Below are 57671 nucleotides of genomic sequence, written 5' to 3'. Positions count from 1 at the left end.
CTACGGCCAGCTGGCGCTGGAGGAAACCGGCCAGTTGATCACGATTCCGCTGCCAGGCTTGCCGATCAGCGCCGCCGAGATCGCGCCGATCGCCGCCAATCCCAACTTCCAGCGCGCGCTCAAGTTCTTCGGCATGCGCTTGCGCTTCGAGGGCACGCGCGAATGGAACTGGGGCCTGCGCGGCCTGAACGAGCGCGAACACCTGGCCGCCGCCGAATTCGCGCGCCAGAACGATATCCTCGACCGCATGGTCAACACCTCGGACCGCACCCGCATCCAGGTCGACTACACGCAGCGCTTCCCGTCGCCGCACCTCGACGTCATGCACCCGGCCACGCAAACGCTGGGCCTCGACAAGGCCTGGGTGTATGGCTTGATGCGGCAGGAATCGCGCTTCATCCTCGGCGCGCAATCGCACGCGGGGGCGTCCGGCTTGATGCAGGTGATGCCGTCGACCGCGCGCTGGGTGGCCAAGAAAATGGGCGTGTCCGACTTCGCGCAGGAGATGCTGACCGACGTGCGTACCAATATCATGTTGGGCACCAATTACCTGAACATGGTGCTCGGGAACATGGACGGCTCGCAGGTGCTGGCCACGGCCGCCTACAACGCGGGCCCGGGGCGCTCGCGCAGGTGGCGCGCGACGCTGACCAAGCCGATCGACGGCGCCATCTTCATCGAGTCCATTCCGTTCGTCGAGACGCGCACCTACGTCAAGAACGTGATGTCGAACGCCACCTATTACGCGGCCCTGTTCGAGGGCCGTCCGCAATCGCTGAAGGCGCGCATCGGCACCGTCGCGCCGCGCTCCTACACCAGCGAGGAAGAACAGCAAACGAGCTACGGCTCGCGCTGACCACACTATCACCACGGACGCATGATGCAGACCACCAAACTTGATCCCAGCCTGTCGCAAACCCTGGCCACCGCGCGCGAGCCGGGGCTGACGCTCATCATCGGCAACAAGAACTATTCGTCGTGGTCGATGCGGCCCTGGGTGGCGATGACCGCGTTCGGCATCCCGTTCCAGGAGGTGCGCGTGCTGCTCGACCAGGCCGACACCGCCAACCGCATCTGCGGCTATTCGGCCAGCGGCCGAGTGCCGGTGCTGCTGGCCGGCGAGATGACGATCTGGGACAGCCTGGCCATCTGCGAGTATCTGGCCGAACAGTTCCAGGAGCTGCATCTGTGGCCGCAGGACGTGGCCGCGCGCGCGATGGCGCGTTCGATCTGCGCCGAGATGCACGCCGGCTTTGCCGACCTGCGCAAGTCGATGTCGATGAATATCCGCGCCAGCTTCCCCGGCAAGGGCCGCACCAACGGCTCGCAGGCCGACATCGGCCGCATCAGCGAGATCTGGGAGGAGTGCCTGTCGCGCTTCGGCCACCACCAGTTCCTGTTCGGCGACTTCTCGATCGCCGACGCCTACTACGCGCCGGTGGTGATGCGCTTCCGCACCTACGGCGTGTCGCTGGCGCCGGCGCTGGACGCCTACTGCCAGCGCGTGCTGGCGCATCCGGCCGTGGCGCGCTGGGTGGCCGAGGCGCTGGCGGAAACTGAAACGGCGCCCAAGCACGACGCTGAAATGCCGGACTGACGATGATGCGGATTTATGTAGTCGGCGGCGCCGTGCGCGACGAGCTGCTTGGCCTGCCGGTCAAGGACCACGACCACGTGGTGGTCGGCGCCACGCCGGACGACATGCTGGCGCAGGGCTTCCGCCCGGTCGGCAAGGACTTCCCCGTGTTCCTGCATCCGAAGACGCAGGAGGAATACGCGCTGGCCCGCACCGAGCGCAAGACCGCGCCCGGCTACAAGGGCTTCGTGTTCCATACCTCGCCCGACGTCACGCTGGAGGAGGATTTGATCCGGCGCGACCTGACCATCAACGCCATCGCGCGCGCCGACGACGGCACCCTGACCGATCCGTTCGGCGGCCGGCGCGATATCGAACAGCGCGTGTTCCGCCATGTCTCCGACGCCTTCGCCGAGGACCCGGTGCGCATCCTGCGCTTGGCCCGTTTCGCCGCCCGTTACAGCGACTTCCGCGTGGCGCCGGAAACCAACGCGCTGATGCGGCAAATGACGGAGCAGGGCGAGGTCGACGCGCTGGTGCCGGAGCGCGTGTGGCAGGAGCTGTCGCGCGGGCTGATGGAGGACCAGCCGTCGCGCATGTTCGACGTGCTGCGCGATTGCGGCGCGCTGGCGCGCATCCTGCCGGAGCTCGACGTGCTGTGGGGCGTGCCGCAGCCGGAGAAATGGCATCCCGAGATCGACACCGGTGTCCACGTGCTGCAGGTGATCGATTGCGCGGCGCGCGCCGGACTGGAACTGCCGGCGCGCTTCGCCTGCCTGATGCACGACCTGGGCAAGGGCGTGACGCCGTCGGCCACCTGGCCGGCGCACCACGGCCATGAGGAACTGGGCGTCAAGCTGGTCGAGCAGGTGTGCAAGCGCCTCAAGGTGCCCACCGATTGCCGCGACCTGGCGGTGATGACCGCGCGCGAACACGGCAACGTCGGCCGCGCGCTGCAACTGCGGCCCAACACCATCGTCAAGTTGCTTGAGCGCTGCGACGCCTTCCGCAAGCCGGCGCGCTTTTCGCAGATGCTGCTGGCCACCGAGTGCGATTCGCGCGGCCGCAGCGGGCCCTCTGCCAGCTATCGCGACGCGCCGTTCCCGCAACTGGCCCACCTGGAGGCGGCGATGGCGGCCGCGCGCGCCGTCAACGCCGGCGAGATCGCCCAGGCCAGCGCCGCCAACCCGCAGCGGATACCGGAGCTGGTGCGCCGCGCGCGGGTGGCCGCCGTCAAAACGGCGCTGAAGGTGGACGACGCCGACGGCGAAGACGAGGATGGGGACGGGCGCGCCATGCCGCCGCCCCCGGCCGCCCCGCAAGGCGGGTCCGCCTGAACCGGAGTACAATGAGGGCGATGGTGCGCTGCACCATGTCCTGTCCGCCACCATGAACTCCATCGATCTGTTCCAAAATCCGCTGCGCCGCTGGGGCAAGCACAAAGACGGCAAGCGCCGTCCGACGGTGCTCGTCAAGGAGCTGCAGGAGCGCGACCGGCGGCGCATGGTCAAGCACTTCCTCGAGCTCGAAAAGAGCGACCGGCTGCTGCGCTTCGGCACCATGCTGCCCGACGAGCAGGTCGAGAAATACGTCAACCAGATCGATTTTTCGCGCGACATGGTGTTCGGCGTGTACAACCGCTTGTTCAAGTTGGTGGCGGTCGGCCATCTGGCGTTCGCCCCGCGCGACGAATCCCGCGGCGCGGTCACCGACAAGGAGCGGGTGGCCGAATTCGGCGTCTCCGTCAGCAAGAGCGCGCGCGGCATGGGCGTCGGCTCCAAGCTGTTCGAGCGCGCCGCCATCCACTGCCGCAACAACGACGTCGACACCCTTTATATGCACTGCCTGTCGTCCAACAAGACGATGATGCACATCGCGAAAAAGGCCGGCATGGAGATCCATCGCGACTACGGCGAGGCGGACGCCTATCTCAAACTGCCGCCGGCCAATCCGGCCAGCGTGCTGCAGGAGGCGCTGGACGAGCAATTCGCCACGCTGGACTACACCCTCAAGGCCAACAAACGCTTCGCCACCAAATGGCTGGGCCGTTTGACCGGTCGAAAATAAATCGCAATTTCTCCCACTATAGTTAGAACCTTTACCGGCCGGCCTGGAATGAACGGTCGGACAAGATACGCAAACCGGTAACCAGGCTTCCCAAACGTGTCGCTGATTTCATCACTTCTGCCCGTGCCATGGGCGGCGGACGCCCTGTGCGGCGCGCAGTTGCGGGCGCCCGACCTTGGCGTTTGCCTGCGGCTGCTGGTGCTCTCGCCGCTGCTGGAGGAGTGCGTGATCCGCGCCGGCCTGCAGGAGTGGCTGATACGGCGCCCGTGGCGGGAGCGCAGGCACGCGTGGGCCTGGCCGGTGCTGGCGTCGACGGCCGCTTTCGGGCTGCTGCACCTGGGCTCCGGCTGGCAGGCCGCCGTCGCGGTGCTGGCGCCGGGACTGGCGCTGGCGCTGCTCTACCAGCGCACCGGCCGCTGGTGGTGGTGCGCGCTGGTGCACAGCGGCTTCAACGCCTTTGCGATCTCCGTCTGCGGGTTTTAGATCAACTTATAGATCAAGTTCGGATCAATTCGATCAACTTCAGGAGAGTGGCATGACAGGTTTAACGTGGGAATTCCGGCTGCGACAGGCGGCTGCAGCGGCGCTGCTATTCGGACTGGCTTCGCAGTCCGCGAGCGCGCAAGACGCATTGAACGGCAAGAGCCTGTACCAGAACGGCCCCGTTAGCGGCGGCGGCACCTGCGTCGCCTGTCACGGGCCCTCGCCGGCGGCCAACGTCAGCGGCATCCTGCGCGGCGCCAACCAGCCGTCCGTCATCGCCAACGCCATCGCCGGCAATCGCGGCGGCATGGGGCAATTCAGCGGTAAATTCAGCGCCGCCGAACTGGCGGACCTGGCGGCCTTCATCGGCAATCCCAATGTGACGGCGGCGCCGGCCGCCTCGCTGGCGCCGGCCAGCCTGGCCTTCAGCGGCACCAGCATCGGCCAGACCAGCGGCCCGCTGGGCACCACCTTGAGCAACACCGGCAACGCCGCGCTCAACATCGGTAACATCACGCTGGGCGGCGCGGCCGCCGGCGACTATGCCCTGGCCGGCGGCAGCTGCGCCAACGGCGCGGCCGTGGCGGCGGGCGCCAACTGCACCGTGCAGGTGAACTTCCGTCCGACGGCGGCCGGCGCGCGCGCGGCCACCCTGACCATCACCCACAACGCCACCGGCGGCAGCAGCACCGTGGCCCTGAGCGGCACCGGCAACGCCACGCCGCAGGCGACGATCGCGCTGTCGGCGCCGAGCGTCAACTTCGGCGCGCAGCTGACCGGCGCCGCGTCGGCCGCCTCGACGATCACCGTCAACAACACCGGCCAGGCCCCGCTGACGTTCACCTCGATCGCCGTCAGCGGCGCCAACGCCAACTTCTTCACGCTCGGCGGCAGCTGCGCGGCGGCCACGCCGGTGCCGGCCGGTGGCGCTTGCACGGTCACGGTACAGGCCACGCCGACCGCCGCCGGCGCCTTCGCCGCCAGCCTGACGCTGGCCTCCAACGCCGCCAACGGCGCCGCCACGGTCAGCCTGTCGGGCACCGCTTCGGCCGCCGCCCCGGCGCTGACCGCGACGCCGTCCGCGATCGCCTTCGGCCTGCGCTCGATCAGCTCCCCGGCCACGTCGCAGACGGTGGTGCTGGCCAATACCGGTAACGTCGCGGTGACCTTCACCCGCGTCGCCTTGACCGGTTCGGGCACCTTCACCATCGCCGGCAGCGACTGCGGCGCCACCCTGGCCGTCGGCGCCAGCTGCTCGGTGCCGGTGCGCTTCGCCCCGACCGCCGACGGCGCCGTGGCCTCGACCCTGGGCGTGACCTCGAACGCCGCCGCGCTGCAGGTGGCCATCACCGGCAGCGGCACCACGCAATCGGTCGGCATCCCGCTGTTGTCCGAGGCCGGCCCGATCGCCTTCGCCGACACGCAAGTGGGCGCCACCGCCGCCGAGCACACCACCACCTTGAGCAACAGCGGCAACGCCGCCGTGCGCATCTCGACCTTGACCCTGGGCGGCAACCAGCCGGGCGACTTCGTCACCGGCGGCACCTGCTTGGCCAACGGCACCGTCAGCGCCGGCGGCAGCTGCACCATCACCACCGCGTTCCGGCCGACGGCGGCCGGCGCCCGCGCCGCCAGCCTGCAACTGGCGACCGACGCCGGCGCCCAGTTCACGCTGGCGTTGAACGGCAACGGCGTGGGGGTCGCGGTCAGCGCCCCTTCGCTGGCGGTCAATCCGCAAAGCTTCGACTTCGGCGCCGTGACCATCGGCGCCACTGCGCCGACCCGCCGCTTCACCCTCACCAACAGCGGCTCGGCGCCGCTGACCCTGGCCAGCGCCGCCTTCAGCGGCCCGTTCGCCGCCGTCGCCGACAGCACCGGCTGCGCGGCCTTCCCGTTCACGCTGCAACCCGGCGCGAGCTGCGACCTGGTGGTCGGCTACACGCCGGTCAACGCCGGCGGCAACAACGGCAACGTCGCGATCCAGTCCAACGTGGCCGGCAGCGGCTGGACCATCGCCTTGAGCGGCCAGGCCAATGTGGCCCCATCCAACGCCAAGCCGCAGAACGCCGGCGGCGGCGGTTGCTCGGCTTCGCAGAGCGTCAACGATCCGATGCTGGCGCTGCTGGTCATGCTGTCGCTGGGCGTGATCGTGTGGCGCCGTCGTCGCGGCAGCGATGGCAATCAACACTAACACTGGAGCGACTATGAAAATCAAAGCTATATCGGTACTGCTGGCCGCCGCGCTGGGCGCGTCGTCCGCGTTCGCGCTGGAAAAGGGCGCGGCCGCGCCGCAGTTCGACCTGCAGGGCATGGACGGCGCGGTGCAACTGGCCAAGCTGACGGGCAAGGTGGTGTACGTGGACTTTTGGGCCTCGTGGTGCGGCCCGTGCCGCCAGTCCTTCCCGTGGATGAACGAGATGCAGGCCAAGTACGGTCCGCGCGGGCTGCAGATCGTCGGCGTCAACGTCGACGCCAAGAGCGAAGACGCCAAGGCCTTCCTGGCGGCGACGCCGGCCAAGTTCACCATCGCCTTCGATCCGAAAGGCGCCACGCCGCGCCAGTACGGCATCAAGGGCATGCCGAGCAGCGTGTTGATCGGGCCTGACGGCAAGGTGCTGCTGGAGCATTCGGGTTTCCGCGACGCCGACCGCGCCGAGCTGGAAGCGAAGATCCAATCCGCGCTGGGAGCCGTCAAATGAAGATCCTGATCGCATTGGCGCTGGCCGCCAGTCTGTCCGGCTGCGCCTCGTTCGGCAACGTGCAGCCGTGGGAAAAAGGCACGCTGGCCAAGCCTGAGATGACCTTCAACGACGGCGGTTTGTTCAGCCGCTACGACGACCATATCTACACCAGCCGCGAGTCCTCGTCGGGCGGCGCCGGTGTCGGCGGCGGCGGCTGCGGTTGCAACTGAGATGGAATCACCTATGACGAGTAAACAAACCACCATTTCCAACGACGGCCAGCCTTCACCGGCGCCCTCGTTGGCCTCCTCGATCCTGGCGGCGGCGCTGCTGCTGCCGGGCGTCCAGGCCCACGCCGAGGCGCCGCCGACCAATGGCGTGATCAGCATCGGCTATCTCGATTACCGCGACAGCCAGTCGGGCCTCGACCGCATCCGCGTGCACGCGCCGTCGGTGTCCGTCATGGCGCCGGTGGCCGGCGTCTGGAGCGTCAGCGCCTCGGCGGTGACGGACGACGTGTCGGGCGCCTCGCCGCGCTACCACACGGCCGTCTCCGGCGCCTCGCGCATGAGCGACGACCGCAAGGCCGGCGACGTCGCGCTCAAGCGCTATCTGGAGCGCGGCAGCGTGTCGGTCGGCGCCAGTTATTCGACCGAGCATGACTACGTGTCGCGCGCGCTGTCGCTGCAGGGCACTTTCGAGAGCGAAGACCGCAACACCACGTGGTCGGCCGGCTTCGGCCGTTCCAACGACGAGATCAATTCCACCGGCGGCGCCGTCGTCGGCGAGAAGAAGAACACCACCAACCTGCTGGTGGGCGTGACGCAGGTGCTGACCAAGGACGACGTGGTGCAACTGACGCTGGCGCACGACCACGGCAGGGGTTACTTCTCCGATCCGTACAAGGCCTTCGACAACCGTCCGCGCAGCCGCAACGAGACCACGCTGCTGGCGCGCTGGAACCACCACATCGACGCCACCGGTGGCGTCAGCCGCACCTCGTACCGCTACTACCGCGACAGCTACGGCGTGCGCGGGCACACGCTGGGCCAGGAATACGTGCAGCCGCTGTCGCAGGGCTGGACCGTGACGCCGGAAGTGCGCCTGTACACGCAAAGCGCGGCGGACTTCTATTTCGACCCGGTCTACGATCCGGTGCTGGGCGCGCCGTTCCCGCCGGGCTTCAATGGCGTCAATCCGGGCTACATGTCGGCCGACCAGCGCTTGTCGGGCTTCGGCGCGGTGACGCTGGCGCTCAAGGTCAGCAAGCAGATCGACAAGCTGTGGTCGGTCGACGTCAAGGTGTCGGCCTACCAGCAGCGCGGCAGCTGGCGCCTGTTCAACTCCGGCAGCCCGGGGCTCGACACCTTGCGCGCGCAGACCTTCCAGATCGGGATCAACCGGCAATGGTAGACGCGATCCACCGCACCGCGTTCGACGCGATGGCCAGCCGTTGCGAGATCCGGCTGGCCGCGCCCGACGCGCACACGGCCGACCTGCTGTCGCGGCAGGCCGTGGCGGAGGTGCGGAGGATCGAGGAGAAGTATTCGCGCTACCGGGCGGACAGCATCGTCTCGCGCCTGAACGCGGCGGCCGGCCGGGAGCCGGTCGCCTGCGACAAGGAGACCATGGCGTTGATGTCCTACGCCGCCGCGCTGTTCGGCGCCAGCGAGGGGCTGTTCGACATCACCTCCGGCGTGCTGCGCAAGGCCTGGGATTTCCGCCGGCCGCGCGTGCCCGGCCCGGAGGAGCTGGAACCGTTGCTGGCGCTGGTCGGCTGGCACCAGGTCGATTGCGGCACGGAGGAGGTCTTCCTGCGCCAGGCCGGCATGGAGATCGACTTCGGCGGCTTCGGCAAGGAGTACGCGGCCGACCGCGCGGCGGCCCTGCTGATCGAGGCCGGCGTGCGGCACGGGTATGTGAATCTGGGGGGCGACATGCGCTTCATCGGCCCCCGGCTCGACGGCCGTCCGTGGAGCATCGGCATTCAGGACCCGCGCGATCCCGACGCGGTAATGGCCAGCATCCCGATCAGCCAGGGCGCGCTGGCCACCAGCGGCGACTACGAGCGTTACTTTGAACTGGATGGGCAGCGCTATTGCCACATCCTCGATCCGCGCACCGGCATGCCGGTGCGGCATTGGCGCTCGGTGAGCGTGATGGCGCCGATGGCGATAGCGGCCGGCAGTTGTTCGACGATCGCCATGCTCAAGCAGCAGGGCGGAATCAATTTTCTGAACGCTTCTGACATGGGTTATTTGACCGTCGATGATCAGGGGCTGATGTTGTATAGGGATATCTCATGAAACGACAAAAATGGATGCTGCATCTGCAGATGCTGGCGACGATGATCGTCGCGTTGATCGCGCTGTTCTCCGGCGCCCAGGCGCGGGCCGGGGATTTCCTGGAGCCCGACCAGGCCTTCAAGCTGACCGCCGAGACGCTCGACGCCAAGACCGTGCGGCTGACGTGGGTCATCGCCAAGGACTACCACCTGTACCGCGACCGCTTGAGTTTTAACGCCGACGGCGCGCAAGCGGGCGAGCCGGTGCTGCCGAACGGCATCCGCAAGTTCGACACCAATTTCAACAAGGAGATGGAAACCTACCAGGACAAGCTGGTCATCGACCTGCCGGTGACGGCCGCCGCGCCTTACACGCTGCTGGTCGGCTACCAGGGCTGCGCGGACGCGGGCCTGTGCTACTCGCCCGCCTCGCAGAGCTACCGGGTCGACCCCCGCAAGCCCGGCAAGCTGACGCCGATCGACACGGCCGAGGTGGCGGCGGCCGATGCCGCCTCCGCGCCGGTTGCCGCCGCCGCCACGGCGCCGGCCGCCGCGCCGGAAGACGATAGCTCGCTGGCCCAGCGCACGCTGCAAAGCGGCAGCGCGTGGCGCATCGGCCTGGCCTTCCTGGTGTTCGGCCTGCTGCTGTCGTTCACGCCGTGCGTGCTGCCGATGGTGCCGATCCTGTCGTCGATCATCGTCGGCGAGGGCAATGTCTCGCGCGGCCGCGGCTTCATGCTGGCGCTGGCGTACAGCCTTGGCATGGCGCTGGTCTACACCTCGCTCGGCGTCGGCGCCGGCCTGGCCGGCGAAGGCCTGGCCGCCGCGCTGCAAAAGCCGTGGGTGCTGCTGACCTTTGGCGCCTTGTTGTTCACGCTGGCGCTGTCGATGTTCGACGTCTACCAGCTGCAGCTGCCAAGCGGCCTGCAAAGCCGCTTGAGCGAGAAGAGCGGCAGCATGGGCGGCGGCAAATTCGCCGGCGTGTTCGTCATGGGCGCCCTGTCGGCGCTGATCGTCGGCCCGTGCGTGGCCGGTCCGCTGGCCGGCGCGCTGCTCTACATCAGCCAGACGCGCAACGTCTGGACCGGCGGCTGGGCGCTGTTCTCGATGGCGGTCGGCATGAGCGTGCCGCTGCTGCTGACGGGCGTCTCGGCCGGCAGCCTGCTGCCGCGCGCCGGCGCCTGGATGAACGGCGTCAAAAAAGTCTTCGGCCTGCTGCTGATCGCGGTCGCCATCTGGATGGTCACGCCGGTGTTCTCGGTCACTGTGATGATGGTGCTGTGGGGCGTGTTCGCGCTGCTGTGCGCCATGTTCCTGCACGTGTTCGACGGCATTCCGAAGGGCGCGGGCCTGGGCGCCTACGTCGGCAAGACGCTGGGCGTGGCCTTCCTGCTCGGCGGCCTGTTCGAGCTGACCGGCGCCGCCAGCGCCGGGCGCGACGTGCTGCAGCCACTGGGCCACCTGAGCGTGGCCCGCGCCGAGGGCGCGCCGGCCGGTGGCGCCGCCGGCGCCGAGGCGCACTTCACGCGCATCAAGACGGTGGCCGAACTGGATCAGATCCTGGCCACCAGCACCAAGCCGGTGATGTTGGACTTCTACGCCGACTGGTGCGTGGCGTGCAAGGAGATGGAGCGCTTCACCTTCTCCAAGCCGGCGGTCGGCGGCAAGATGAAGGAGGTGACGTTATTGCAGGTGGACGTCACCGCCAACAACGCCGACGACAAGGCGCTGATGAAGCGCTTTGGCCTGTTCGGCCCACCGGGCATGATCTTTTTTAACGGCGGCAAGGAAATCCCGAACAGCCGTATCATCGGCTTCCTGGCGGCCGAGCCGTTCCTGCAGCATTTGAACCGCCATTTCACTTCTTGAAGTTGAAGTGATCCACACGGCACGTAAACCGTGCCGTGTATTTTGCTGGCGTGGAACTACAGACGCCAAGCGTGCCGCTTACGCCACAGGCCTGCCGGGGACGATACTCGACCTGTGGGCAGCAGGCAATCAACTTCCCTTCCAGAGCTATCGCATCGGAACGATTCCAAGTCGCCGACTCGGCGAGCGCCGCCTGAAAAAGTATTTTTTTTTAGTGCTATGAATCTAAAATTCCGATCGCGCGCAAATAGCGTAAAATCCGCTTTTTAATTCGAAACACCATGGCGTGGCGATTTAAGTAATCGCTGATAGCTCCAGCATGAAAAACGGCAGGACACCAAGCTTGGCGTTCCACCGCCGCGTCCCGCTACTCTGAAACCCTGACCATCCGTAGGCTCTGCCGATAAGCGCATGTTTTTGCGCATGCGCCTATAATCTAACGCGCGGATTTTGGTACCGCTCAGCTAACCTCCAAGTATAAAATGCTATGTCCACAACAAAAACGAATGCAGTAAACGCTTCTTCGAACATCTCGAATTGGACACCTCTCCAACGCGCTGGGATATTTGTGTTCCTCGCTACATTCGCTTTTGCAGTATTACTGGCACACTGGGGCATGACCGTAGAGGACTCGCTCGCGTATTTTAATACCGCGCGCTACCTCAGGGGCGAAGTGTCATTTGGCGAGTTGCGCGCTCCATTCCCATACCGCGTGCTTGTGCCTGCCCTTGCGGCATACTTGCCGGGGGACTTGCGCAACACTTTCGCCGGGATTAATTGGATATCCATAACAATCGCAGCCTCTGCGATAGCTCTCGTGGTCGATCGCGTCGGAGGAAGTCGCAAACAGGCTATTTTTGCCGCGCTATTGCTAATATTCTCTGTGCCGACGTTTTGGTATGGCTCCTATCTGCTGACAGACCCGGGATCGATTTGCGGTCGAGCGTTATTCGTATTGGGGGTAGTTAGCGGGCAGCCTTGGCTTGCATTAGGCGCCGGACTTGGTGCAACAGCTGTCAGAGAGGAAAATATTCTCCTTATATTCTGGTTACTGGCGTATCGCCGGGTTCCAATTTTTCCTGGACTCGCAGTATTGGTTGCTGCCGCAGGGTGGTTGCTCTTTGTCCGATGGCATTTATTTAGTGGTCTGCCTAGATATGTCTGGGTCCCTAGTCTATGGACCGTTTGGACGGCACTGCACGACGGTCGTTCTCTGCTGTCTATTGCCAGTGCTGCTGTCATAGTGATTCCGCTGGCGGCCCTTGGGATGCGAAATAGTCCTGGTGAGCTGGTTCCGCTTAAAAGCATGCTTGTTTTAATGTCACTGCCGCCGCTCTATGCCGCCCTGTCCGTCAGGATAGATGGACGAGCAATTTGGAGCTTGTACCCATTCCTGATTCCATTTGCTGTCTATGCGTTTGGCCCACGTGCGGACGCTAGACCTAAGCAATAGTTGCCACAGTTATGCTTACTTTTGCATTGCAATCATAGCTACCAGCCGAAATTTGGAGAGCGGACAGGCGGTCATGCCCTGATCGGTTTTGATATGCCCAAATTCTTATGTGTTGCTACAAAAATATATCCACATGTAGTTGCATGTGAACTCTTCCGAATAGAAAAATATGCAAGAAACGACGGTTAAAAATACCAGTGCCGTGAGCGGTACCATGTTGATGGTGCGCGCTATGCGTCCCCGGCAGTGGCTTAAAAATTTGTTGATATTCGTTCCGGTGCTCACTGCTCACTCAGGCGAACTAAGCTCGTGGCGGGCTTGCGCAATTGCCTTTGTCGCGTTTTGCCTTTGTGCGTCAAGTGCCTACCTTCTGAACGACGTCCTTGACATACGGCATGATCGGTTGCATCCCCGTAAAAGAATGCGGCCCATAGCAGCTGGTGCTATTTCCCGTCTCAGCGCGTTGTGCTGCAGTGCCCTGTTGGGTGTCGTGGGTGTGACGGTTGCGGCTTGGGGCGGCATTTCGTTGCTAAAAGTTGTTTGCTTTTACTTTGTCTTGACCGTCTTATATTCTATTTATTTAAAAAAAATATTATTAATCGATGTGGCTATGTTGGCTGGTCTATACACCATCCGGATAATAGGCGGGGCAGCTGCGACGGAGATTCAACTTTCTTTCTGGTTGCTGTCCTATTCGTTCTTCCTTTTTTTGTCGCTCGCTTTACTGAAGCGCCACAATGAGCTTGTACGACTTAAAGAAGAGAACTTGCTGACTGTACCGGGAAGGGGATACGTGCCCGCAGACAGTATGCCAGTTGCCATATTTGGCATAAGTTCGGGATGCATTTCTGCTTTGGTGCTGATGCTTTACTATAATTCTGGCGATGTGTCAAAGTTATATCCGTCGTCGCTGCCCTTATTTTTTGTGGTGCCGCTTTTTTTCATCTGGATCGCAAGACTATGGTTGTTATCTTTCCGTATGCAGATTGACGAAGATCCTCTGTTACACGTTAGTACGGACCTTGCCAGTATCACTATTATCTTGATATGCGTTGGGCTGGCGGGGTTGGCTACGCTATAGCCAATTGAGTCGTCATGCTGGACTTCTACGCCGACTGGTGCGTGGCGTGCAAGGAGATGGAGCGCTTCACCTTCTCCAAGCCGGCGGTCGGCGGCAAGATGAAGGAGGTGACGTTATTGCAGCACTTGAACAGCCATTTCGCGAGTTAGTCGAGTTTCTCGGTACCGACAAGCAGGCGGTCGAACGGTTCCTGCTTGTCGATTTCCTCTGCTTCTTGGGCTAAGGCGGCTGCTAGAGCCTGCATTGCGTCCTTGGCGGCCTGTTGTTGGTTCTTCGCGGCGATCTGCAACCAAAAATCATCGGGGTTCAGTGTCGCGCGTTCGGTGGTGGCCGTCGCAAATTCCCTAAGCACCCGGGCATGGTTCCTGAGAAATTCGATGCTCATATCGTTAACTCCACAAATCCCTTCGGTGCCTTTCCGTTTAAAAGTATAGCGTGTACGTGCAGGGACCGACGTTCTGTAGCCCTGTCATATGAAGCAAACAGGAAGGCCCGGTGCGCTGTTAAGTGCTACACCAGCGGCAGGGCGGTGGTGTCCTTGATGCGCTGCAAGGCGAAGCTCGATTTCACGTCCAGCACCGCCGGGTGGCGCAGCAAGGTCGCCATCATGAAGCGCGAGAAGTGGTCCATGTCCTCGACGTGCACGCGCAGCAGGTAATCCATCTCGCCCGTCATCGCGTAGCAGGCCACCACCTCCGGCCACTGCTCGACCGACACCGCGAAGTCGGCGCGCGGCGACGCCGGCGCGTTCTGCGCGCCCAGCGCGCGCGCGTTGCTGTGCGCGGCCGCGTCGCTGTGCTTCTCCAGCCGCACGTTCACATACGCCAGCAGCCCCAGGCCGATCTTGTCCGGGTCCAGCAGCGCCACGTACTGGCGGATCACCCCCGCTTCTTCCAGCCGCTTGATGCGGCGCAGGCACGGCGACGGCGACAGCGAAACCAGCTCGGCGACGTCCTGGTTCGACAGCCGGCCGTCGGCCTGCAAGATGGACAGAATCTTACGATCGGTTTTATCCAGCGCAATTTTGGTCATAAATCCCTCGATATTTCAGTGTTGAGGCAATATTATTGCGCAAAACGGCCGTGGACGCGAATGGTTTGCAATTTAATGCCCGGTGCACGGGACTATACTGGCGCTATTCTAACCAGGAGACACGCATGCAATTCCAGCCTTGGGACAACCCGATGGGGACCGACGGTTTCGAGTTCGTCGAATACGCCGCCCCCGATCCAAAAGCGCTCGGCGCGCTGTTCGAGCGCATGGGCTTCACCGCCATCGCCCGCCACCGTCATAAAGACGTGACCTTGTACCGCCAGGGCGGCATCAACTTCATCATCAACGCCGAGCAGGACTCGTTCGCGCAGCGCTTCGCGCGCCACCACGGCCCGTCGGTGTGCGCGATCGCCATCCGCGTGCAGGACGCGGCGGCCGCCTACAAGCGCGCGCTCGACCTGGGCGCCTGGGGCTTCGACAACAAGACCGGCCCGATGGAGCTCAACATCCCCGCCATCAAGGGCGTGGGCGACTCGCTGATCTACCTGGTCGACCGCTGGCGCGGGAAGAATGGCGGGGAGCAGGGCGCCATCGGCGACATCAGCATCTACGACGTCGACTTCGTCGCCATCCCGGGCGCGGAAGCCAACCCGGTCGGCAACGGCCTGACCTACATCGACCACCTGACCAACAACGTCCACCGCGGCCGCATGAAGGAATGGGCGGACTTCTACGAGAAGATGTTTAACTTCCGCGAGGTGCGCTACTTCGACATCGAGGGCAAGCTGACCGGCCTGAAGTCGAAAGCCATGACCTCCCCGTGCGGCAAGGTGCGCATCCCGATCAACGAGTCGTCGGACGACAAGTCGCAGATCGCCGAGTATCTCGACGAGTACCATGGCGAGGGCATCCAGCACATCGCGCTGGGCACCGACGACATCTACACGTCGATCGAGAAGATGAAGGCGACCGGCATCGCCTTCCAGGACACCATCGAGACGTACTATGAGCTGGTCAACCGCCGCCTGCCGGGCCACGGCGAGCGCCTGGAAGACCTGCGCCGCCTGCGCATCCTGATCGATGGCCACAGCAACGACAACGAGCGCGAACTGCTGCTGCAGATCTTCACGCAGAACGTGATCGGTCCGATCTTCTTCGAGATCATCCAGCGCAAGGGCGACGAGGGCTTCGGCGAAGGCAACTTCCGCGCGTTGTTCGAATCGATCGAACTGGATCAGATCAAGCGCGGCGTGCTGCAAGACCCAAGCAAAACGCCCGCATAAGGCATATAGTAGTAAAAAAGCCGCCGGTAGCACCGCATAGAACGGAGCACCGGCAAGCGCGCGGCAGGGCCTACCCGGCGCGGCCGCGTTCAGTATTTCAGAGAATATTGGAGACATCAATGAACGCACCTCACAAGGGTACGCTGCTGGACCCCGGCACCCGCTCGGACGACATTTCGCTGGACGACAAATGGACGCTGGAGCGCGGCCGCGCCTTCATGACCGGTACCCAGGCGCTGATCCGCCTGCCGATGATGCAGCGCGAACGCGACCTCAAGGCGGGCCTCAACACCGCCGGCTACATCACCGGTTACCGCGGCTCGCCGGTCACCAGCGTCGACATGACGGCGATGAAGGCCAAGAAGTACCTCGACGCCCACCACGTCAAGTTCCACCCCGGGATGAACGAGGACCTGGCCGCCACGGCGGTGTGGGGCACGCAGCAGACCAATCTTTTCAAGGACGCCAAATACGACGGCGTCTTCTCCATGTGGTACGGCAAAGGCCCCGGCGTCGACCGCTGCGGCGACGTCTTCAAGCACGCGAATAATGCGGGGAGCGCCAGGCATGGCGGGGTGCTGGTGCTGGCCGGCGACGACCACGCCGCCAAGTCCTCGTCCACCGCGCACCAGTCGGACCACATCCTCAACGCCTGCGGCATCCCGGTGCTGTATCCGTCGTCGGTGCAGGAGTACATCGACTACGGCCTGCACGCCTGGGCCATGAGCCGCTACACCGGCCTGTGGGTGTCGATGAAGTGCGTGACCGACATCATCGAATCGGGCGCCGTGGTCGACTTCGACCCGGACCGCGTGCAGATCCAGCTGCCGACCGACTTCGAGCTGCCGGCCGGCGGCCTGAATATCCGCTGGCCCGACACCGTGCTCGATATGGAAGTGCGGATGAACAGCTACAAGTGGTACGCCGCGCTGGCCTACGCGCGCGCCAACAAGCTCAATAAAATCATCTGGGACAGCCCGCGGCCGAAGATCGGCATCATCACCGCCGGCAAATCCTACCTGGACACGCGCCAGGCGCTGGCCGACCTGGGCATCGACGAGCAGGCCGCCGCCGACATCGGCATCCGCCTGTACAAGATCGGCATGACCTGGCCGCTGGAGGCGGACGGCGTGCACGAATTCGCCAAGGGCCTCGACGAGATCCTGGTGGTCGAGGAAAAGCGCCAGATCCTCGAATACGCGCTCAAGGAGGAACTGTACAACCTGCCGGACGGCCAGCGTCCGCGCGTGGTCGGCAAGTTCGACGACACCGGCGAATGGAGCAACAAGGGCAAGACCGGCCACGGCGACTGGCTGCTACCGGCCACCTACGAACTCAATCCGGCGCAGATCGCGCGCGCCATCGCCTCGCGCATCGCCCACTACTGCGACGGCCATCCGGTCGCCGAGCGCGTCAAGCAGCGCGTGGCCTTCCTCGAGGCGAAGGAACTGGCGCTCAAAACGCTGCCCACCAAGGCCAATCCGGACACCGACCGCACGCCGTACTTCTGCTCCGGCTGCCCGCACAATTCGTCGACCAAAGTGCCGGAGGGCTCGCGCGCGCTGGCCGGCATCGGCTGCCACTACATGGTGCTGTGGATGGACCGCGAAACCTCGACCTTCACGCACATGGGCGCGGAGGGCGTGACCTGGGTCGGCCAGGCGCCGTTCACCAACGAGAAGCACGTCTTCACCAACCTGGGCGACGGCACCTACTTCCACTCGGGGATACTGGCGATCCGCGCGGCGGTGGCGGCCAAGGTCAACATCACCTACAAGATCTTGTTCAACGACGCCGTCGCCATGACGGGCGGCCAGCAGTTCGACGGCCCGCTCGATCCGGGCATGATCTCGCGCCAGATCGCGGCCGAGGGCGTGACGCCGATCATCGTCGTCACCGACGAGCCGGAAAAATACCCGCATGATTACAACTGGGCGCCCGGCGTCACCGTGCGCCATCGCAGCGAATTGATGGACGTGCAGCGCGAGCTGCGCGACATGCCGGGCGTGTCGGCGATGATCTACGACCAGACCTGCGCCTCCGAGAAGCGCCGCCGCCGCAAGCGCAACGAGTACCCCGATCCGGCCAAGCGCGCCGTCATCAACGAAGCCGTCTGCGAAGGCTGCGGCGACTGCTCGGTGCAGTCGAACTGCCTGTCGGTGGAGCCGCTGGAGACGGAACTGGGCCGCAAGCGCCAGATCAACCAGTCGTCCTGCAACAAGGACTTCTCGTGCACCACCGGCTTCTGCCCGAGCTTCGTGACGGTCGAAGGCGGCGCGTTGAAGAAGCCGAAGAAGGCGGCGACCGGCGACGCTCCGGCGGCCGTCTTGCCGATGCCCGCCTTGCCGTCGACGGATACGCCGTACGGCATCCTGATCACCGGCATCGGCGGCACCGGCGTGGTCACCGTCGGCCAGATCCTGGCCGTGGCGGCGCACGTCGAAGGCAAGGGAGCCATCGTGCTGGACATGAGCGGACTGGCGCAGAAGGGCGGCCCGGTGATGTCGCACGTGCGCCTGGCCGACAACCAGGCCGATTTGCACTCGACCCGCGTCGGCACCGGCAGCGCCGACCTGGTGATCGGCTGCGATCTGATCGTCACCGCCAGCCGCGACGCCTTGTCGCGCATGGGCGAGGGGCGCACGCACGCGATGATCAACTCGACCGGTTCATCGACCGCCGCCTTCGTCAAGAATCCGGACTGGCAGTTCCCGGACGCCGGCTCGCGCGGCGAGATCCTGCGCGCCTGCGGCAACGACCACGTGGACTTCGTCGACGCCGGCCAGATCGCCACCGCGCTGATGGGAGACTCGATCGCCACCAACATGTTCATGCTGGGTTACGCGTTCCAGAAGGGGCACGTGCCGCTGAGCGAGGCTTCGCTCGTCAAGGCGATCGAGTTGAACGCGATCTCGGTCAACTTCAACAAGGCCGCGTTCCACTGGGGGCGCACCGCCGCGCACGACTTGGGTTCCGTGACCAAACTGACCACGCCGGCGAAGGTGATCGAGTTCAAACGCACGCAGACCCTGGACGATATCGTCAACCGCCGCGTCGAGCTGCTGACCGCGTATCAGAACGCCGACTATGCGCAGCAGTACAAGACGTTCGTCGACCAGGTGCGCGCCGAGGAGGCCAAGCTGGGCAAGTCGACCCGCCTGAGCGAGGCGGTGGCGCGCTACTATTACAAGCTGATGGCGTACAAGGACGAGTATGAGGTCGCGCGCCTGTACACCGACGGCGCGTTCCAGCAGAAGATCGCCGGCATGTTCGAGGGCGACGTCAAGCTCAAGTTCCACCTGGCGCCGCCGCTGCTGGCCAAGCACGACGCCAGCGGCCATTTGATCAAGCAGGAGTTCGGGCCGTGGATGATGAAGGCGTTCGGGGTGCTGGCCAAATTCAAGGGCCTGCGCGGCACGGCGCTCGATGTGTTCGGCTACACGGCGGAGCGCAAGATGGAACGCGCGCTGATCGGCGAGTATCGCCAGACGGTGGCCTCGTTGCTGCCCAAGCTGACGGCGGAAAATCTGGCGCAGGCGGTTGCCATCGCCAGCATCCCGGAGGACATCCGCGGCTACGGGCATGTGAAGGAGCGCCACCTGAAGTCGGCCAAGCAGAAGGAGGCGACGCTGTTGGCCGCTTTCGGCAAGCCGGTCGCGCCGGTGCCGGTGGATAGCCATACGCACGCGGCATAGACCGGGTCGCTTTAATTAATGTTGTGTGACAAATTGGCCCCATTTTGGGGCCTTTTCTTTATATGTATCAAATACCGTGGAGGTTTTTTTCATTTGCTCAGATGATTGTTTGACGAAAATTCAGCACCGCCGGATACTAAAACTTGCTGTCGCGTTTGCGGACCATAACGTACCGGGAATCGGGAGAGGACATGCCTAAGCGCGCGACAAAAAAGCGAACCGCTTCCCACGTCGATCCTCAATTGTTCACTGGCCCGGACGAACGCCGCGTGGCGAAACCCATCGTCGAGCATCCACTCTCTCCGGATCCTCACCCTGAACTGGTATTCGGCATCGTGGGGCCGATTGGCGTGAACCTGGAACCTGTGATTACCGTTCTTTATCGCGAGCTGCAAGCTGTGGGATACAAGGCCAAGACGATCCAATTAAGCCGACAAATAGAGATCTTTTTTGGAACCGATCATACTCTTGAAACCGAGGATAATAGAATTTCCCATTTGATGGATGAGGGAACTCGTCTTCGCACGAAGAGCGGTAGCGGGGACGCGGTCGCATTGCTTGGCATTGCGGAGATCCGGCGTATTCGATCGGAGGAGTTGGGCGGCACGCCTTCTCAAAATGCCTTCATTCTACGTTCGCTGAAGCATCCAAAAGAAGTTGAGACACTGCGCAGCGTGTATGGGAAAGCAATAAGCTTCTGTCCCGAGAAATCAACGCCACCAAACTGAATGAGCTTGTCCGGGATCTGATTTCTGGTGGGAGGAAGGCGGTCTTGCGTGGCACACGTGTAATGGGTTTGCTCGAATTTGGCCGCAGCGTCCATGCAGAGATGGCCGCTTTAATGTCTGCAGCGAGGCTGGGAATTTCGGTGAAGGACGCGACCTTGTTTTGTACGACGTTCCCATGTCACATGTGCGCGCGGCATATCGTCGCCAGTGGTATCAAGCGGGTCGTGTACGTCGAGCCATATCCCAAGAGCAAGGCCAAACCGTTGCACCGGGATTCGATCAGCGTCGATCCGGCGGTGCCATCGATTGATCTGGTGAACTTCGAACCGTTCGAAGGTGTCGCTCCGAGACAATATCAGGATATTTTTGATGCCGGCGAGCTTCGTAAGGACTCGGAAGGGAAGGCGGTGGACTGGCGCGGCAGAGGAGGCAAGCCGCGCTTCTTACGTTTTCAAAATACGTACCTCGATATCGAAACTGCTATAGTATCAAGCGAGATTCCACGCCTCATCAAGGCGTTGAACCTGGGTATGCCGGGAAGTGTGAAAGCAAGTTTGGAGAATGATCATGAAAAAGCCCAGTAGTCTTGCCAAACAAATCCAACAGGCTCAACGGGAATTCAATAGCTGGACGCCTGAGCGGCAGGCAAATGTACGGTTGGCGGGATCCAGCGCGCTGATGACGCATTACCCGCAACCAAGACCGGTCGAGCCCCAGCCCGCCAAAGTGTCAGTACGAAAAAAATAGCGGATTGGCGGGTGCCGAGCGCCAGTCCGCCATATGTAGCTACGTCACCTTGCGCAGCGAGCACACGGTGTCGAACCACGCCTGCATGCCCACCAGCGGCTGCGGGTTGATCGGCAACAGCGCGTTGATGTTGACGCCGTTGCCCTTGCCACCGTTCTTTTCGTCCCACCACACCCCGGCGTTCAGATCGTCCAGCGCCGGCGCCGGGCCGAAGCCCTTGGCCGCGTCGGGCGCGATGCCGCGCGCCGCCACCTCCACCCGGCGGCCGCCGCGGCCCTCGCTGGCGCGCCCGCCGCTGATCCAGCCCATCGAATTGGACACCGCCACCACGCGCGGGTGGATGCCGCGCGTGACGAACACCCGCATCCGCGCCGAGCCCATTTTCTCGCCGGTGCCGCGATAGGCCTGCTGGCCGGCCTGGTCCGCCGGGCCGGAACGCGGCCGGTACGTGGTCAGTTCGACCATGTCGCCGCTTTTGAGCCCGAGCTTCCTGGCCACGCCGGCGTTGATCCACATCGGATTGTCATGCACGATCTCGACCAGGTATTTTTGCGACGCGGTGCGCGCCTGCGTGTGGACGTTCCACTTGAACGTGGTCAGGATGAAGCGGTCCGCCGGCAGCTTGTGGTGCGATGGGATCTGCGCGAACGTCGGCAGGCCGTCGTCGACGATGCCCAGCGTGCTGGCCACCTGCGTGACCTCCGGCGCATGCACCTCGAACTTGCGCGACGGCGTGGTGAAGCCCCGCACCGCCTTGCCGTCGACCAGCAGGCCGACCGCCGCCTCCTTGCCCTTGTCGTTGGGACGGTAGATCACGCCGGTGCCGGCGTCGACGCGGCTGCCGGCGAGCTGCTGGTCGTCCAGCGGCTTCTGGTACACCTGGTACGGCTTCGGCTGCGACAGGTCCACATACACGCCGTAATGCTTCATGTAGTCGAAGCCGTCCTTGAACTGCCGTCCGTCCGGCCCCGTGGTCGGCAGCTTGGAGCACTGCGCGCGCACGAAGTCCTCGTGGCCGCCGAACTGGAAGTACTTGGCCTGCTCGGGAGCCAGCCGACGGCCGATGTCGAACAGCACGTCGGCGTAGCTGCGCGCCTCGCCCGGCGGCGGCACCAGCGGCTGGCGCAGCGCGACGTAGTGGGTCAGCTCCAAGTTGTTGCGGATGTCCATGCCCCAGCGTTCCAGGTAGGTCGCGTCGGGCAGGATCAAGTCGGCGTAGTGCGCCATCTCCGAATAGACCACGTCCGAGCAGGCGTGGAAGGGGATCAGCTTCTCGTCGCGCAGCACCTCGACGGTGGTGCTGCGGCCCTCGGGCCACGTCATCGGCGAGCCGATGGTGTAGCTGAGGTAGACGTCCAGCCTGGCGCGGCCCTGGCGCAGGTAGTCGTAGACGATCTGGCCGACCTTCATCTTCTGCCAGCGGTTCGCCAGCGGCCATTCGGGCGGGTCTTCGAGGTCGGTGCGGATCTTCGGCGCCGGCGGCACCGGCTGCGGCTGCGGATAGCGGGCCGCCGACAGCTTTTCATCGAGCCCGTAGCAATAGCCGCCGGGCTTGGCGATCGATCCGACCAGCGCGTTGAGCATGACGACCGCGCGTTCGGCGTTGAAGCCGTTGTAGTGCGCGCCGGTGCCACGGTTGGTGAAGGCCGCCACGGCCGGGCGCAGGCGCGCGAACTCCAGCGCCAGGCGCTCGATGTCGCGCGCGGCGATGCCGGACAGCCCGGCCGCCCATGCCGGCGTGCAGGTGGCCAGCCACGCCCGCATCGTCTCCAGCCCGGGCTGGACGAATTTGGCGACGAAGTCATGGTCTATCTCGTTTTCGCGGATGATCACGTGGGCCATCGCCAGCGCGACGGCGCCCTCGGTGCCGGGGAAGGGCTGGTGCCACTCGTCGCTGCGGCCGGCCGTGTTGGACAGGCGCACGTCGAAGGTGACCAGTTTGGCGCCGTGGTCGAAGCGCGCCTTGACCACCCGGCTGACCAGGTGCAGGCCGCCCTGGTGCGCCTCGTAGAAGTTGGCGCCGAAGTTGAGGAAGTATTTGCAGCGTTCGGCGTCGATCGATTCCCAGTCGGTCTCGCCCAGCGAGACGTAATTGGCGGCGCGCTTGTTGGAGGAGCACAGCGCGCGGTGGTTCAGCTGCACCGGCGTGCCGATCGCGCTCAGGAAACGGTTGATCTCGGCGTCGATGCGCGAGCGGCCCTGGTGCAGCGCGACGCGCTCCGGATGGCCGCTGGCGATGCTGGCCTTGATGCGCTCGGCCACTTCGTTGTAGGCCTGCTCCCAGCTGATGCGCTGCCATTTGCCCTCGCCGCGCGCGCCGACCCGTTTGAGCGGATAAAGCAGCCGCTCCGGATAGTCGTTGATGGTCGGTCCCGACTGGCCCTTGGCGCAGGTCATGTAGCCGCCCATGTTCGGGTCGAGCGGGTTGCCGCGGATTTTGATGACCTTGTCGTCCTGGACGAAGGCCTCGATGCCGCACACCGTCGAGCAGTTCAGGCACACGCTGGTGATGCGCTTGGCGCGGCGGTAGTCGTTCTTGACCTTGCGCTGGCGGCCGTCGGCCAGCGGCCGGTAGTTCATGGCGCCGGCCGCGTTGGGCGTCAGCAGGATGGTTTCGCCCAAGCCCAGCGTGGCCATCGAGCCGATGCCGCTTTTGATGAATCGCCGACGGTCCATGTCAGCCTCCCCGCGCTTTGCCGGCGCGCGGCGCGGCTTTCGCGAACTCGGACTTCAACTGGTCCCAGGTCTCGGCCTCGTAGGAAAACGGATCATGGCTGCGGCCCTTGGGAACCTTGTGCTCCATCGCGCGCGGCACCACGCCGCCGATGCCGCGGTACTGGACCAGCGGCCGGGTTTTTTCCTCCGGCTTGAGGGGCGCCGTTTGCTGGCGGTGCTTGGCGTGGAACAGACTGACCTTGCTGGCCGGATCGTTCAAATCGCCGAACGCGAAGACGTCGGCCGGGCACACTTCCACGCAGGCCGGCTCCATGTCGGCGGCCAGCCGGTGCGAGCAGAAATCGCATTTGTCGGCCACCTCGGCGACGGGGTCGATGTGGATGGCGCCATACGGGCAGGCCTTGATGCAGTCGCGGCTGCGGTCGCAGACCGCGTCGTCGATGCGCACGATGCCATCGTCGCCGCGCGTGATGGCGTCGGTCGGGCAGGCGTCCAGGCAGGGCGCGTCCTCGCATTGCATGCACAGCGTGGGCAGGAAGGCGCGCCTGGTGGTCGGCTGCTGGTTGTACGGATTGACCGCGGCGAAATCGTAGTAGTACACCTTGGTGCGGAAGTGGCCCAGCGAGACGGAGTTTTCGACTTTGCACGCGACCGAACAGGCGTGGCAGCCGATGCAGCGTTCAAGATCGACGCCCATACCCCATTTGGGGCCGGCGCTGGCGGATGTGGTCATGGATATCCCCGATAAAATGCGACGTGCCGGCGCGCGGGCCGGTGTAGCGCGATTGTAGAGCAGCGCCGGAGCGTAGCCGGCTTTCGCGCCGAAATAACGCATAAGCTTGTGCGGATTCGTTCTTTCCTTCTCCCCGCGATTGTTGATAATATGGCATCCTCACCTTCAATCGGATCACTTCAGTGCAAACACCATTTAAATTGAATCCGCTGGCGGCGGGCGCTATCGCGCTGCTGTGCGGCGCGGCCGGCTCCTCCAGCGCGCAGACGGCCGGCTCGGAGACCCTGAGCCCGCCCGCGGTCGTCATCACCGGCTCGCGCATCCCGCGCGCCACGCTCGAAGGCCCTTCCGCCGTCACCGTCATCACCGGCGACGAGATCACCAAACAAGGTTACCGCAACGTTTTCGACGCCTTGAACAACCAGGCCCAGAACAGCGGCTTCACCCAGGGCGCCGACTTCGGCAACACGTTCACGCCGTCGGCCAACACCATCAGCCTGCGCGGGCTGGGTCCCAACCACACGCTGGTGCTGCTCAACGGCCGGCGCATGGCGGACTTCCCGATCGCCTACGACGGCACGGTCAACTTCACCAACCTGGCCAACATCCCGTCCGGCGTGGTCGACCGCATCGAGATCCTCAGCGGCGGCGCCTCCGCCATCTACGGCTCGGACGCGATCGCCGGCGTGGTCAACATCATCCTGAAAAAACAGGCCGACGGCTACGATATCAACCTGAAAGCGGGCGGCACCTCGCGCGGCGGCGGCGGCGACAAGCGGCTGCAGTTCACCGGCGGCCACACGGTCGACAAACTCACCGCCCTGTTCAGCGTCGAACTGCTGGAGCGCGATCCGTTGTGGAGCCGCGACCGCGACTTCATGAGCAGCAAAACCGGCGTGGCGCCAACCTCGATCCTGGGGCGGCGCAACGTCAGCGCCGGCCGCTACGTCGATCTGGGCGACGCCTGCGCCGGCCTGGGCGACGTCTTCAACGGCAGCGCCGTCAAGTACAGCGCCAAGACCGGCAGCTATTGTGCCAGCCCGAATGTCGGCCCGACCTACTGGACCACGCAGACCAAAAACAGCAGCCAGAACGCGTTCGGCAGCGCCAACTACGAGCTCTCGCCGAGCACCACCCTGTTCGTCGAGGGCTTGTTCGGCCAGAACCGCAGCTCGAACAACACGCGCGGCCCGTCGTGGACCTCGCGCTCGCTCACCGACGCCTATTTCCTGAACCAGAACACCGGCAACTACGAGGCGTGGAACAAATACATCTCGCCGGAGGAAATGGGCGGCGTCGATCGTTACAACCGCACCTGGGACGACCAGTCCAGTTCCTTGTCGTTCGGCGCCAAGGGCCAGTTGGCCGGCAGCTGGCGTTACGAGGCGTCCTACTCGGCCTCGTTGTACAAAAGCCAGGCCAAGGCGCCGCGCGCGCTGGCCACCATCGATAGCTTCTTCCTTGGCCCGCAACAGGGCTTCGATGCCGACGGCGTGGCGATCTACGCGCCCGACCAGGCGCGCCTGACGCGCCGTTTGACGCCGGCCGAATTCGACAGCATCACCGGCTTCACACACAGCGACGACAAGTCGTGGACCAACACCCTCGGCGTGACCGCCAACGGCGAGGCGTTCACGCTACCGGCCGGCCCGGTCAACCTGGCGGCGGTGGCGGAGCTGGGCAAGCAGGGCTTCTCGAACCGGCCGGATGAACGCATCAACGCCGGCTACTTCAACCTCGCGCCGCCGGCCGACGTCACCGCCGGTACCCGCAAGCGTTTCGCGGTGGGGGTGGAGGCGAGCGTGCCGCTGCTGCCGCAATTGTCGGCCACCCTGGCCGGACGCTATGACCGGTACAGCTTCGCCGGCCGCGACGACGGCAAGGCCACCTACAACGCCGGGCTGGAATGGCGTCCCGTCAAACAGCTGCTGGTGCGCGGCAACTACGCCACCAGCTTCCGCGCGCCGGACATGAACTACATCTTCAAGGCGCGCGGCACCGGCTACTATTCGTCGACCACCGACTACTATCGCTGCGCCAAGGCCGGCCAGCCGGTGGCGGACTGCGAGTTCGCCAACGTCTCGCCGGGCGCCGATTACGTGCAAAACGGCAGCAAGGATCTGCGCTCGGAGCGGGGCCGTTCGACGGGCTTGGGGCTGGTGTGGTCGCCCAGCGCGGACTTCGATGTGACGCTCGACTACTGGAACATCAAGATCGACGACCTGGTGACCAATCTGAGCGCCGACAAGCTGCTGCGCGACGAGTCGGATTGCCGCATCGCCGGCGACCTGACGTCGCCCACCTGCGCCGATGCCATCGCCCGCATCGAGCGTAATCCGCTGACGGCATTGAACAAGCCGGGTGAGATCCGCCAGATCACGGTCAATCCGATCAACGCGGCGTCCACCAGCGTGAACGGGATCGATGTCAGCGCCAAGTATGTGCTGCGCACCACGGCTTGGGGCCAGTTCATCTCGAAGCTGAATTATTCGAAGACCCTGGACAAGAAGTCGCGCCAGTTCGCCGGCGATCCGTTGAACGACGACTTGAATGACCTGACCAACCCCGATTGGCGCGACAAGCTCAATGCCAGTTTGACGTGGAATCTGGAGAAGTGGTCGAACACGCTGTTTCTGCAACGCTATAGCAAGGTGCCCAATGGCGCGGGGGAGGCTTATCTGACGCCAACCACGTTGGTCAACGCCAGCGTGGTGTATCGTTTGAATACGCGTACCACCGTTTCGGTGGCGGTCAATAACCTGTTCAACAAGGTTAAGAGCGATACCAGCGGCGGCTGGCCGTATTATCCGGTGGGGAATTACAGCCCCGTCGGACGTCAAGGATGGGTGGAGCTGAATTACCATTTCGGTTCCTGACGCATTGGCGGATTACGCCGTTCCGGCTAATCCGCCCTACGTGGTTTCCGGGTTTCCGGGTTTTCGGGTTTTTTAGGCCGCCTTGCGCTGCCCGGCGGCGTGGCCCGCATACTCCGTCACCCAATACACCAGCGCCATGCCGGGGAAGGCCATCCCGGTCAGCAGCGCCGCGTGCCAGCCGTGCGTGGCGTACATCCAGCCGCCCAGCGCCGAACCGAGCGCGCCGCCGGCGAAGAACAGCGCGAAGTACACGCCGTTCAAGCGGCTGCGCACCTCCGCGCCCAAGGTGAAGATGGCGCGCTGGCCGAGCACCAGGTTGGCCGCCACGCCCATATCGAGCACGATCGAGGCCACCACCAGCATCGCCAGGGCGACGTTGCGCGATTCCGGCGCGATCATCGGCAGCGCGAACCCGACCACCCCCAGCGCCAGCGCGGCGGCCGTCGCCATCAGCGTGTGGCCGGCGTCGGCCAGGCGGCCGGCGATCGGCGAGGCCACCGCGCCGGCCATGCCGACCAGCGCGAAGATGGCGATGCCGGTCTGCGACAGGTGGAATTGCGGACCGGCCAGCATCAGCGGCGTGACGGTCCAGAATAAACTGAACGATCCAAACAGGCCGGCGTGGTAGGCGGCGCGGCGGCGCAGCAGCGGCGTGCGCAGGAACAGGTGCCACAAGGACGCCATCAGCGCCGCGTACGTGAGGTTAGACGCCGGCGCGCGCGGCGGCAGTTTGGCGCGCAGCACCAGCGCCACGGCCAGCACGATCAGCGCGGCGCCGCCGAAGACGACGTGCCAGTTGCTGGCGTCGGCCACCAGGCTGGCGACCGGGCGCGCCAGCATGATCCCCAGCAGCAGGCCGCTGACCACCTTGCCCACCGTGTGGCCGCGCGTCGATTCCTTCGACAGGTGCGCGGCGAACGGCACGATGATCTGCGCCGCCACCGATCCCAGGCCGATGCCCAGCGCGGCGGTCAGGAACAGCCACGCGCTGGTGCTGAACGCGGCCAGCACCAGCATCGCCGATGTGAACAGCAGGCCGCCGAAGATCAGGCGGCGGTTTTCCAGCAGGTCGCCCAGCGGGACGACGAACAGCAGGCCGAGGGTGTAGCCGATCTGCGTCAAGGTGACGATCAGGCCCGCCGCCCCGGGCGACAGGCCGGTGGCCGCGCTGATCGGGCCGACCAGCGTTTGCGCGTAATACAGATTGGCGACGATCAGGCCCGTCGCCGCGGCCAGCAGCAGCACCATGCCGGGGCTGATGTCGTTTTGTTCGGTTTTGCTCATGATGGCTCCATGGATGGTAGGTCGATGGGCCAAGTGTAGGCAAAACGGGGGCAAAGATAATTAGGGCATAATGCGCCCATACTTTTCACTTTATATGAACAATCATGGATCGCTTGAAAGCCATGCAGGTGTTTGTGCGGATCGTCGAGGCCAATAGCTACACCAAGGCGGCCGAGACGCTCGATCTGCCGCGCGCCGCGTTGACGGCGACGATCAACAAGCTGGAGGCCTTCCTCGGCACCCGGCTGCTGCAGCGGACCACGCGCCGCCTGTCGCTCACGCCCGACGGCGCCGACTACTTCAAGAAATGCCTCGATATCCTGCAGGCGGTGGAGGACGCCGAGGGCGCGTTCCGCGGCCAGGGCACGGCCAAGCCCAAAGGCCGGCTGCGGGTGGAGCTGCCCGGCGCCGTCGGCCGCAATCTGGTGATGCCGCATATCGCCGCCTTTTGCCGCGACTATCCGGACATCGACCTGGTCGTCTCGCTGAGCGAGCAGGTGAAGGATCTGACGCGGGAAGGGCTGGACTGCTCGCTGCGCGTGGGCGATTTGCCCGATTCGTCGATGATCGGGCGGCGCATCGGCAGCATGGGCTTTCTGACCTGCGCCGCGCCGGCCTACCTGGCCGCCCATGGCACGCCGCGCACGCTCGACGACCTGCACGCGCACCGCGGCGTGACGCATTTCTCCGGCCGCACCGGGCGCCCGTTCGACTGGGATTTCGTCACCGACGGCCGGGTGGTGACGATGGCGGTGCGCGGCGCCATCGCGGTCAACGATCCGGACGCCTACATCCTCTGCGCGCTGCAGGGCATGGGCCTGATCCAGGCGGCGCGCTACCAGGTGCGCCATCACCTGGCCAGCGGCGCGCTGGTCGAGGTGCTGGGCGATACGCCGCCCACGCCGATGCCCATCTCGCTGCTCTATCCGCAGGGGCGCATGGCGTCGCCGCGGCTGGGCGTGTTCGCCGCCTGGCTGGCCGGCCTGTTCCGCGACGACGCCGACCTGCAGGCTTGAATTGTAAAATTGGGTTGCTTTACTGACATGCAAGGCGCGGGAAGCGACTATAATGTTCCCATGAAAAAACATTCCATACTTTGGGCGGCGGCGGCCGCAACGTCGCTGGCGCTGCTGTCCGCATGCGGCGGCGGTGGCGGCGACAGCCCTGCCGCCAGCACCCCGCCGCCGGTCGTCGTCACCCCGCCACCGGTCGTCAACCCGCCGACCCCGCCCGCCACCGATCCCCCGCCGTCGACGCCGCCGGCCGGCCCGCCGGTGATCGATCCCAACAATCCGCCCGACTGGCTGGCGCTGGCCAACCGCTGCGAGCGGCCGCGCGCCGGCCATGCCGACGCGCAAGGCACGCTGATGGACGAGTTGAAGTGGCTGCGCTCCTTCTACGGCGAGACCTATCTGTGGTACCGCGAGCTGCCCACCGGTCTGCGCCTGGAAGACTACACGCGCGCGGTCGACTTCTTCGATGACTACAAGACGTGGGCGAGCACCGCCTCCGGCCGCGCCAAGGACCGCTTCCACTTCACCTATCCGACCGAGGCGTGGGAAGGCTTGTCGAGCTCCGGCACGGAGGTCGGCTACGGCGTGACGTGGTCGCGCAACGCCGACCCGGCGGCGCCGCGCGTCTGGGCGGTGGCGATGGTGGCCCCATCCTCGCCGGCGGCGCTGGCCGGCATGCGCCGTGGCGACGGTCTCTCGTCGGTCGATGGCGTGGCGCTGACCGACAACACCGTCGATGGCGTGGCGCGGCTCAACGCCGGCCTGTTTCCGGCCGCCGCCGGCGAGGCGCACCGCCTCGTGCTGACGCGCGCCGGAGTGCCGCTGACGGTCAACCTGACGGCCGCGCAGGTGGACAACCCTCCGGTGCAAAACGTCAAGACCATCGACACGCCGACCGGCAAGGTCGGCTACCTGCAGTTCGACGACCACAACCAACTCTCCGAGAGCGAGCTGGCGAAGGCGATCGGCACGTTCAAGGCGGCCAACGTCGTCGATCTGGTGCTCGACATGCGCTACAACGGCGGCGGCTACCTGGCCGTGGCCAACGAGCTGGCCTACATGATCGCGGGACCGGCCGCCACCAGCGGCAAGATCTTCGAACAGCTGCAATACAACGACAAGACCACGCCGCAGCCGCCGGACATGTTCCGCACCAAGGCCTACGGCTTCAAGTCGTCGCAGCTGGCCGGCGGCGCCGCGCTGCCGTATCTGGGACTCAAGCGCGTCACCATCCTGGCCACGGCGGGCACCTGCTCGGCCAGCGAATCGGTGATCAACGGCTTGCGCGGCATCGACGTCGAGGTCAATCTGATCGGCGGCGACACCTGCGGCAAGCCATATGGTTTCATCCCGGCGAATAACTGCGGCACCACCTATTTCGCGATCCAGATGCAGGGCGCGAACAACAAGGGCTTCGGCGATTACGCCGACGGCTTCCAGCCGACCTGCCGGGTGGGCGACGATCTCGATCACGCGCTGGGCGAATCCGCCGAACGCCTGCTATCGACGGCGCTCGCCTACCGCGACAGCGGCATCTGCCCGGCGCAGCCGATGGCCAACCGGGCGCGCGCCGCGTCGGGCGCCGTCTCCGGTCCGATGACGCTGGTCCGTCCGCAGGTCAGGGAAATCGCGATCCGCAATCGCTAGCGCGCAAAGCCGACTATAATTTCCAGCGTATCCGGTGCCGGCGCAGGCACCGGTCGATCAACCCCACGCTGGAAGCTTGTCCATGATTCGTTCCGCCATACTGCTTGCCTTCGCCGCAACCACCTCCGCCACCACGCTGGCCGCCGCACCGTCATCCCCCCTGAGCACCATCGCCGAGCGATCCGGATTCCAGAACACCGGCCGCTACGACGAGGTGGTCGAGCTGTGCGCGCGCTTCCAGAAGGCGTATCCGAAGCAGGTGCGGTGCTTCGAATTCGGCCGCACGCCGGAAGGGCGTCCGATGCTGGCGCTGGCCGTCTCGCGCAGCGGCGCGCTGACCGCCGAGCAGGCGAAAAAGCGCGGCCTGCCGGTGCTGCTGGTGCAGGGAGGCATCCACGCCGGCGAAATCGACGGCAAGGACGCCGGCTTCCTGGCGCTGCGCGAGGCGCTCGAGAACAAGGCCGCCCCCGGCGCGCTGGACAAGCAGGTGCTGTTGTTCGTCCCCGTGTTCAACGTCGACGGCCACGAACGCTTCGGCAAATGGAACCGGCCGAACCAGCGCGGCCCGGTGGAGATGGGCTGGCGCACCACGGCGCAGAACTACAACCTCAATCGCGACTACGTCAAGGCCGACGCGCCGGAGATGCAGGCCATGCTGGCGCTGGTGAACGCCTGGGACCCGCTGGCCTACATCGACCTGCACGTGACGGACGGCGCCAAGTTCCAGCCGGACGTGTCGATCCAGGTCGAGCCGGTGCACGGCGGCGACGAGGAACTGAAGCAGGCCGGCCTGGCGCTGCGGACGGCGGTGATGGCGGACCTCAAGGCGCAGGGCTCGGACCCGAAGCCGTACTACATCTCGTTCGCCGTCGACGACGATCCGGCGTCCGGCTTCGTCGACAGCATGGCCACGCCGCGCTACTCGACCGGCTACTTCCCGATGCGTAACCGCTTCGCCATGCTGGTCGAGACGCATTCGTGGAAGGACTATCCGACCCGCGTGCGCATCACCCACAACACCATCGTCTCGCTGCTGGCGCAGGTCGGCGCGCACGGGCAGGAATGGCTGAAGATGGCGCGCGACGCCGACGTGCGCGCGGCGGCGCTGGCGGGGGCCGAGATCCCGCTCAGCTACCGCACCACCTACAACACCAAGACCATCGAGTTCCCCGGCTACGAATACACGCGTTCCCATTCGGAGGTGTCGGGCGGCCTGATGACGCACTACGACGAGAGCAAGCCGCAGGTCTGGAGCGTGCCGCTGCGCGACGAGATCGTGCCGGATCTGCGGGTGGCCGCGCCCAGGGGCGGCTACCTGGTGCCGCTGGCCGACGCGGCCCGGGTGGCGGCCAAGCTGAAACAGCACGGCATCGCGTTCAAGGTGCTGGGCGCCGACCAGATGGCGGCGGAGGTGGAGACCTTCCGCGCCACCAAGACCAAGTTTGGCGCGCAATCGTTCGAAGGCCGGCAGTCGCTGGCGGTGGAGGGCGACTGGGGCCGCGAGCGCCGCAGCCTGGCCAAGGGTTCGCTGTTCGTGCCGATCGCGCAGCCCAAGGCGCGGCTGGTGATGACGATGCTCGAGCCGCGCGGCGCCGATTCGCTGCTGGCCTGGGGCGAGTTCAATAACGCCTTCGAGCGCAAGGAGTACATGGAGGAGTATGTGGCCGAGGATGTCGCGCGCGACCAGCTCGAGGCCGATCCGGCGTTGCGCGCCGAGTTCCAGAAAAAGCTCGACACCGACGCGGAGTTCAACAAGAGCCAGCAGGCGCGCCTGGAGTTCTTCGCGCGCCGCCACGCGTCGTGGGACGAGCGCTTCAACCTGTATCCGGTGATGCGCACGGCGCAGAAGTTCTAAGCCGGGCGGGGACCGCGCGGGAGGGCAGCAGGTTAGCTTAGCGCTTCCGCGCGGTGTGCCAAATTTGAAGTATTTCTATCCGATCGGATTTGATTCGGTAAGTAATCAGGTAATGACGGTGGACAATGAGCTCGCGAATGCCAGGCGTTGTCTCGCGTCCCAAGTGCGGACTCGTGCGCAGCGCCTCGGTTTTGGCGCGGATGGCTTGTGCCAGTTTACGTGCTGCCAATGGCTTGTCGATCGACACAAAATCGACAATATTGGACAGATCGGATAGGGCGCGGCGGGACCAATGCGGCTGCAGGTCAGGCGCCATACCGGGAAAACCACTCGTCGACCTCGTCCGTCGAGGCGAACTCCCCATTGTCCGCCTCGACGATGGCTTGCTGCAGATCAAGTAGTTGCGGCACCCGCCAAGCGACGTAATGCGCCAGCGCGTCCGCCGCTATCGATTCAACGGGCTGGCCGGACAAAGCCTCGATCTGATCTATCGCGCTCTTCATTTCGGACGACATCGCGACTTCGATGTTGAGGCGGTCGGTCATGACGCACTCCCGTTAAGAACCAGCTTTAATTATATGCCTGTTACGGTGCCCGCTTGAGCACTTCGCTTTGGATCGCGAACGCGCCATTCACGCCGTCGAGCGTGATGCTCTCGTCCTTGTCGAACAGGATGTCGCCACTGAAGCCGCCCTCGGGCGCGCGCATCTCGTTGGCGCTGAAGTCGAACAGCCCGCGGTCCATCATGTGCGACGGCTTGATGTTGCCCATCGCCGTGAACATGCTCTTGATCCACAGCGGATTTTTCTGCTGCCACGTCGCCAGCATCTCCTTCATCGCCTGCCGCTGCAAATTGGGCTGCGAGCCGCACAGGTTGCACGGAATGATGGGGAAGCCCACCTTGCCGGCGTACTTTTCGATGTCCTGCTCGCGGCAGTAGGCCAGCGGGCGGATCACCACGTTCTCGCCGTCGTCCGCGGTCAGCTTGGCCGGCATGGTCTTGATCGTGCCGCCGTAGAACATATTGAGCAGGAAGGTCTCGAGGATGTCGCCCTGGTGGTGGCCCAGCGCGATCTTGGTCGCGCCCAGCTCCTTGGCGGTGCGGTACAGGATGCCCCGCCGCAGGCGCGAGCACAGCGAGCAGGTGGTCTTGCCCGGCTCGATCTTCTCGGTCACGATGCTGTAGGTGTCCTGCTCGACGATCTTGTACGGCACGCCGATCTTCTCGAAATACGCCGGCAGCACGTGCTCCGGGAAGCCCGGCTGCTTTTGATCGAGGTTGACCGCGATCAGGTCGAACTTGACGGGCGCGATTTTCCGCAGGTGCATCAGGATGTCGAGCATCGTGTAGCTGTCCTTGCCGCCGGACATGCACACCATCACCAGGTCGCCCTCGGTGATCATGTCGAAGTCGACGATCGCCTTGCCGGTCTGCGTGCGCAGCTTCTTTTGCAGCAGCTCGAAGCGGCGCGAGTCGGTCGGGTCGCGCTCCGGCGCGGTGGCCGGAGCCTGGTGGTCTTGCGGGAGGTGCAGTGGGGCGTTCATATCAGACGTTGTCCTTGATCTTGAATACTTCGACGCCGACGCCTTCGCAGTCCGGATACACGTCCGGCTTCATCGTCGACACGCGGGCGGCGCGCACGCGCGGGTGGTCCAGCATCGCGCGCACGATGTCGTCGCACAGGCTTTCCTGCAGCTGCACGTGGCCGCGCGCCATCAGCTTGGCGATGGTGTCGCGGATGAAGTCATAATCGACCACCTCGTCGAGCTGGTCGTGGGTCGGCGTCGACACCGCCAGCGGGATGTACAGGTCGACGTTGATCAGCAGCCGCTGCTCGCCCTTTTTCTCGAATTCGTACACGCCGATGTTGATCAGCACTTCGTAATTGCGCAGGAACAGGCGGCGGCAGTCGGTCAGGCTCGGGTGGGACAGGGCGGACAACATGGGGTTACCTTCTTTCGATTTAAATTATTTGGCCAACTCAGTTGGCCAACTCATTTGGCCAGCTCATTTAGCCAAGAACATCACGTCGCGCGGCAGCGGCACCAGGTGCTGGCCGCCGTCGACCAGCAAGGTGGTGCCGGTCAGCGCGCGCGCCGAGGCGGCGTAGACGACGCTGTCGGCGATGTCCTCGGGGGTGCTGGAACGGCCCAGCGGGGTTTGCTGGTGCGCGTTGGCGAAACCGGCCTCGGTCTGGTCGCCGGACACCATCGTGATGCCCGGCGCGATGCCGACCACCCGCACCGCCGGCGCCAGCTGCTGCGCCAGCATCGTCGTGGCGGTGTGCAGCGCGGCCTTCGACAGGGTGTACGACAAAAAATCCGGATTGAGATTGTACAGTTTTTGGTCGAGCAGATTGATGACGGCGGCCGGCTCGCCGCCGCCGATGGTGGCCGCGTGCAGCGCCTGCGCCAGCAAAATCGGCGCGGCGACGTTGGCGCGCATGTGGGCGTCGAGCCGGGCGGCGGTGAAGTCGGCGGCGCTGTCGTAGTCGAACAGCGAGGCGTTGTTGACCACGCAGCGCACCGGCCCCAGGGCGGCGATGGCGCGCGGCAGCAGCGCGCGCACCGCCGTCTCGTCCGACAGGTCGCATTGCAAGGTGACGGCGCGCCGGCCCAGCGCGGTGATCTGCGCCGCCACCTGGGCCGCCTCGTCGGCCGAGGCGCGGTAGTGCACCGCCACGTCCCAGCCGGCGCGCGCCAGCCCGAGCGCGATGGCGCGGCCGATGCGGCGTCCGGCGCCGGTCACGAGGGCGACGCGGACGCCGGCCGCCGGGATGTGGTTTGGAGTGTGCTGCGCTGTCGTCATAATCGATGTCAAAAATATTGTCGGTGGCGCGCGCCGGCCAAACCCCATAGGCGTTTGGCGATGCGCACGCGTCACCACTTAGGGGTCGTACCCCGTCGGGGTACGACCCCGCTTGGCCGTGCGGGTTAAGCCCCGATTCGCTACAATGCCGGTATGTCCCTACCCGTACCCTCTAGCGACGCGCTGGCCGCGTCCCACGCCCTGCAACGCCTGATCGCCGCCGACATCGAACGCCACGACGGCGCCATTTCCTTCGCCCGCTACATGGAGTTGGCCCTGTACGCGCCCGACCTGGGCTACTACAGCGGCGGCTCCGCCAAACTGGGCAAGGATGGCGATTTTACAACCGCGCCGGAGATGACGCCGCTGTTCGGCGCCGCGCTGGCCCGCGTGGCAGCCGCTATTATCGCCCAAAGCGCGCCGCGCATCCTCGAATTCGGCGCCGGCACCGGCCAGCTGGCGTTCGACCTGCTCACCGCGCTGGCCGCCGACGGCGTCGCCGTCGAGCGCTATTTCATCGTCGAGCTGTCCGGCGAGCTGCGCGCGCGCCAGCGCGAACGGCTGCGCGCCTTCCCGCAGGTGGCGTGGCTCGACGCCCTGCCCGAGGCGTTCGACGGCGTCGTCTTCGGCAACGAGGTGCTCGACGCCATGCCGGTGCAGCTGGTCACCCGCCACCCGGACGGCTGGCGCGAGCTGATGGTGACGGTGCGCGACGGCCGCTTCGACTGGCTCGAGGCGCCGGCCGCGCCGGAACTGCTGGCGCGCATCGAGCGCCAGGTCGCCGGCCACGCGGAGCTACCGGTCGGCTACGTCACCGAGGTGCACGGCGTGGCCTGCGGCTTCATGGCCACGCTGGCGCGCATGCTGGGCAACGGCGGCGCCAACGCCGCCTTCCTGTTCGATTACGGCTTCCCCGCGCACGAATACTATCTGGACCTGCGCGCCACCGGCACCCTGATGTGCCACTACCGCCACCACGCCCATCCCGACCCGTTTTATTATCCGGGCCTGCAGGACATCACCGCCCACGTCGACTTCACGGCGATGGCGCTGGCGGCGCAGGACGCCGGCGCCGGCGTGCTGGCCTACCTGAACCAGGCCGCCTTCCTGATCGGCGCCGGCATCGGCGAGCTGCTGCTGCGCACCGACCCGGCCGACACGCTGCACTACCTGCCGCAGGCGGGCGCCGTGCAAAAACTGCTGTCGCCGGCGGAAATGGGCGAGCTGTTCAAGGTGCTGGTGGTCGGAAAGAACGTAACATTGCCCGAGGCCATCACAATGCATGACCGCAGTCATCGTTTGTAGACAAAATGGCACAATAGCTGGAAAAGCAAAGCGGCCGCGCGGCCGATCGGCGCGATGCGGGCGCGAAGATCGGCTATGATGGAAGATCGAGCGCCGCTAAGCCATATTGGAACAATGGGAAAGATACACACACATTATGACAACCTGAAGGTGTCGCGCATGGCGCCGCAGGAAGTCATACGTGCCGCCTACAAGGCCCTCAGCCAGAAATACCACCCGGACAAAAATCCGGGGGACGAGAAGGCTGCGCGCATCATGGCCATTCTCAACAGCGCCTACGACACCTTGTCCGACACCCAGCGCCGCCGCGAGCACGACGAGTGGATCGCCGCCGAGGAGTGGGAGATCGAGTGGCTCGAGAGCACCCGCAACGACGAGCGCGGCGGCGACCGCCCGCGCCACGACGCCGACCGCTGGGGCGCCGAGGCGGTCGACGACGCGCGGCCGGCGGCGTCGCCGCTGCGCAAATGGAAGTGGTGGGGCGCGCTGGCCGGCTGCCTGGTGGTCGGCTGGCTCGGCGGCGCCATGGTGTCGGAGTCGGCGCTGCTGGAGGCCGCGCTGGGCGGCAAGGTGCGCGCCGCGTCCGCCGCCAGCCGCGCCGAACCGCAGCGCACCCGGCCCGAGCCGCGCGACGTCTGGGCCGGGCAGCAGCCGTTCTACCCCGAGGCCGACACCTCGCCGGCGCCCAAGGGGGCCCCGGTCAAGGTGGTGGCGATGTCGCAGATCGTGCTGCCGGGCCTGACGCCCGACTGCGACGCCGACAGCCAGACCCTGGTCGCGCCCAACGGCGAGCCGTGGCCGGCCAACTCCGGCTATCTCGAGGGCTTCACCGTCGGCAACCGCGGCGACGACATCCAGCTCATGCTCGACAACGGCAACAACGCCTCGGCCGTGTTCATCAAGGTCTACGACGTCGAGCGGCGCGCCAACGTGCGCTACGCCTACGTGCGCGCGCACGACAAGCTGATGGTCGACAAACTGGCCAACGGCAAGTACGAGATCCGCTACCAGAACCTCGAGCCCGGCGCCAACCGCGGCGGCTGCGCCGGCGCCGTCGCCGCGCCCAGCCGCACGGCCGCCGCCGCCGCGGGCGCCACCTCGCTCAACAACTAGCCGGCCGTCAGCTGGCCACCGTGTCCATCAGGCCCATCTCGTCGCTCGACATCAGCTTGTCGATGTTTACCAGGATCAGCATGCGCTCGTCGATGGTGCCCAGGCCGATCAGGTAGTCGGAGCTGAAGGCGGTGCCCATCTCCGGCGCCGGCTTGACCTGCTCGGGCGTCAGGGTGGTCACGTCGGAGACCGAATCGACCACCATGCCGACCACGCGGCCGCCGATGTTGAGGATGATGACGACGGTGAACTGGTCGTACACCGGCTCGCCCAGGTTGAACTTGATGCGCATGTCCACCACCGGGATGATGATGCCGCGCAGGTTGATGACGCCCTTGATGAACTCGGGCGCGTTGGCGATGCGGGTGACCGCCTCGTAGCCGCGGATCTCCTGCACCTTGAGGATGTCGATGCCGTATTCTTCCGAGCCGAGGGTGAAGGCCAGGAACTCCCGGCCGGCGATGTCGGATGCGTTTTCTTGCATGGCGATGGTCCTTGTCTGGGGGCCTGGGCGTAGCCTTGTTGTGGTCCTTGAAATGTTGATTCCGCCGGCGACAGCCGCCTTACAAGAGTATCAGAGTCGCGCCGCCGTGACGAGCGCCGGCGCGGCGCCGTTTAGTAAAAAGCCGCACGCTGTTGCTATCGATTCTAAGAAGCTTGTCACAGGGTACGAATCTGATTATGCTAGCCCAAGCTAAGGCACACGGCGCGGCCGGACGCCGCACCTTCCAGGAGACTGTATGACAGACGCAACCGCCTCAGACGACGACTGGCTGATCGACGAAGACGAGGACGTCCAGCCGGAGGCGGGGGCGGGCGCTCCCGAGCAGCGCCAATGGCGCGTGCTGATCGTCGACGACGACGTCGACGTCCACGCCGTCACCCGGCTGGCGCTGCGCAACGTCAGCTTCAAGGGCCGCGAGCTCGAACTGTTCTCCGCCTACAGCGGGCGCGAGGCGTTCGACATCCTGCGCGACACGCCCGACATCGCGCTGGTGCTGCTCGACGTGGTGATGGAGACCGACGACGCCGGCCTGATCCTGGCGCGCCGCATCCGCGAGGAGCTGCACAACGCCATCGTGCGCGTGGTGCTGCGCACCGGCCAGCCGGGCCAGGCGCCCGAGCAGCGCGTCATCATCGAATACGACATCAACGACTACAAGGCCAAGACCGAGCTGACCACGCAGAAGCTGTTTACCACCGTGATCTCGGCGCTGCGCGCCTACGAGAGCCTCAACATGCTCGAGCGCAGCCGCATCGGCCTGGGCAAGATCCTGGCCGGCGCCACCAACCTGTACCAGATCCACTCGCTGCGCGAATTCGCCTCCGGCGTGCTCAACCAGGTGAGCGCGATCCTCGACGTCGGCGCCGACGGCGTGCTGTGCCTGATGCAGGGCGACACCGGCGTCACCACCGTGGTGGCGGCCACCGGCGGCTACGCGGCGCTCAACGAATCGGAGCTGATGCCGAGCGGCCACCCGCTGTGGCCGACCATCGCCAAGGCCTTCGCCGAAAAGAAAAGCCAGTTCGACCACCCGGCCAACGTGTTGTTCATCCACACCCAGGAAAACCGCGAGGTGGCCATCTCGGTCACGCCGCCGTGGCCGCTGGCGCAGATCCAGCGCGATTTGCTCGAGGTGTTCTGCCAGCGCATCGCGGCGGCGTTCGACAACCTGTACATGTTCGGCCAGTTGCGCAAGGCGCAGGAAGCCACCGTGGTGGCGCTGGCCGACCTGGCCGAGTTCCGCGACAGCGGCACCGGCGGCCATGTGCGGCGCGTGCAGCTGCTGTCGTCGTCGCTGGCGGCGCGCCTGGCCGAGCGCGGCTCCTACCCGGACGAGATCACGCCGCAGCTGCTGGAGATGATCGGGCTGGCGTCGATCCTGCACGATGTCGGCAAGGTGGCCACGCCGGACCACATCCTGCTCAAGCCGGGCGCGCACACGCCCGAGGAGCGCGCCGAGATGCAGACCCACGCGGCGGTGGGGCGCGCGATCCTCGAGCGCGCCGCCGGCATGGTCGACGGCGTCAGCTACCTGACGTACGGCGCGGCGATCGCCGGCGGCCACCACGAGCATTTCGACGGCAACGGCTATCCGAACCAGCTCAAGGGCACCGACATCCCGATCGCCGCCCGCATCGTCGCCGTGGTCGACGTGTTCGACTCGCTGCTGCACGAGCGCCCGTACAAGGAGCCGTGGCCGCACACCGAGGTGATGAGCTACATCACCGAGCGCGCCGGCAAGCAGTTCGATCCGGAGGTGGTGGCCTCGCTGCTGGAGTTGATCGAGCGCGATCCGACCATCGGGCGCACGCCGGAATAGGCGCGGCGCCGCCGGCGGCGCACGCAATGGCCGATTACGCTGCGCTAATCCGCCCTACGTGGAGCCGTTGGTTTTCTTCTTTCACCATCGCCTCGAACTGCGCGGCCGGCATCGGCCGCGCGAACAGATAGCCCTGCGCCTCGTCGCAGCGCTTGGCGCGCAGGAACTCCTTCTGCGCCTCGGTCTCCACGCCTTCCGCCACCACCCCCAGCCCCAGCGAATGGGCCAGCGCGATGGTCGCCGCGACGATCACCGCGTCGTCCGGATCGGTCTCGATGTCCTTGACGAAGCCGCGGTCGATCTTGATGCGGTCGATGTCGAACAGCTTCAGGTAACTGAGCGACGAATACCCGGTGCCGAAGTCGTCGATCGCCACCTTGATGCCGCGCGAGCGTAGTTCCACCAGCAGCGCGCGGCTGCGCTCCGGGTCCTGCATCGCCGCCGATTCGGTGATCTCCAGCTCCAGCAGCGCCGGATCGATGCCCTGGCTGCCGAGCAGCTGGTCCAGGTGCGGCAGCAGGCCGGCGCCGTGGCACTGGCGCGCCGACAGGTTGACCGCCAGCCGCAGGTGCCCCAGCGCCGGCGTGCGCCACGCCGCCAGCAGCCCGGTGGCGCGCTTGAGCACCCAGTCGCCCAGCGGCAGGATCAGGCCCGACTCCTCGGCGATCGGGATGAAGCGGTCCGGCCCCACCAGGCCCAGCTCCGGATGGTGCCAGCGCAGCAGCGCCTCGGCGCCGATCACGCGCTGCGTGGCCAGCTCCACCTGCGGCTGCAGATACAGCTCGAACTCGTCCTGCTCGAGCGCCTGCCACAGGCGGTTCTCCAGTAGCAGGCGCTCGTGGGTGGCGGCGTTCATCTCGGCCGAGAAGAACTGGAAGTTGCCGCGCCCCTGGCTCTTGGCCGCGTACATCGCGGTGTCGGCGTGGCGCATCAGGGTGCCGCCGTCCTCGCCGTCGGACGGGAACATCGCCACCCCCACGCTGGCGCCGCTGTGCACCGTCTTGCCCTGCAGCGCGTAGGGCGCCGTCAGCGAGTCGACGATGCGCACGGCGATGTTGGAGACGTCGTCCGGCGACACCGTGCCGGCGGTGACGACGATGAACTCGTCGCCGCCGAGGCGGGCGATGATGTCGACCTCGCGCATCAATTCGCGCAGGCGCTGGGCCACCGCCACCAGCAGCAGGTCGCCGGTCTGGTGGCCGTGGGTGTCGTTGATCTTCTTGAAGTGGTCGAGGTCGATGAACAGCAGCGCCGCCGTGCCGTGCGCGCGGCGCGTCTGCGCCAGCAGCTGCTCCAGGCGCAGGTTCAGCGACAGCCGGTTGTCCAGCCCCGTGAGGGTGTCGTGGTGGGCCAGGCGGTGGATGCGCTCCTGCGCCACGTGCTGCTCGGTCAGGTCGTGCAGGATGGCGACGAACAGGTGCTCGTCGGGCAGCTCGACCTCGCTCACCGAGATCGCCAGCGGGAACTCGCCGCCGTCGCTGCGCCAGCCCGTCAACGTGTAGTCGTGGGTGACGCCGCAGGCGATCATGCGCAGCAGCCCGGCCGCGTCGAGGCCGTCGGCCTCGCCGACGCCGACCGGGATCAGGCGCTCGAGCCGCAGCCGCGTCATCTGCTCGGGCGTGTAGCCGAACAGCCGTCCGGCCGCCGCGTTGGCCGACATCAGCAGGCCGTCGCCGTCGATGGTGAGGATGGCGTCGGCGGCCTTGTTCAAGATCGCTTGCAGCCTGGCCTCGCGCTCGCGCAGGCGCGCCGTGCTGTCCTTGACCTGGGCCTGGATGCGCGCGCGCTCGCCGCTGATGAGTAGCATCAAGGTGCCCAGCAGGCCGGTCAGCAGCAGGCCGCCGGTCAGCACCGTCCAGCTTTGCCAGCCGCGCTGCTGCTGCAGGTAGGCCGGCGTCGGCGCCAGGGTCAGCTCGTAGATGCGCCCGCCGAAGTGCAACTGGTGCTGGAAGTCGCCGGCCGCCGGCGCGCGCTGCAAGGTGTCGCGCACCACGCGCCCCGGGGTGTCGTCGTCCATGTCCTCGAAGCGCACCAGGAAGTGCTCGAACTCGGAGCGCTTGAGCGCCTGGTCGAGGTAGGCGTCGAACTGCAGCGCGATCAGCAGCGAGCCGACCGCCTGGTGCGTCACGCTGGCCGGGTAGACCGTCTGCAGTAGCAGCAGGCCGTAGCCGGGCAGCGTGCGGGCGAACTGCAGCGGCGCCGTCGCCGTCGGCTGGCCGGACTGGATCGCCCGTTCCAGCGCGGCGCGGCGCTGGTCCTCGGACAGGAAATCGAGGCCGACGTAGTCGCGCCCCTCGGCCGGTTCGACGAACGTGACGGGGAAATAGCGCGGCCGCGGCGCCGCCGTGCGCAGCGCGCCGGTCAGCGAGCGCTCGCGGATCTCGAACGCCGGCCCCACGTGCTGGCGCGCCCAGGCCTCGAACGCGTGGCGCTCGGCGCCGGGCACCGGCATCAGCCAGGCCATCGACAGCAGCTCCGGGCGCTGGTCCAGGTAGCCGTGCGCCAGGTTGCTGAAGTCGTCGGCGCTGAGCGTGCGGCGCGGGTCGTTGAGCGCCTTGGCCATGGCGAAGATGAAGCGTTCGTGCTCGCTGAACTGCGACTGCAGCAGGTCGCCGGTCTGCTGCGCCTTGAGGCGGAAGGTTTGCAGCTGCTGGTTGTTCTCCCATTTGTCGGCCTGCACGTAGATGGCGATGAAGGCGGCGGCCGACAGCACCAGCGGCAGGCCCACCAGCATGCGCCGGCGCTCCCACAGCGCGCGCGGGCGGCCGATGACGATCCACGTCAACGGCGCGGCCAGCAGGATGCCGATGGTGTCGCCCATCCACCAGGCCAGCCAGTCGGCCACCAGGGCGTCGGCGCGCAGCGCGCCGGCCAGCACCATGCCCGACAGCGAGACGGTGCAGCTGGTGACGGTGACGCTGACGGCCAGCAGGATGAAGCGCACCACGTCGGCGCCGGAGCCGATGGCCGGGTCGATGGCGCGGCGGAACAGGGTGGCGCCGACCCAGGCCTGCAGCGCGGCGCCGGCGGCCGCCGCCAGCGCGCCGAGCACGGCGGTGCCGGTGATGCCGCCGGCGCTCATCCACGGATGCACCAGGTTGACGCACATCGAGCCCAGCGCGACGGCCGGCAGCAGGCGCGCGCCGCCGACGGCGCAGGCGGCCAGGGCGATGCCGGCGGGCAGGAAGATGGGGGAGGCGTAACCCGGCGGCAGCGCCAGCATCAGTCCCAGGCGGCCGGCGACCACGTAGGCGGCCAGCAGGGCCAGGTTGAGCGCCGCGGTGCGGCCGGGACGATTGAGCTGCTTGGTGTTCAACGGCGGGGCTCCCGGTGGGTCGAAAGGCGGGTCGAAAGGCGGTCGAAAGGTGGTCGATCCGCCGCCGATTGTATAGGAAATCATTCAGCGTAAAAACAACACTTGCACTTTCGCACGCGGTGCAGTTAAAATCTCGCCCCGAAGCAGACGGTTCATCCTCAGGACGCAAAATAACGCGGTCCAAATGCAGTAGGAGGGTTGACAGGTCGAAGAAGTTGCTTCATACTCTGCGGTTCCTCGCGGAGGGGTGGCCGAGTGGTTAAAGGCGACAGACTGTAAATCTGTTCTCTATGAGTACGCTGGTTCGAATCCAGCCCCCTCCACCAAGTTGTTGCGGTGAGACTGAGTAGCAAAAGTGAAATGAACGATACCTCGCGGGTGTAGCTCAATGGTAGAGCAGAAGCCTTCCAAGCTTACGACGAGGGTTCGATTCCCTTCACCCGCTCCAGTGTTGTTGCAATGCAGATGCGCAGGCAGGGCATCAAATGGCAGTACCCAATAAGCCCTTTTAGCTCAGTGGTAGAGCACTCCCTTGGTAAGGGAGAGGCCACGTGTTCAATCCACGTAAAGGGCACCAGAATTCGCAGTATCCGCAGCACGCATATATACAGTAGCACCTCAAAGACACAGTCGGGCGCGAGTCCGGGCAATCACACCAAATCGTTAGGAGTCTAAAATGGCAAAAGAGAAATTCGAGCGGACCAAGCCGCACGTCAACGTCGGCACCATTGGTCACGTCGACCACGGCAAGACCACCCTGACCGCTGCGATCGCAACTGTTTTGTCGAAGAAATTCGGCGGCGAAGCTAAAGCCTACGACCAGATCGACGCGGCACCGGAAGAAAAAGCGCGCGGCATCACCATCAACACCGCCCACGTCGAGTACGAGACCGCCGGCCGCCACTACGCCCACGTCGACTGCCCAGGCCACGCCGACTACATCAAAAACATGATCACCGGCGCGGCCCAGATGGACGGCGCGATCCTGGTATGCTCGGCCGCCGACGGCCCGATGCCACAGACCCGCGAGCACATCCTGCTGGCCCGTCAAGTTGGCGTTCCATACATCATCGTGTTCCTGAATAAGTGCGACCTGGTCGACGACGCGGAACTGCTGGAACTGGTCGAAATGGAAGTTCGTGAATTGCTGTCGAAATACGAATTCCCAGGCGACGACGTGCCTATCATCAAAGGTTCGGCCCGTATGGCGCTGGACGGCAAAGAAGGCGAAATGGGCGTGGACTCGATCATGCGCCTGGCCGACGCACTGGACAGCTACATCCCTACGCCAGAGCGCGCAGTGGACGGCGCCTTCCTGATGCCAGTCGAAGACGTGTTCTCGATCTCGGGTCGCGGCACCGTGGTGACCGGTCGTATCGAGCGCGGCATCATCAAGGTCGGCGAAGAGATCGAAATCGTCGGCATCAAAGACACCGTCAAGACCACTTGCACCGGCGTGGAAATGTTCCGCAAGCTGCTGGACCAGGGTCAAGCCGGCGACAACGTCGGTCTGCTGCTGCGCGGCACCAAGCGTGAAGACGTCGAGCGTGGCCAGGTTCTGGCCAAGCCGGGTTCGATCAAGCCGCACAACCACTTCACCGGCGAGATCTATGTCCTGTCGAAAGATGAAGGCGGCCGTCACACCCCGTTCTTCAACAACTATCGTCCACAGTTCTACTTCCGTACGACTGACGTGACCGGTTCGATCGAACTGCCAGCGGACAAAGAAATGGTTATGCCAGGCGACAACGTGTCGATCACCGTCAAGCTGATCAACCCGATCGCGATGGAAGAAGGTCTGCGCTTCGCGATCCGCGAAGGTGGCCGTACCGTTGGTGCAGGTGTTGTTGCGAAGATCATCGCTTAAGGATTATCCTGACTTACCACCAGGGGCGTCTCTGGTGGTATAATCGATATCCTTTGTAGTTTTACGTAGGGACGTAGCTCAATTGGCAGAGCGTCGGTCTCCAAAACCGAAGGTTGGGGGTTCGATGCCCTCCGTCCCTGCCACCGTTTTCTGGTGCAGGGCACCGAAAGTAAATTAAATGTCAAATCAATCCGTGCAGACCGTCAGCACGTCGAATGACAAGATTAAGGTTGTGCTGGCAATCGCCGTCGCAATCGCAGGCGTGGTGGGTTTCTATTACCTGTCAGACAAACCAGCTCTCGTACGCGCAGGCGCACTTGTAGCTGGTTTGGCTTTTGCCGTTCTGCTCTTGTGGACTTCGTCGACTGGCCGTGAATTCCTGAATTTCGCCAAAGAAGCCGTGCGCGAGACGAAAAAGGTCGTTTGGCCCACCCGCCGCGAGGCGACCCAAATCACCGGCATCGTGTTCGCCTTCGTGCTGGTGATGGCGCTGTTCCTGTGGGGCACGGATAAGACGTTGGAATTCCTGTTGTACGATCTCATTCTGGGCATACGAAAATAATGAACGAAAACGTGCAAGATGAAGCGGCAGGCGAATCGGTGTCCGGCGAAGCCCCGGTCACCGAGGCCGTCGCGGCGCCGGTAAGCGTTCCAGTGAGCAACAAGCGCTGGTACGTGGTTCATGCGTATTCCGGTATGGAAAAAAGCGTGCAGCGCGCGCTGACCGAGCGCGTCGAGCGCGCCGGCATGCAAGACCAGTTCGGCCAGATCCTGGTGCCGACCGAGGAAGTGGTCGAAGTCAAGAACGGCCAAAAGTCCGTCACCGAGCGTCGTTTCTTCCCGGGCTATGTCCTGGTCGAGATGGAAATGACCGACGAGACGTGGCACCTGGTGAAAAACACCAACAAGGTGACCGGCTTCATCGGCGGCAAATCGAACAAGCCGACGCCGATCCCGGCGCGCGAGATCGACAAGATCATGCAGCAGATGCAAGAGGGCGTCGAGAAGCCACGGCCGAAAGTGCTGTACGAAGTGGGCGAGCAAGTCCGCATCAAGGACGGCCCGTTCACCGACTTCAACGGCAACGTCGAGGAAGTCAACTACGAGAAATCGAAAGTGCGCGTCTCGGTCACCATCTTCGGCCGCGCCACACCAGTCGAGCTCGAATTCGGCCAGGTCGAAAAAGTATAAGCAACACCGTTCGCCAGAACGGGCGACGGTGTAAAAACCCGACAAATCTGGCACCAGAGGAGCCCCGCCCCGCATTCGATCGCGTGGCGGGGCGCTACTACTCATACCCAAGATAGGAGCCATCATGGCAAAGAAAATCATTGGTTTTATCAAGCTGCAAGTGCCAGCTGGTAAAGCAAACCCATCCCCACCGATCGGTCCAGCGCTGGGTCAGCGCGGTCTGAACATCATGGAATTCTGCAAAGCCTTCAACGCGCAGACCCAGGGTATGGAACCAGGCATGCCGATTCCGGTCGTCATCACCGCGTTCGCCGACAAGTCGTTCACCTTCGTGATGAAGACGCCACCAGCGACCTACCTGATCAAGAAGCACTCGGGCGTCACCAAAGGTTCGCCGAAGCCACATACCGACAAAGTCGGTAAGCTGAGCCGCGCTCAAGCTGAAGAAATCGCTAAATTGAAAACCCCTGATCTGACCGCTGCCGACATGGATGCCGCTGTACGCACCATCGCCGGTTCCGCACGTTCGATGGGCATCACGGTGGAAGGTCTGTAATCATGGCAAAACTGTCCAAACGCGCAAAAGCTATCAAGGCTAAAGTTGATAGCACCAAGACCTATGCATTCGACAACGCCGTCGCGCTGATCAAGGAACTGGCCACCGCCAAGTTCAATGAATCGATCGACGTGTCGGTCCAGCTGGGCGTGGATCCTAAGAAGTCGGACCAGGTCGTTCGCGGTTCCGTCGTGCTGCCAGCCGGCACCGGCAAGACCGTTCGCGTCGCCGTGTTCGCTTCGGGCGACAAGGCCGAGCAGGCCAAAGCCGCCGGCGCCGACGTCGTTGGTATGGAAGACCTGGCCGAGCGCGTCAAGGCCGGCGACATGCCTTTCGATATCGTCATCGCGTCGCCAGACACCATGCGTATCGTCGGTACCCTGGGTCAGATCCTGGGCCCACGCGGCCTGATGCCTAACCCGAAGGTCGGCACCGTCACCCCTGACGTCGCCACCGCCGTGAAAAACGCCAAAGCCGGTCAGGTCCAGTACCGTACCGACAAGGCCGGTATCATCCACGCAACGATCGGCCGCAAGTCGTTCGCCGACGCCGATCTGAAGAGCAACCTGGTTGCCCTGATCGACGCGCTGAACAAAGCCAAGCCAGCATCGAGCAAAGGTGTGTACCTGCGCAAGGTATCGCTGTCGTCGACCATGGGCGCTGGCGTCCGTGTCGACCAGGCTACCCTGGCTGCTTAAGTTTTACCAGTTTAAGTCCTCGCGCCGCACGGCGCGGGGCAGTTCTTTGGGCTGGTCGGTGTTGCTTGCAACGCCGGCCAGACAATCAAAGACCGTTGGGCTCAGCGCAGCAGGCAGGCGCCGGGTTAATTGGATTTTCCGCCCAACGCAGATGGTGTACCCGATCAAGTTTCGTAGTCCATTGGACTCCTAAACCTCGGACGCCGTTGTTCGAACCGATGGCAGGCATCAGCCCGTCATCATTTAAGGAGGTTGACCGTGGGTCTCAATCTGAATGACAAAAAGGCCGTCGTCGCCGAAGTTTCCGCAAAAGTAGCAACTGCGCAAACTATCGTCGTGGCCGAATATCGTGGCATCCAGGTTGCTCACTTGACGCAACTTCGTGCCAAAGCGCGCGCTCAAGGCGTGTACCTGCGTGTGTTGAAAAATACGCTCGCTCGTCGCTCCGTCGAAGGCACGCAGTTCGCCAACCTGGCAGACAGCATGACCGGTCCGTTGATCTACTCGATCTCGGACGATGCCGTTGCAGCAGCTAAAGTCATCGCTGACTTCGCTAAAACCAACGACAAACTGGTCATCACCGCAGGTAACTACGCAGGCAAGCAGCTGGATAAAGCAGCTGTTACCGCGTTGGCGAGCATTCCTAGCCGTGAAGTCCTCATTTCGCAGTTGTTGGGCGTTATGCTGGCTCCGGTGTCGGGCTTTGCACGTGGTCTGGCTGCTCTGGCAGCGAAAAAATCCGAAGGCGCTCCAGCCGCTGCAGAAGCAGTGGCAGAAGAAGCCCCGGCCGCTTAATAGCGACCGTGTCCCGGCCTGGCCGGGGCGGAGTTTTTCTCAAGTACCAATCTGATGTACTAACGAATCAATAAATTATTGGAGTTTCAAATGGCAATTAGCAAAGACGACATCCTGGCAGCAGTTAGCGAAATGTCCGTAATGGACCTGAACGAACTGGTCAAAGCTTTCGAAGAAAAATTCGGCGTTTCGGCCGCAGCAATGGCAGCTCCAGCAGCTGGCGGCGCCGCAGCTGGCGCGGCTGTTGAAGAGCAGACCGAGTTCAACGTTGTTCTGACCGAAGTCGGCGCGAACAAAGTCGGCGTCATCAAGGCAGTTCGTGAAATCACCGGTCTGGGCCTGAAAGAAGCCAAAGACGTGGTCGATGGCGCTCCTAAGACCGTCAAAGAAGCCCTGTCGAAAGCTGACGCTGAAGCCGCTAAGAAGAAGCTGGAAGAAGCTGGCGCCAAGGCTGACCTGAAGTAATCAAGTTGTACGGCGGCTAGTTAGCGCCTCGAGCCAAAGCTGCGGATTTCCTTTCGAAAGGGAGGAAATCCGGCTTTGGCTCCTTTGTCGTCCTCGTCGTATTTGTAGCGTTTTGTCCGACGCTGCAGTGGTTAGTAGTTTATTCAAATCAGCTGGAAATGGTAGAGATTTCAGGTTTCGTCTGTGTGACATGCAGCCGAGATCGTTGCTGAAGTGGCTGCGGGTCGGTCGATGTTGAGCGATCCACGCACTGGCAAAACCTGAATTTTTTATCCTTTCTGTCACTCACGGAGTGTCCATGCACTACTCATTTACTGAGAAGAAACGCATTCGCAAATCATTCGCGAAGCGCGCCAACGTTCACCACGTTCCGTTCCTGCTGGCTACCCAGCTCGAGTCCTACCACAGTTTCCTGCAGGAAGACGTTTCGCCGTCGACCCGCAAGAACGACGGCCTGCAGTCGGCCTTTACCTCGATATTCCCCATCGTGTCGCACAATGGCTTTGCGCGCCTCGAATTCCTGTCGTACGTCCTGGGCGATCCCGCCTTCGACGTCAAGGAATGCCAACTGCGTGGTCTGACGTTCGCGTCGCCGCTGCGGGCCAAGGTGCGTCTGGTGATCCTGGACAAGGAATCGCCGACCAAGCCGGTCGTCAAAGAGATGAAGGAACAGGAAGTCTACATGGGCGAACTGCCTTTGATGACGACCACCGGTTCGTTCGTCATCAATGGTACCGAGCGCGTGATCGTTTCGCAGCTGCATCGCTCCCCTGGCGTGTTCTTCGAGCACGACCGCGGCAAGACCCACTCGTCGGGCAAACTGCTGTTCTCCGCGCGCATCATTCCTTACCGCGGTTCGTGGCTGGACTTCGAGTTCGACCCGAAAGACATCCTGTTCTTCCGCGTTGACCGCCGCCGCAAAATGCCGGTCACGATCCTGCTCAAAGCCATCGGCATGTCGCACGAGCAAATCCTGGCAAACTTCTTCGTCTTCGACAATTTCAACCTGCGCTCGGAAGGCGCGGAGATGGAATTCGTTGCCGAGCGTCTGCGTGGCGAAGTCGCCCGCTTCGACATCGTCAACAAGGAAGGCAAGACGCTGGTGCTGAAGGACAAGCGCATCAACGCCAAGCACGTGCGCGACATCGAATCGAACGGCATCAAGCACATTTCCGTGCCGGAAGACTACCTGCTGGGCCGCGTCCTGGCCAAGAACATCGTTGATCCGGAGACCGGCGAAGTCGTCGCGTCCGCCAACGACGAGCTGACCGAAGACGTGCTGGGCCGCCTGCGCGAAGCCAACATCAGCGAAATCCAGACCCTGTACACCAACGACCTGGACCAGGGCGCCTACATTTCGCAAACCCTGCGCATCGACGACACCGCCGACCAGATGGCCGCCCGTGTCGCGATCTACCGCATGATGCGTCCTGGCGAACCGCCAACGGAAGATTCCGTCGAAGCGCTGTTCAACGGCCTGTTCTACAGCGCCGACCGCTACGACCTGTCCGCCGTCGGCCGCATGAAGTTCAACCGCCGCATCGGCCGTGACGAACTGACCGGCGCCATGACCTTGTCGAACGAAGACGTGCTGGCCGTGATCAAGATCCTGGTGGAACTGCGCAATGGCCGCGGCGAAGTCGACGATATCGATCACCTGGGTAACCGCCGCGTGCGTTGCGTCGGCGAACTGGCCGAAAACCAGTTCCGCGCCGGCCTGGTGCGCGTCGAGCGCGCCGTCAAGGAACGCCTCGGCCAGGCCGAAGCGGACAACCTGATGCCGCACGACCTGATCAACAGCAAGCCGATCTCGGCCGCGATCCGCGAATTCTTCGGTTCGTCGCAGCTGTCGCAGTTTATGGACCAGACCAACCCGCTGTCGGAAATCACGCACAAACGCCGCGTTTCCGCCCTGGGACCTGGCGGTCTGACGCGCGAACGGGCCGGCTTCGAGGTGCGCGACGTGCACCCGACCCACTACGGCCGCGTGTGCCCGATCGAAACGCCTGAAGGCCCGAACATCGGCCTGATCAACTCGCTGGCGCTGTACGCCCGCCTGAACGAATACGGCTTCCTGGAAACCCCGTACCGCAAGGTCGAAGGCTCCAAGATCACCGACCAGATCGACTACCTGTCGGCGATCGAAGAAGGCCGCTACATCATCGCTCAGGCGAACGCGACCATCAACAACGAAGGCATGCTGAGCGACGAGCTGGTCTCGGCCCGTGAAGCCGGCGAAACGATTCTGGTGTCGCCGGAGCGCATCCAGTACATGGACGTTGCCCCAGGCCAGATCGTGTCCGTCGCCGCGTCGCTGATTCCGTTCCTGGAACACGATGATGCGAACCGCGCATTGATGGGTGCCAACATGCAGCGCCAGGCCGTTCCTTGCCTGCGCCCAGAAAAAGCACTGGTCGGTACCGGTATCGAACGCACCGTGGCAGTCGACTCGGGCACCACCGTGCAAGCACTGCGCGGCGGTATCGTCGACTACATCGATGCGGGCCGTGTCGTGATTCGCGTCAACGATGACGAAGCGCAAGCTGGCGAAGTCGGCGTCGACATCTACAACCTGATCAAGTACACCCGTTCGAACCAGAACACCAACATCAACCAGCGTCCTATCGTCAAGGTGGGCGACCGTGTGGCCAAGCGCGACGTGATCGCCGACGGCGCATCGACCGACCTGGGTGAATTGGCTCTGGGCCAGAACATGACCGTGGCCTTCATGCCATGGAATGGTCTGAACTTCGAGGATTCGATCCTGATCTCGGAAAACGTCGTCAAGGACGACCGTTACACCTCGATCCACATCGAAGAACTGAGCGTTGTCGCGCGTGACACGAAACTGGGCGCGGAAGAAATCACCCGCGACATCTCGAACCTGGCTGAGAACCAGCTGGCTCGTCTGGATGAGTCCGGTATCGTCTACATCGGCGCCGAAGTGCAAGCCGGCGACACCTTGGTCGGTAAAGTGACGCCTAAAGGCGAAACCCAGCTGACCCCGGAAGAGAAGCTGCTGCGCGCGATCTTCGGCGAGAAGGCTTCGGACGTCAAGGACACCTCGCTGCGCGTGCCATCGGGCATGATCGGCACCGTCATCGACGTGCAAGTGTTCACCCGCGAAGGCATCGTCCGCGACAAGCGCGCGCAACAGATCATCGACGATGAACTGAAGCGTTTCCGCCTGGATCTGAACGACCAGATGCGTATCGTCGAGGGCGACGCCTTCCAGCGTCTGGAAAAAATGCTGATCAACCAGGTCGTCAACGGCGGTCCGAAGAAGCTGGCCAAGGGCGCCAAGATCACCAAGGAATACCTGGACGATCTGGACAAGTACCACTGGTTCGACATCCGTCCTGCCGACGACGCCGCCGCCACCGCCCTCGAAGCGATCAAGGAATCGATCAACGAGAAGCGTCACCAGTTCGATCTGGCCTTCGAAGAGAAGCGCAAGAAGCTGACGCAGGGCGACGAGCTGCAACCTGGCGTGCAGAAAATGGTCAAAGTGTATCTGGCCGTTAAGCGCCGCCTGCAGTCGGGCGACAAGATGGCGGGTCGCCACGGTAACAAGGGTGTGGTGTCCCGTATCGTGCCGGTCGAAGACATGCCATACATGGCCGACGGTACGCCGGCCGACGTGGTGCTGAACCCGCTGGGTGTTCCTTCGCGGATGAACGTGGGTCAGATTCTCGAGACCCACCTGGGTTGGGCGGCAAAAGGCCTGGGTATCCGTATCGGCGAGATGCTGCAACAGCAGATCAAGGTCGAAGAGATGCGCAAGTTCCTGACCACCGTCTACAACGAGAACGGCCGTCCGGAAGATCTGGACCAGTTCGACGACGAAGAGATCATGAAGCTGGCGAATAACCTGAAGAAGGGTGTTCCGTTCGCCACGCCGGTGTTCGACGGCGCGCACGAGTCGGAAATCCGCCGCATGCTGGACCTGGCGTACCCCGACGACATCGCCCAGAAACTGGGCATGACCCCGTCGAAGAACCAGGTCACGATGTACGACGGCCGCACCGGCGAAGCGTTCGAGCGCAAGGTCACCGTCGGCGTGATGCACATGCTGAAACTGCACCACTTGGTCGACGACAAGATGCACGCGCGTTCGACCGGTCCGTACTCGCTGGTGACGCAGCAGCCGCTGGGCGGTAAAGCCCAGTTCGGTGGCCAGCGCTTCGGTGAGATGGAGGTGTGGGCACTGGAAGCGTACGGCGCATCGTACGTGCTGCAAGAAATGCTGACCGTGAAGTCCGATGACGTCAACGGCCGTACCAAAGTGTACGAAAACCTGGTCAAAGGCGACCACGTGATCGACGCCGGTATGCCTGAATCGTTCAACGTGCTGGTCAAGGAAATCCGTTCGCTGGGTATCGATATCGACCTCGAACGAAACTAAACGACAAGTTACTGTCATTTGGTTTGAGATGTACAAAGCCCGGCTGGTTTACCAGTCCGGGCAATGTAGTCTTAGGAATTAGAAGTTTAATCACCTCTGGAGTGATACATGAAAGCACTGCTCGATCTATTCAAGCAAGTACAGACGAACGAGACCTTTGACGCGATCAAGATCGGTCTCGCTTCGCCTGAAAAAATCCGTTCGTGGTCCTACGGCGAAGTTAAAAAGCCGGAAACCATCAACTATCGTACCTTCAAGCCTGAGCGCGACGGTCTGTTCTGCGCCAAGATCTTTGGCCCGATCAAGGACTACGAATGCCTGTGCGGCAAGTACAAGCGCCTCAAGCACCGCGGTGTGATCTGCGAAAAGTGCGGCGTTGAAGTGACCCTGGCCAAGGTGCGCCGCGAGCGCATGGGCCACATCGAGCTGGCCTCGCCGACCGCCCACATCTGGTTCCTGAAGTCGCTGCCGTCGCGTCTGGGCATGGTGCTGGACATGACCTTGCGGGACATCGAACGCGTGCTGTACTTCGAAGCATACGTGGTCACCGATCCAGGCATGACCCCGCTGAAGAAGTGCCAGATCATGTCGGAAGACGACTACGCCGCCAAGTACGAAGAGTACGGCGACGACTTCACCGCCTTCATGGGCGCCGAAGGTATCCGTGAACTGCTGCGCTCGATCGACATCCACCGCGATGCCGAGACCCTGCGCGTGGAACTGAAGGAATCGAAGTCCGAAGCGAAGATCAAGAAATACGCCAAGCGTCTGAAAGTGCTGGAAGCGTTCCAGCGTTCGGGCATCAAGCCTGAGTGGATGATCATGGAAGTGCTGCCGGTGCTGCCGCCGGAACTGCGCCCGCTGGTCCCGCTGGACGGCGGCCGTTTCGCGACCTCGGATCTGAACGATCTGTATCGCCGCGTGATCAACCGTAACAACCGTCTGAAGCGTCTGATGGAGCTGCGCGCTCCAGAGATCATCACGCGCAACGAAAAGCGTATGCTGCAAGAAGCGGTCGACTCGCTGCTGGACAACGGCCGTCGCGGCAAAGCGATGACCGGCGCCAACAAGCGTCCGCTGAAATCGCTGGCCGAGATGATCAAAGGTAAGGGCGGTCGTTTCCGTCAGAACTTGCTGGGTAAGCGCGTCGACTACTCGGGCCGTTCGGTCATCGTGGTGGGTCCGCAGCTGAAACTGCACCAGTGCGGTCTGCCGAAGCTGATGGCGCTCGAGCTGTTCAAGCCGTTCATCTTCAACAAGCTGGAACTGATGGGCTTGGCTACGACGATCAAGGCCGCCAAGAAGCTGGTCGAGATCCAGGAACCGGTGGTCTGGGACATCCTGGAAGACGTGATCCGCGAACATCCGATCATGCTGAACCGTGCGCCTACGCTGCACCGTCTGGGCATCCAGGCTTTCGAGCCGGTCCTGATCGAAGGTAAAGCTATCCAACTGCACCCACTCGTCTGCGCGGCGTTCAACGCCGACTTCGACGGTGACCAGATGGCTGTGCACGTTCCGCTGTCGATCGAAGCGCAGATGGAAGCGCGTACCTTGATGCTGGCGTCGAACAACATCCTGTTCCCGTCGAACGGCGAACCGTCGATCGTTCCTTCGCAGGATATCGTGCTGGGTCTGTACTACGCGACCCGCGAAGCGATCAACGCCAAGAACGAAGGCATGCTGTTCCCGGACGTGTCGGAAGTCATCCGTGCCTACGACAACAAGGAAGTGGAACTGACCACCCGTATCACGGTGCGTATCGTTGAGAATCCTAAGGATCCAGCGACGGGCGAGTTCGTCCGTACGGTCACCCGTTACGAAACCACGGTCGGCCGCGCCATCCTGTCGGAAATCCTGCCGAAAGGCCTGCCTTTCTCGGTGCTGAACCGCGCGCTGAAGAAGAAAGAGATTTCCAAGCTGATCAACACGTCGTTCCGCAAGTGCGGTCTGCGCGCGACGGTCGTGTTTGCCGACCAACTGATGCAGTCGGGCTTCCGCCTGGCGACCCGCGCCGGTATTTCGATCTGCGTGGACGACATGCTGGTACCGCCACAAAAAGTGACCTTGATTTCGGCCGCCGAGTCCGAAGTCAAGCAGATCGAGCAGCAGTACGCCTCGGGTCTGGTCACCGCCGGCGAGCGTTACAACAAGGTCGTCGACATCTGGGGCAAGACCTCGGACGAAGTCGGCAAGGCCATGATGGACCAGCTGAAAGTGGAAGACGTCATCAAGCGTGACGGCACCAAGTCGACCCAGGAATCGTTCAACGCGATTTACATGATGGCCGACTCGGGCGCCCGCGGTTCGGCGGCGCAGATTCGCCAGCTGGCCGGTATGCGCGGTCTGATGGCGAAACCGGACGGTTCGATTATCGAAACGCCGATCACCGCGAACTTCCGCGAAGGTCTGAACGTTTTGCAGTACTTCATTTCGACCCACGGCGCTCGTAAAGGTCTGGCCGATACGGCGCTGAAAACCGCGAACTCGGGTTACCTGACCCGTCGTCTGGTCGACGTGACCCAGGATCTGGTCGTCATCGAAGATGATTGCGGCACCTCGAACGGCACGCTGATGAAGGCGATGGTCGAAGGTGGTGAAGTCATCGAAGCGCTGCGCGACCGTATCCTCGGCCGCGTCGTGGTCAACGACGTCGTCAATCCAGAGACGCAGGCTACCTTGTACGAAGCCGGCACCCTGATGGACGAGGACATGGTTGAAGAGATCGAGCGTCTGTCGATCGACGAAGTCAAGGTCCGCACCCCGCTGACTTGCGACACGCGCTTCGGCCTGTGCGCCAAGTGCTATGGCCGCGATCTGGGCCGTGGCATGCTGGTCAACGCCGGCGAAGCCGTCGGTGTGGTGGCGGCGCAGTCGATCGGTGAACCAGGTACCCAGCTGACCATGCGTACGTTCCACATCGGTGGTGCGGCGTCGCGTGCGGCGGTGGCCTCGTCGGTCGAAGCGAAGTCGAACGGTACCATCCGTTTCACCTCGACCATGCGTTACGTCACCAACGGCAAGGGCGCGCAAATCGTCATTTCCCGTTCGGGCGAAGTGCTGATCACCGACGACCACGGCCGTGAGCGCGAGCGTCACAAGGTGCCGTACGGCGCGACCCTGATCGTCAAGGACGGCATGGTCATCAAGGCCGGCACGGCCCTGGCGACCTGGGATCCGCTGACCCGTCCGATCATCACCGAGTACGCCGGTGTGGTGCGTTTCGAGAACGTCGAAGAAGGCGTGACCGTTGCCCGCCAGGTGGACGAAGTGACCGGTCTGTCGACCCTGGTTGTGATCGATGCGAAGCGTCGTGGTTCGCTGACCAAGACCATGCGTCCGCAAGTGAAACTGCTGAACGACTCGAACGAAGAAGTCAAGATCGCCGGCACCGAGCACTCGGTGGCGATCGGCTTCCAGGTCGGCGCGCTGATCATGGTCAAAGACGGCCAGGCGGTATCGGTCGGCGAAGTGCTGGCACGTATCCCGACCGAATCGCAGAAGACCCGCGATATTACCGGTGGTCTGCCGCGCGTTGCCGAGCTGTTCGAAGCACGTTCGCCGAAGGACGCCGGTATGCTGGCTGAAGTGACCGGTACGGTTGCATTCGGTAAGGAAACCAAAGGTAAGCAGCGTCTGGAAATCACGGACATGGACGGCAACAAGCACGAGTTCTTGATCACCAAGGACAAGCAAGTGCTGGTGCACGACGGCCAGGTGGTGAACAAGGGCGAGATGATTGTCGACGGCCCGGCCGATCCACAAGACATTCTGCGTCTGCTGGGTATCGAAGCGCTGGCCCG

The 57671-nt window shown here is 64.1% G+C and carries 46 protein-coding genes and 4 tRNA genes (2 of these 50 cut by a window edge); 38 read left to right on the top strand and 12 right to left on the bottom strand.

What is annotated here, in order from left to right:
• The 14 genes from JOD97_RS17550 to JOD97_RS33000 form a co-directional block, all read left to right on the top strand.
• A protein-coding gene (locus JOD97_RS17550; protein ID WP_209720778.1) for a lytic transglycosylase domain-containing protein crosses the window boundary here: on the top strand, window positions 1-856 show its end. Its footprint begins 1139 nt before the window's first position; the window shows 856 of its 1995 coding nt (coding positions 1140-1995); the start codon falls outside the window, past its left edge; it ends in the stop codon at window positions 854-856.
• A gap of 24 nt (window positions 857-880) precedes the next feature.
• Window positions 881-1597 (top strand): glutathione S-transferase family protein, encoded by a 717-nt coding sequence (locus JOD97_RS17545; RefSeq protein ID WP_209720774.1) that lies wholly within the window; start codon window positions 881-883, stop codon window positions 1595-1597.
• A 5-nt stretch (window positions 1598-1602) separates the two neighbouring features.
• Window positions 1603-2913, top strand: a complete 1311-nt coding sequence (locus tag JOD97_RS17540; protein ID WP_209722617.1) for a multifunctional CCA addition/repair protein — start codon at window positions 1603-1605, stop codon at window positions 2911-2913.
• Between the two features lie 52 nt (window positions 2914-2965).
• Window positions 2966-3643: a GNAT family N-acetyltransferase gene (locus tag JOD97_RS17535; RefSeq protein ID WP_209720771.1), complete on the top strand. Its 678-nt coding sequence runs from the start codon at window positions 2966-2968 to the stop codon at window positions 3641-3643.
• Window positions 3644-3739: 96 nt separating this feature from the next.
• A complete protein-coding gene (gene mrtJ, locus JOD97_RS17530) occupies window positions 3740-4126 on the top strand; it encodes a JDVT-CTERM system glutamic-type intramembrane protease (RefSeq protein ID WP_373999886.1) in 387 nt (128 codons plus the stop codon).
• 52 nt (window positions 4127-4178) lie between these two features.
• Window positions 4179-6317: a choice-of-anchor D domain-containing protein gene (locus tag JOD97_RS17525; RefSeq protein WP_209720768.1), complete on the top strand. Its 2139-nt coding sequence runs from the start codon at window positions 4179-4181 to the stop codon at window positions 6315-6317.
• Window positions 6318-6330: 13 nt separating this feature from the next.
• Entirely contained in the window at window positions 6331-6825 is a 495-nt protein-coding gene (locus JOD97_RS17520) for a TlpA disulfide reductase family protein (RefSeq protein ID WP_209720766.1), read from the top strand.
• The gene (locus JOD97_RS17515; protein WP_209720762.1) at window positions 6822-7037 is read left to right on the top strand and encodes a DUF4266 domain-containing protein; all 216 of its coding nucleotides are present in this window, start codon (window positions 6822-6824) and stop codon (window positions 7035-7037) included. The genes JOD97_RS17520 and JOD97_RS17515 overlap by 4 nt, the downstream gene beginning before the upstream one ends.
• A 13-nt stretch (window positions 7038-7050) precedes the next feature.
• Window positions 7051-8220 carry a DUF3570 domain-containing protein gene (locus JOD97_RS17510; RefSeq protein ID WP_209720759.1) on the top strand — a complete coding sequence of 390 codons (1170 nt, stop codon included), beginning with the start codon at window positions 7051-7053 and terminating at the stop codon, window positions 8218-8220.
• Window positions 8214-9113, top strand: a complete 900-nt coding sequence (locus JOD97_RS17505) for an FAD:protein FMN transferase (protein WP_209720756.1) — start codon at window positions 8214-8216, stop codon at window positions 9111-9113. The genes JOD97_RS17510 and JOD97_RS17505 overlap by 7 nt, the downstream gene beginning before the upstream one ends.
• The gene (gene dsbD, locus JOD97_RS17500) at window positions 9110-10960 is read left to right on the top strand and encodes a protein-disulfide reductase DsbD (protein ID WP_209720751.1); all 1851 of its coding nucleotides are present in this window, start codon (window positions 9110-9112) and stop codon (window positions 10958-10960) included. Before JOD97_RS17505 ends, dsbD begins: the two co-directional genes overlap by 4 nt.
• Window positions 10961-11447: 487 nt before the next feature.
• Window positions 11448-12413, top strand: coding sequence for a hypothetical protein (locus JOD97_RS17495; protein WP_209720748.1), 966 nt, complete (start codon window positions 11448-11450; stop codon window positions 12411-12413).
• 169 nt (window positions 12414-12582) lie between these two features.
• The gene (locus JOD97_RS17490; protein WP_209720745.1) at window positions 12583-13494 is read left to right on the top strand and encodes a UbiA family prenyltransferase; all 912 of its coding nucleotides are present in this window, start codon (window positions 12583-12585) and stop codon (window positions 13492-13494) included.
• A 14-nt stretch (window positions 13495-13508) separates the two neighbouring features.
• Window positions 13509-13643 (top strand): hypothetical protein, encoded by a 135-nt coding sequence (locus tag JOD97_RS33000; RefSeq protein ID WP_255585835.1) that lies wholly within the window; start codon window positions 13509-13511, stop codon window positions 13641-13643.
• Here JOD97_RS33000 and JOD97_RS17485 read toward each other — a convergent pair.
• Entirely contained in the window at window positions 13640-13879 is a 240-nt protein-coding gene (locus JOD97_RS17485) for a hypothetical protein (RefSeq protein WP_209720742.1), read from the bottom strand. The two genes, JOD97_RS33000 and JOD97_RS17485, sit on opposite strands and share 4 nt — an antisense overlap.
• Before the next feature lie 125 nt (window positions 13880-14004).
• Window positions 14005-14526 carry an Lrp/AsnC family transcriptional regulator gene (locus tag JOD97_RS17480; RefSeq protein ID WP_209720739.1) on the bottom strand — a complete coding sequence of 174 codons (522 nt, stop codon included), beginning with the start codon at window positions 14524-14526 and terminating at the stop codon, window positions 14005-14007.
• Window positions 14527-14651: 125 nt separating this feature from the next.
• Between JOD97_RS17480 and hppD the strand changes: the two genes are divergently transcribed.
• From hppD to JOD97_RS17460, 4 genes are all read left to right on the top strand, one after another.
• Entirely contained in the window at window positions 14652-15770 is a 1119-nt protein-coding gene (gene hppD / locus JOD97_RS17475; RefSeq protein ID WP_209720736.1) for a 4-hydroxyphenylpyruvate dioxygenase, read from the top strand.
• Between the two features lie 119 nt (window positions 15771-15889).
• Entirely contained in the window at window positions 15890-19465 is a 3576-nt protein-coding gene (locus JOD97_RS17470; protein ID WP_209720733.1) for an indolepyruvate ferredoxin oxidoreductase family protein, read from the top strand.
• A gap of 191 nt (window positions 19466-19656) precedes the next feature.
• A complete protein-coding gene (locus tag JOD97_RS17465; protein ID WP_209720729.1) occupies window positions 19657-20193 on the top strand; it encodes a hypothetical protein in 537 nt (178 codons plus the stop codon).
• A 62-nt stretch (window positions 20194-20255) separates the two neighbouring features.
• Window positions 20256-20777 carry a deaminase gene (locus JOD97_RS17460; RefSeq protein ID WP_209720727.1) on the top strand — a complete coding sequence of 174 codons (522 nt, stop codon included), beginning with the start codon at window positions 20256-20258 and terminating at the stop codon, window positions 20775-20777.
• A gap of 202 nt (window positions 20778-20979) precedes the next feature.
• Here the strand turns inward: JOD97_RS17460 and JOD97_RS17455 are convergent, their stop codons facing one another.
• Together JOD97_RS17455 and JOD97_RS17450 are read right to left on the bottom strand one after the other, a co-directional pair.
• Window positions 20980-23616 carry a molybdopterin-dependent oxidoreductase gene (locus tag JOD97_RS17455; protein WP_209720724.1) on the bottom strand — a complete coding sequence of 879 codons (2637 nt, stop codon included), beginning with the start codon at window positions 23614-23616 and terminating at the stop codon, window positions 20980-20982.
• A gap of 1 nt (window position 23617) precedes the next feature.
• Window positions 23618-24349 (bottom strand): 4Fe-4S dicluster domain-containing protein, encoded by a 732-nt coding sequence (locus tag JOD97_RS17450; protein WP_209720721.1) that lies wholly within the window; start codon window positions 24347-24349, stop codon window positions 23618-23620.
• A gap of 182 nt (window positions 24350-24531) precedes the next feature.
• On the opposite strand from JOD97_RS17450, the gene JOD97_RS17445 reads away from it, so the two are divergent.
• A complete protein-coding gene (locus JOD97_RS17445) occupies window positions 24532-27225 on the top strand; it encodes a TonB-dependent receptor plug domain-containing protein (RefSeq protein ID WP_373999884.1) in 2694 nt (897 codons plus the stop codon).
• Window positions 27226-27297: 72 nt separating this feature from the next.
• Here JOD97_RS17445 and JOD97_RS17440 read toward each other — a convergent pair whose 3' ends face one another.
• Window positions 27298-28509: an MFS transporter gene (locus JOD97_RS17440; protein ID WP_209720719.1), complete on the bottom strand. Its 1212-nt coding sequence runs from the start codon at window positions 28507-28509 to the stop codon at window positions 27298-27300.
• 104 nt (window positions 28510-28613) lie between these two features.
• Here JOD97_RS17440 and JOD97_RS17435 point away from each other — a divergent pair, with 104 nt between their 5' ends.
• The 3 genes from JOD97_RS17435 (at window position 28614) to JOD97_RS17425 (ending at window position 33024) form a co-directional block, all read left to right on the top strand.
• A complete protein-coding gene (locus JOD97_RS17435; RefSeq protein WP_209720716.1) occupies window positions 28614-29525 on the top strand; it encodes a LysR family transcriptional regulator in 912 nt (303 codons plus the stop codon).
• A 60-nt stretch (window positions 29526-29585) separates the two neighbouring features.
• A complete protein-coding gene (locus tag JOD97_RS17430) occupies window positions 29586-31169 on the top strand; it encodes a S41 family peptidase (RefSeq protein WP_209720712.1) in 1584 nt (527 codons plus the stop codon).
• Window positions 31170-31251: 82 nt separating this feature from the next.
• Complete coding sequence (locus JOD97_RS17425) at window positions 31252-33024, top strand: M14 family metallopeptidase (protein ID WP_209720709.1); 1773 nt, start codon at window positions 31252-31254, stop codon at window positions 33022-33024.
• Between the two features lie 37 nt (window positions 33025-33061).
• On the opposite strand, the gene JOD97_RS17420 is transcribed toward JOD97_RS17425, so the two are convergent.
• The 5 genes from JOD97_RS17420 to JOD97_RS17400 form a co-directional block, all read right to left on the bottom strand.
• On the bottom strand, window positions 33062-33340 hold the full coding sequence (locus JOD97_RS17420; RefSeq protein WP_209720706.1) for a type II toxin-antitoxin system RelE/ParE family toxin: 279 nt from the start codon (window positions 33338-33340) through the stop codon (window positions 33062-33064).
• Window positions 33330-33569 (bottom strand): CopG family ribbon-helix-helix protein, encoded by a 240-nt coding sequence (locus tag JOD97_RS17415; RefSeq protein WP_209720702.1) that lies wholly within the window; start codon window positions 33567-33569, stop codon window positions 33330-33332. Before JOD97_RS17415 ends, JOD97_RS17420 begins: the two co-directional genes overlap by 11 nt.
• Window positions 33570-33609: 40 nt before the next feature.
• Entirely contained in the window at window positions 33610-34569 is a 960-nt protein-coding gene (gene ttcA / locus JOD97_RS17410; RefSeq protein WP_209720700.1) for a tRNA 2-thiocytidine(32) synthetase TtcA, read from the bottom strand.
• A 1-nt stretch (window position 34570) separates the two neighbouring features.
• Window positions 34571-34969 (bottom strand): dihydroneopterin aldolase, encoded by a 399-nt coding sequence (locus JOD97_RS17405; protein WP_090325667.1) that lies wholly within the window; start codon window positions 34967-34969, stop codon window positions 34571-34573.
• 63 nt (window positions 34970-35032) lie between these two features.
• On the bottom strand, window positions 35033-35833 hold the full coding sequence (locus JOD97_RS17400) for an SDR family oxidoreductase (RefSeq protein WP_209720697.1): 801 nt from the start codon (window positions 35831-35833) through the stop codon (window positions 35033-35035).
• 153 nt (window positions 35834-35986) lie between these two features.
• On the opposite strand from JOD97_RS17400, the gene JOD97_RS17395 reads away from it, so the two are divergent.
• Entirely contained in the window at window positions 35987-37138 is a 1152-nt protein-coding gene (locus JOD97_RS17395; protein WP_209720693.1) for a class I SAM-dependent methyltransferase, read from the top strand.
• 114 nt (window positions 37139-37252) lie between these two features.
• Window positions 37253-38251, top strand: a complete 999-nt coding sequence (locus JOD97_RS17390) for a J domain-containing protein (protein ID WP_209720690.1) — start codon at window positions 37253-37255, stop codon at window positions 38249-38251.
• A 7-nt stretch (window positions 38252-38258) separates the two neighbouring features.
• On the opposite strand, the gene JOD97_RS17385 is transcribed toward JOD97_RS17390, so the two are convergent.
• Window positions 38259-38735 carry a chemotaxis protein CheW gene (locus JOD97_RS17385; RefSeq protein WP_209720687.1) on the bottom strand — a complete coding sequence of 159 codons (477 nt, stop codon included), beginning with the start codon at window positions 38733-38735 and terminating at the stop codon, window positions 38259-38261.
• 256 nt (window positions 38736-38991) lie between these two features.
• Between JOD97_RS17385 and JOD97_RS17380 the strand changes: the two genes are divergently transcribed.
• A complete protein-coding gene (locus JOD97_RS17380) occupies window positions 38992-40575 on the top strand; it encodes a DUF3369 domain-containing protein (protein ID WP_209720684.1) in 1584 nt (527 codons plus the stop codon).
• A 34-nt stretch (window positions 40576-40609) separates the two neighbouring features.
• Here JOD97_RS17380 and JOD97_RS17375 read toward each other — a convergent pair whose 3' ends face one another.
• On the bottom strand, window positions 40610-43891 hold the full coding sequence (locus tag JOD97_RS17375) for an EAL domain-containing protein (RefSeq protein WP_229264545.1): 3282 nt from the start codon (window positions 43889-43891) through the stop codon (window positions 40610-40612).
• A gap of 241 nt (window positions 43892-44132) precedes the next feature.
• On the opposite strand from JOD97_RS17375, the gene JOD97_RS17370 reads away from it, so the two are divergent.
• From JOD97_RS17370 to rpoC, 13 genes are all read left to right on the top strand, one after another.
• Window positions 44133-44217 (top strand) — tRNA-Tyr (locus JOD97_RS17370).
• 48 nt (window positions 44218-44265) lie between these two features.
• Window positions 44266-44339, top strand: a tRNA-Gly gene (locus JOD97_RS17365).
• Between the two features lie 54 nt (window positions 44340-44393).
• Window positions 44394-44468: transfer RNA gene (locus JOD97_RS17360), tRNA-Thr, on the top strand.
• 99 nt (window positions 44469-44567) lie between these two features.
• Window positions 44568-45758, top strand: coding sequence for an elongation factor Tu (gene tuf, locus JOD97_RS17355; RefSeq protein ID WP_209720678.1), 1191 nt, complete (start codon window positions 44568-44570; stop codon window positions 45756-45758).
• Window positions 45759-45825: 67 nt separating this feature from the next.
• Window positions 45826-45901 (top strand) — tRNA-Trp (locus tag JOD97_RS17350).
• Window positions 45902-45936: 35 nt separating this feature from the next.
• Window positions 45937-46320, top strand: coding sequence for a preprotein translocase subunit SecE (secE, locus tag JOD97_RS17345; RefSeq protein ID WP_209720675.1), 384 nt, complete (start codon window positions 45937-45939; stop codon window positions 46318-46320).
• Entirely contained in the window at window positions 46320-46949 is a 630-nt protein-coding gene (nusG, locus tag JOD97_RS17340) for a transcription termination/antitermination protein NusG (RefSeq protein WP_209720672.1), read from the top strand. The genes secE and nusG overlap by 1 nt, the downstream gene beginning before the upstream one ends.
• Window positions 46950-47073: 124 nt before the next feature.
• Window positions 47074-47505, top strand: coding sequence for a 50S ribosomal protein L11 (gene rplK, locus JOD97_RS17335; protein ID WP_209720669.1), 432 nt, complete (start codon window positions 47074-47076; stop codon window positions 47503-47505).
• Between the two features lie 2 nt (window positions 47506-47507).
• Window positions 47508-48203 carry a 50S ribosomal protein L1 gene (rplA, locus tag JOD97_RS17330; protein WP_209720666.1) on the top strand — a complete coding sequence of 232 codons (696 nt, stop codon included), beginning with the start codon at window positions 47508-47510 and terminating at the stop codon, window positions 48201-48203.
• A 258-nt stretch (window positions 48204-48461) separates the two neighbouring features.
• Entirely contained in the window at window positions 48462-48998 is a 537-nt protein-coding gene (gene rplJ / locus JOD97_RS17325; RefSeq protein ID WP_209720663.1) for a 50S ribosomal protein L10, read from the top strand.
• Between the two features lie 90 nt (window positions 48999-49088).
• On the top strand, window positions 49089-49463 hold the full coding sequence (gene rplL, locus JOD97_RS17320) for a 50S ribosomal protein L7/L12 (protein WP_209720660.1): 375 nt from the start codon (window positions 49089-49091) through the stop codon (window positions 49461-49463).
• Between the two features lie 298 nt (window positions 49464-49761).
• Window positions 49762-53868 carry a DNA-directed RNA polymerase subunit beta gene (rpoB, locus tag JOD97_RS17315; protein ID WP_209720657.1) on the top strand — a complete coding sequence of 1369 codons (4107 nt, stop codon included), beginning with the start codon at window positions 49762-49764 and terminating at the stop codon, window positions 53866-53868.
• 108 nt (window positions 53869-53976) lie between these two features.
• Window positions 53977-57671 carry the 5' portion of a DNA-directed RNA polymerase subunit beta' gene (rpoC, locus tag JOD97_RS17310; RefSeq protein ID WP_209720654.1) on the top strand. It continues 538 nt past the right edge of the window, so 3695 of the gene's 4233 nt are visible here — the first part of the coding sequence; the start codon lies at window positions 53977-53979; its stop codon lies beyond the right edge, outside the window.

The sequence above is a fragment of the Duganella sp. 1411 genome (assembly GCF_017833525.1).
Lineage (GTDB): Bacteria > Pseudomonadota > Gammaproteobacteria > Burkholderiales > Burkholderiaceae_D > Rugamonas.
The sequence above is the reverse complement of the archived record's forward strand: the minus strand, read 5'-3'. Positions and strand labels throughout refer to the sequence as shown.

Coding starts and splice junctions, on each gene's coding strand:
- JOD97_RS17545 (WP_209720774.1), top strand. CDS start 881: ATGCAGACCACCAAACTTGATCCCAGCCTGTCGCAAACCCTGGCCACC.
- JOD97_RS17540 (WP_209722617.1), top strand. CDS start 1,603: ATGCGGATTTATGTAGTCGGCGGCGCCGTGCGCGACGAGCTGCTTGGC.
- JOD97_RS17535 (WP_209720771.1), top strand. CDS start 2,966: ATGAACTCCATCGATCTGTTCCAAAATCCGCTGCGCCGCTGGGGCAAG.
- JOD97_RS17525 (WP_209720768.1), top strand. CDS start 4,179: ATGACAGGTTTAACGTGGGAATTCCGGCTGCGACAGGCGGCTGCAGCG.
- JOD97_RS17520 (WP_209720766.1), top strand. CDS start 6,331: ATGAAAATCAAAGCTATATCGGTACTGCTGGCCGCCGCGCTGGGCGCG.
- JOD97_RS17515 (WP_209720762.1), top strand. CDS start 6,822: ATGAAGATCCTGATCGCATTGGCGCTGGCCGCCAGTCTGTCCGGCTGC.
- JOD97_RS17510 (WP_209720759.1), top strand. CDS start 7,051: ATGACGAGTAAACAAACCACCATTTCCAACGACGGCCAGCCTTCACCG.
- JOD97_RS17505 (WP_209720756.1), top strand. CDS start 8,214: ATGGTAGACGCGATCCACCGCACCGCGTTCGACGCGATGGCCAGCCGT.
- dsbD (WP_209720751.1), top strand. CDS start 9,110: ATGAAACGACAAAAATGGATGCTGCATCTGCAGATGCTGGCGACGATG.
- JOD97_RS17495 (WP_209720748.1), top strand. CDS start 11,448: ATGTCCACAACAAAAACGAATGCAGTAAACGCTTCTTCGAACATCTCG.
- JOD97_RS17490 (WP_209720745.1), top strand. CDS start 12,583: ATGCAAGAAACGACGGTTAAAAATACCAGTGCCGTGAGCGGTACCATG.
- JOD97_RS33000 (WP_255585835.1), top strand. CDS start 13,509: ATGCTGGACTTCTACGCCGACTGGTGCGTGGCGTGCAAGGAGATGGAG.
- JOD97_RS17485 (WP_209720742.1), bottom strand. CDS start 13,879: ATGAGCATCGAATTTCTCAGGAACCATGCCCGGGTGCTTAGGGAATTT.
- JOD97_RS17480 (WP_209720739.1), bottom strand. CDS start 14,526: ATGACCAAAATTGCGCTGGATAAAACCGATCGTAAGATTCTGTCCATC.
- hppD (WP_209720736.1), top strand. CDS start 14,652: ATGCAATTCCAGCCTTGGGACAACCCGATGGGGACCGACGGTTTCGAG.
- JOD97_RS17470 (WP_209720733.1), top strand. CDS start 15,890: ATGAACGCACCTCACAAGGGTACGCTGCTGGACCCCGGCACCCGCTCG.
- JOD97_RS17465 (WP_209720729.1), top strand. CDS start 19,657: ATGCCTAAGCGCGCGACAAAAAAGCGAACCGCTTCCCACGTCGATCCT.
- JOD97_RS17460 (WP_209720727.1), top strand. CDS start 20,256: ATGGGTTTGCTCGAATTTGGCCGCAGCGTCCATGCAGAGATGGCCGCT.
- JOD97_RS17455 (WP_209720724.1), bottom strand. CDS start 23,616: ATGGACCGTCGGCGATTCATCAAAAGCGGCATCGGCTCGATGGCCACG.
- JOD97_RS17450 (WP_209720721.1), bottom strand. CDS start 24,349: ATGACCACATCCGCCAGCGCCGGCCCCAAATGGGGTATGGGCGTCGAT.
- JOD97_RS17440 (WP_209720719.1), bottom strand. CDS start 28,509: ATGAGCAAAACCGAACAAAACGACATCAGCCCCGGCATGGTGCTGCTG.
- JOD97_RS17435 (WP_209720716.1), top strand. CDS start 28,614: ATGGATCGCTTGAAAGCCATGCAGGTGTTTGTGCGGATCGTCGAGGCC.
- JOD97_RS17430 (WP_209720712.1), top strand. CDS start 29,586: ATGAAAAAACATTCCATACTTTGGGCGGCGGCGGCCGCAACGTCGCTG.
- JOD97_RS17425 (WP_209720709.1), top strand. CDS start 31,252: ATGATTCGTTCCGCCATACTGCTTGCCTTCGCCGCAACCACCTCCGCC.
- JOD97_RS17420 (WP_209720706.1), bottom strand. CDS start 33,340: ATGGCGCCTGACCTGCAGCCGCATTGGTCCCGCCGCGCCCTATCCGAT.
- JOD97_RS17415 (WP_209720702.1), bottom strand. CDS start 33,569: ATGACCGACCGCCTCAACATCGAAGTCGCGATGTCGTCCGAAATGAAG.
- ttcA (WP_209720700.1), bottom strand. CDS start 34,569: ATGAACGCCCCACTGCACCTCCCGCAAGACCACCAGGCTCCGGCCACC.
- JOD97_RS17405 (WP_090325667.1), bottom strand. CDS start 34,969: ATGTTGTCCGCCCTGTCCCACCCGAGCCTGACCGACTGCCGCCGCCTG.
- JOD97_RS17400 (WP_209720697.1), bottom strand. CDS start 35,833: ATGACGACAGCGCAGCACACTCCAAACCACATCCCGGCGGCCGGCGTC.
- JOD97_RS17395 (WP_209720693.1), top strand. CDS start 35,987: ATGTCCCTACCCGTACCCTCTAGCGACGCGCTGGCCGCGTCCCACGCC.
- JOD97_RS17390 (WP_209720690.1), top strand. CDS start 37,253: ATGGGAAAGATACACACACATTATGACAACCTGAAGGTGTCGCGCATG.
- JOD97_RS17385 (WP_209720687.1), bottom strand. CDS start 38,735: ATGCAAGAAAACGCATCCGACATCGCCGGCCGGGAGTTCCTGGCCTTC.
- JOD97_RS17380 (WP_209720684.1), top strand. CDS start 38,992: ATGACAGACGCAACCGCCTCAGACGACGACTGGCTGATCGACGAAGAC.
- tuf (WP_209720678.1), top strand. CDS start 44,568: ATGGCAAAAGAGAAATTCGAGCGGACCAAGCCGCACGTCAACGTCGGC.
- secE (WP_209720675.1), top strand. CDS start 45,937: ATGTCAAATCAATCCGTGCAGACCGTCAGCACGTCGAATGACAAGATT.
- nusG (WP_209720672.1), top strand. CDS start 46,320: ATGAACGAAAACGTGCAAGATGAAGCGGCAGGCGAATCGGTGTCCGGC.
- rplK (WP_209720669.1), top strand. CDS start 47,074: ATGGCAAAGAAAATCATTGGTTTTATCAAGCTGCAAGTGCCAGCTGGT.
- rplA (WP_209720666.1), top strand. CDS start 47,508: ATGGCAAAACTGTCCAAACGCGCAAAAGCTATCAAGGCTAAAGTTGAT.
- rplL (WP_209720660.1), top strand. CDS start 49,089: ATGGCAATTAGCAAAGACGACATCCTGGCAGCAGTTAGCGAAATGTCC.
- rpoB (WP_209720657.1), top strand. CDS start 49,762: ATGCACTACTCATTTACTGAGAAGAAACGCATTCGCAAATCATTCGCG.